The 57671-nt window shown below is 43.8% G+C and carries 50 protein-coding genes (1 of these 50 running past the window's edge); 12 read left to right on the top strand and 38 right to left on the bottom strand.

Annotated elements, in window-relative coordinates; all coding sequences use genetic code 11:
* The 4 genes from ACQ76V_RS14220 to ACQ76V_RS14235 all read right to left on the bottom strand — a co-directional run.
* The coding region (locus tag ACQ76V_RS14220; protein WP_441001175.1) for an efflux RND transporter periplasmic adaptor subunit at window positions 1–1116 on the bottom strand (1116 nt) is incomplete at its 3' end.
* Window positions 1117–1164: 48 nt separating this feature from the next.
* Window positions 1165–2550 (bottom strand): TolC family protein, encoded by a 1386-nt coding sequence (locus ACQ76V_RS14225; RefSeq protein WP_441001176.1) that lies wholly within the window; start codon window positions 2548–2550, stop codon window positions 1165–1167.
* Between the two features lie 24 nt (window positions 2551–2574).
* Window positions 2575–6348, bottom strand: coding sequence for an efflux RND transporter permease subunit (locus ACQ76V_RS14230; protein WP_441001177.1), 3774 nt, complete (start codon window positions 6346–6348; stop codon window positions 2575–2577).
* Window positions 6349–6477: 129 nt separating this feature from the next.
* Entirely contained in the window at window positions 6478–6888 is a 411-nt protein-coding gene (locus tag ACQ76V_RS14235) for a hypothetical protein (protein WP_441001178.1), read from the bottom strand.
* A 175-nt stretch (window positions 6889–7063) separates the two neighbouring features.
* Between ACQ76V_RS14235 and ACQ76V_RS14240 the strand changes: the two genes are divergently transcribed.
* Complete coding sequence (locus tag ACQ76V_RS14240; protein WP_441001179.1) at window positions 7064–8008, top strand: cobalamin-binding protein; 945 nt, start codon at window positions 7064–7066, stop codon at window positions 8006–8008.
* Window positions 8005–8730, top strand: coding sequence for an SDR family NAD(P)-dependent oxidoreductase (locus tag ACQ76V_RS14245; RefSeq protein WP_441001180.1), 726 nt, complete (start codon window positions 8005–8007; stop codon window positions 8728–8730). Before ACQ76V_RS14240 ends, ACQ76V_RS14245 begins: the two co-directional genes overlap by 4 nt.
* Before the next feature lie 48 nt (window positions 8731–8778).
* Here the strand turns inward: ACQ76V_RS14245 and ACQ76V_RS14250 are convergent, their stop codons facing one another.
* Together ACQ76V_RS14250 and ACQ76V_RS14255 are read right to left on the bottom strand one after the other, a co-directional pair.
* On the bottom strand, window positions 8779–9564 hold the full coding sequence (locus ACQ76V_RS14250) for a hypothetical protein (protein WP_441001181.1): 786 nt from the start codon (window positions 9562–9564) through the stop codon (window positions 8779–8781).
* Entirely contained in the window at window positions 9548–10189 is a 642-nt protein-coding gene (locus ACQ76V_RS14255; RefSeq protein ID WP_441001182.1) for a hypothetical protein, read from the bottom strand. The genes ACQ76V_RS14250 and ACQ76V_RS14255 overlap by 17 nt, the downstream gene beginning before the upstream one ends.
* Window positions 10190–10258: 69 nt before the next feature.
* On the opposite strand from ACQ76V_RS14255, the gene ACQ76V_RS14260 reads away from it, so the two are divergent.
* Window positions 10259–10726, top strand: coding sequence for an NUDIX domain-containing protein (locus ACQ76V_RS14260; RefSeq protein WP_441001183.1), 468 nt, complete (start codon window positions 10259–10261; stop codon window positions 10724–10726).
* On the opposite strand, the gene ACQ76V_RS14265 is transcribed toward ACQ76V_RS14260, so the two are convergent.
* Window positions 10720–12591: a serine hydrolase domain-containing protein gene (locus ACQ76V_RS14265; RefSeq protein ID WP_441001184.1), complete on the bottom strand. Its 1872-nt coding sequence runs from the start codon at window positions 12589–12591 to the stop codon at window positions 10720–10722. The genes ACQ76V_RS14260 and ACQ76V_RS14265 overlap by 7 nt on opposite strands.
* Window positions 12592–12781: 190 nt before the next feature.
* Between ACQ76V_RS14265 and ACQ76V_RS14270 the strand changes: the two genes are divergently transcribed.
* Entirely contained in the window at window positions 12782–13381 is a 600-nt protein-coding gene (locus tag ACQ76V_RS14270; RefSeq protein WP_441001185.1) for a DJ-1/PfpI family protein, read from the top strand.
* Window positions 13382–13485: 104 nt separating this feature from the next.
* Here ACQ76V_RS14270 and ACQ76V_RS14275 read toward each other — a convergent pair whose 3' ends face one another.
* Together ACQ76V_RS14275 and ACQ76V_RS14280 are read right to left on the bottom strand one after the other, a co-directional pair.
* Complete coding sequence (locus tag ACQ76V_RS14275) at window positions 13486–14007, bottom strand: fasciclin domain-containing protein (RefSeq protein ID WP_441001186.1); 522 nt, start codon at window positions 14005–14007, stop codon at window positions 13486–13488.
* Window positions 14008–14199: 192 nt separating this feature from the next.
* Entirely contained in the window at window positions 14200–14754 is a 555-nt protein-coding gene (locus ACQ76V_RS14280; protein WP_441001187.1) for a fasciclin domain-containing protein, read from the bottom strand.
* 614 nt (window positions 14755–15368) lie between these two features.
* On the opposite strand from ACQ76V_RS14280, the gene ACQ76V_RS14285 reads away from it, so the two are divergent.
* The 4 genes from ACQ76V_RS14285 to ACQ76V_RS14300 all read left to right on the top strand — a co-directional run bounded on the left by ACQ76V_RS14285 (window position 15369) and on the right by ACQ76V_RS14300 (window position 18940).
* The gene (locus tag ACQ76V_RS14285; protein ID WP_441001188.1) at window positions 15369–15803 is read left to right on the top strand and encodes a DoxX family protein; all 435 of its coding nucleotides are present in this window, start codon (window positions 15369–15371) and stop codon (window positions 15801–15803) included.
* A gap of 25 nt (window positions 15804–15828) precedes the next feature.
* Window positions 15829–16827 (top strand): YncE family protein, encoded by a 999-nt coding sequence (locus ACQ76V_RS14290; protein WP_441001189.1) that lies wholly within the window; start codon window positions 15829–15831, stop codon window positions 16825–16827.
* Window positions 16828–16836: 9 nt separating this feature from the next.
* Complete coding sequence (locus tag ACQ76V_RS14295) at window positions 16837–17829, top strand: zinc-dependent alcohol dehydrogenase family protein (protein ID WP_441001190.1); 993 nt, start codon at window positions 16837–16839, stop codon at window positions 17827–17829.
* 106 nt (window positions 17830–17935) lie between these two features.
* A complete protein-coding gene (locus tag ACQ76V_RS14300) occupies window positions 17936–18940 on the top strand; it encodes an isocitrate/isopropylmalate dehydrogenase family protein (protein ID WP_441001191.1) in 1005 nt (334 codons plus the stop codon).
* A gap of 69 nt (window positions 18941–19009) precedes the next feature.
* On the opposite strand, the gene ACQ76V_RS14305 is transcribed toward ACQ76V_RS14300, so the two are convergent.
* A complete protein-coding gene (locus ACQ76V_RS14305; protein ID WP_441001192.1) occupies window positions 19010–19498 on the bottom strand; it encodes a metallophosphoesterase in 489 nt (162 codons plus the stop codon).
* Window positions 19499–19632: 134 nt separating this feature from the next.
* Here ACQ76V_RS14305 and ACQ76V_RS14310 point away from each other — a divergent pair, with 134 nt between their 5' ends.
* Window positions 19633–20301: a DUF4412 domain-containing protein gene (locus ACQ76V_RS14310; protein WP_441001193.1), complete on the top strand. Its 669-nt coding sequence runs from the start codon at window positions 19633–19635 to the stop codon at window positions 20299–20301.
* 62 nt (window positions 20302–20363) lie between these two features.
* Here the strand turns inward: ACQ76V_RS14310 and ACQ76V_RS14315 are convergent, their stop codons facing one another.
* From ACQ76V_RS14315 to ACQ76V_RS14385, 15 genes are all read right to left on the bottom strand, one after another.
* Window positions 20364–21233 carry a cyanophycinase gene (locus ACQ76V_RS14315; protein WP_441001194.1) on the bottom strand — a complete coding sequence of 290 codons (870 nt, stop codon included), beginning with the start codon at window positions 21231–21233 and terminating at the stop codon, window positions 20364–20366.
* Window positions 21234–21321: 88 nt separating this feature from the next.
* A complete protein-coding gene (locus ACQ76V_RS14320; protein WP_441001195.1) occupies window positions 21322–22710 on the bottom strand; it encodes a RagB/SusD family nutrient uptake outer membrane protein in 1389 nt (462 codons plus the stop codon).
* A 23-nt stretch (window positions 22711–22733) separates the two neighbouring features.
* Entirely contained in the window at window positions 22734–25844 is a 3111-nt protein-coding gene (locus ACQ76V_RS14325) for a SusC/RagA family TonB-linked outer membrane protein (RefSeq protein WP_441001196.1), read from the bottom strand.
* A gap of 196 nt (window positions 25845–26040) precedes the next feature.
* Window positions 26041–27210 (bottom strand): tetratricopeptide repeat protein, encoded by a 1170-nt coding sequence (locus ACQ76V_RS14330; RefSeq protein WP_441001197.1) that lies wholly within the window; start codon window positions 27208–27210, stop codon window positions 26041–26043.
* A 33-nt stretch (window positions 27211–27243) separates the two neighbouring features.
* On the bottom strand, window positions 27244–28119 hold the full coding sequence (locus tag ACQ76V_RS14335) for an alpha/beta hydrolase family protein (protein WP_441001198.1): 876 nt from the start codon (window positions 28117–28119) through the stop codon (window positions 27244–27246).
* 139 nt (window positions 28120–28258) lie between these two features.
* Window positions 28259–29065, bottom strand: a complete 807-nt coding sequence (locus tag ACQ76V_RS14340; protein ID WP_441001199.1) for a pseudouridine synthase — start codon at window positions 29063–29065, stop codon at window positions 28259–28261.
* Entirely contained in the window at window positions 29037–29894 is an 858-nt protein-coding gene (gene scpB, locus ACQ76V_RS14345) for an SMC-Scp complex subunit ScpB (protein ID WP_441001200.1), read from the bottom strand. The genes ACQ76V_RS14340 and scpB overlap by 29 nt, the downstream gene beginning before the upstream one ends.
* 75 nt (window positions 29895–29969) lie before the next feature.
* On the bottom strand, window positions 29970–30923 hold the full coding sequence (locus tag ACQ76V_RS14350; protein WP_441001201.1) for a hypothetical protein: 954 nt from the start codon (window positions 30921–30923) through the stop codon (window positions 29970–29972).
* Window positions 30901–32844 carry a glutamate-cysteine ligase family protein gene (locus ACQ76V_RS14355; protein WP_441001202.1) on the bottom strand — a complete coding sequence of 648 codons (1944 nt, stop codon included), beginning with the start codon at window positions 32842–32844 and terminating at the stop codon, window positions 30901–30903. The genes ACQ76V_RS14350 and ACQ76V_RS14355 overlap by 23 nt, the downstream gene beginning before the upstream one ends.
* 288 nt (window positions 32845–33132) lie before the next feature.
* Window positions 33133–34905 (bottom strand): InlB B-repeat-containing protein, encoded by a 1773-nt coding sequence (locus ACQ76V_RS14360; RefSeq protein WP_441001203.1) that lies wholly within the window; start codon window positions 34903–34905, stop codon window positions 33133–33135.
* Between the two features lie 180 nt (window positions 34906–35085).
* Window positions 35086–37521 carry a replication restart helicase PriA gene (gene priA / locus ACQ76V_RS14365; protein ID WP_441001204.1) on the bottom strand — a complete coding sequence of 812 codons (2436 nt, stop codon included), beginning with the start codon at window positions 37519–37521 and terminating at the stop codon, window positions 35086–35088.
* A 316-nt stretch (window positions 37522–37837) separates the two neighbouring features.
* Window positions 37838–39388 (bottom strand): SusD/RagB family nutrient-binding outer membrane lipoprotein, encoded by a 1551-nt coding sequence (locus tag ACQ76V_RS14370; protein WP_441001205.1) that lies wholly within the window; start codon window positions 39386–39388, stop codon window positions 37838–37840.
* Between the two features lie 11 nt (window positions 39389–39399).
* Window positions 39400–42663: a SusC/RagA family TonB-linked outer membrane protein gene (locus tag ACQ76V_RS14375; RefSeq protein WP_441001206.1), complete on the bottom strand. Its 3264-nt coding sequence runs from the start codon at window positions 42661–42663 to the stop codon at window positions 39400–39402.
* A gap of 515 nt (window positions 42664–43178) precedes the next feature.
* Window positions 43179–43646: a TonB-dependent receptor gene (locus ACQ76V_RS14380; RefSeq protein WP_441001207.1), complete on the bottom strand. Its 468-nt coding sequence runs from the start codon at window positions 43644–43646 to the stop codon at window positions 43179–43181.
* Window positions 43647–43792: 146 nt separating this feature from the next.
* The gene (locus ACQ76V_RS14385; protein WP_441001208.1) at window positions 43793–45334 is read right to left on the bottom strand and encodes a YifB family Mg chelatase-like AAA ATPase; all 1542 of its coding nucleotides are present in this window, start codon (window positions 45332–45334) and stop codon (window positions 43793–43795) included.
* Between the two features lie 110 nt (window positions 45335–45444).
* Here ACQ76V_RS14385 and ACQ76V_RS14390 point away from each other — a divergent pair, with 110 nt between their 5' ends.
* Entirely contained in the window at window positions 45445–45888 is a 444-nt protein-coding gene (locus tag ACQ76V_RS14390) for a DUF4342 domain-containing protein (protein WP_441001209.1), read from the top strand.
* 42 nt (window positions 45889–45930) lie between these two features.
* On the opposite strand, the gene trxB is transcribed toward ACQ76V_RS14390, so the two are convergent.
* On the bottom strand, window positions 45931–46911 hold the full coding sequence (gene trxB / locus ACQ76V_RS14395) for a thioredoxin-disulfide reductase (RefSeq protein ID WP_441001210.1): 981 nt from the start codon (window positions 46909–46911) through the stop codon (window positions 45931–45933).
* A 293-nt stretch (window positions 46912–47204) separates the two neighbouring features.
* Between trxB and ACQ76V_RS14400 the strand changes: the two genes are divergently transcribed.
* On the top strand, window positions 47205–48329 hold the full coding sequence (locus ACQ76V_RS14400) for a Re/Si-specific NAD(P)(+) transhydrogenase subunit alpha (RefSeq protein WP_441001211.1): 1125 nt from the start codon (window positions 47205–47207) through the stop codon (window positions 48327–48329).
* 274 nt (window positions 48330–48603) lie between these two features.
* Complete coding sequence (locus tag ACQ76V_RS14405) at window positions 48604–49755, top strand: tyrosine-type recombinase/integrase (protein ID WP_441001212.1); 1152 nt, start codon at window positions 48604–48606, stop codon at window positions 49753–49755.
* Between the two features lie 280 nt (window positions 49756–50035).
* Here ACQ76V_RS14405 and ACQ76V_RS14410 read toward each other — a convergent pair whose 3' ends face one another.
* From ACQ76V_RS14410 to ACQ76V_RS14465, 12 genes are all read right to left on the bottom strand, one after another.
* On the bottom strand, window positions 50036–51784 hold the full coding sequence (locus tag ACQ76V_RS14410) for a histidine kinase dimerization/phosphoacceptor domain -containing protein (protein ID WP_441001213.1): 1749 nt from the start codon (window positions 51782–51784) through the stop codon (window positions 50036–50038).
* Between the two features lie 355 nt (window positions 51785–52139).
* On the bottom strand, window positions 52140–52502 hold the full coding sequence (locus ACQ76V_RS14415) for a hypothetical protein (protein WP_441001214.1): 363 nt from the start codon (window positions 52500–52502) through the stop codon (window positions 52140–52142).
* A 9-nt stretch (window positions 52503–52511) separates the two neighbouring features.
* On the bottom strand, window positions 52512–52967 hold the full coding sequence (locus ACQ76V_RS14420) for a hypothetical protein (RefSeq protein ID WP_441001215.1): 456 nt from the start codon (window positions 52965–52967) through the stop codon (window positions 52512–52514).
* Window positions 52939–53298, bottom strand: coding sequence for a hypothetical protein (locus ACQ76V_RS14425; RefSeq protein ID WP_441001216.1), 360 nt, complete (start codon window positions 53296–53298; stop codon window positions 52939–52941). Before ACQ76V_RS14425 ends, ACQ76V_RS14420 begins: the two co-directional genes overlap by 29 nt.
* On the bottom strand, window positions 53295–53828 hold the full coding sequence (locus ACQ76V_RS14430) for a hypothetical protein (RefSeq protein ID WP_441001217.1): 534 nt from the start codon (window positions 53826–53828) through the stop codon (window positions 53295–53297). Before ACQ76V_RS14430 ends, ACQ76V_RS14425 begins: the two co-directional genes overlap by 4 nt.
* Complete coding sequence (locus ACQ76V_RS14435; RefSeq protein ID WP_441001218.1) at window positions 53828–54100, bottom strand: hypothetical protein; 273 nt, start codon at window positions 54098–54100, stop codon at window positions 53828–53830. Before ACQ76V_RS14435 ends, ACQ76V_RS14430 begins: the two co-directional genes overlap by 1 nt.
* A 37-nt stretch (window positions 54101–54137) precedes the next feature.
* A complete protein-coding gene (locus ACQ76V_RS14440) occupies window positions 54138–54635 on the bottom strand; it encodes a hypothetical protein (RefSeq protein ID WP_441001219.1) in 498 nt (165 codons plus the stop codon).
* On the bottom strand, window positions 54632–55192 hold the full coding sequence (locus tag ACQ76V_RS14445; protein ID WP_441001220.1) for a transglycosylase SLT domain-containing protein: 561 nt from the start codon (window positions 55190–55192) through the stop codon (window positions 54632–54634). The genes ACQ76V_RS14440 and ACQ76V_RS14445 overlap by 4 nt, the downstream gene beginning before the upstream one ends.
* On the bottom strand, window positions 55192–56646 hold the full coding sequence (locus ACQ76V_RS14450) for a hypothetical protein (protein WP_441001221.1): 1455 nt from the start codon (window positions 56644–56646) through the stop codon (window positions 55192–55194). Before ACQ76V_RS14450 ends, ACQ76V_RS14445 begins: the two co-directional genes overlap by 1 nt.
* Before the next feature lie 4 nt (window positions 56647–56650).
* Window positions 56651–57202 (bottom strand): hypothetical protein, encoded by a 552-nt coding sequence (locus ACQ76V_RS14455; RefSeq protein ID WP_441001222.1) that lies wholly within the window; start codon window positions 57200–57202, stop codon window positions 56651–56653.
* A 1-nt stretch (window position 57203) separates the two neighbouring features.
* Complete coding sequence (locus ACQ76V_RS14460) at window positions 57204–57623, bottom strand: hypothetical protein (RefSeq protein ID WP_441001223.1); 420 nt, start codon at window positions 57621–57623, stop codon at window positions 57204–57206.
* A 3-nt stretch (window positions 57624–57626) separates the two neighbouring features.
* Window positions 57627–57671 carry part of the coding region annotated (locus ACQ76V_RS14465; protein ID WP_441001224.1) for a hypothetical protein on the bottom strand (this coding region is incomplete at its 5' end). Its footprint extends 138 nt past the window's final position, so 45 of the 183 annotated nt are shown.

Genomic DNA, 57671 nt, shown 5'->3' on the forward strand with positions numbered 1-57671 from the left:
AACCGGCTGACCATTCACTGTCCTTTGTACATATACCACCGACCGTTCCCCAGTCCACAGCACTGCTGATTTTGGGATGAGCGTTTGCTCTTTTCCATCAGCTATTTCTGATGAAATAATACCTTCTGCAAGCATCTGCGGCTTCAGGTGTCGATCAGGATTGGGAACCTCTGCCCGGACGGTGGCTGTTCGCGACTGCGGATCCAAGGTGGGATCGATATATGTAACTTCACCTTCAAATGTTTCCCCGGGATAGGCTTCAACCGTAAATGACACTTCATTGCCTTCCGACAATCCGGCCAGATCACGCTCATAAACTTCGAAGGTTACCCAAACCTTTGAAAGATTCGCAATTTCATACATCACGGTTCCCTCCATCACATGATCCTGCTCCGAGATATTTCGTTTTAGCACATATCCCTCGGCGGGCGATACTATATCGAGCTCATTAATAACTTCACCACTATTCTCAATTTTTTGAATTTCTTCTTCGGGCAGCTCCCACAGCTCCAGCTTTCGTCGAGTCGATTGATAAAGAGCGGGATTGCTTGCCTTATGCTTTTGCGTTTCAAGAAGTTCGCGCTGAGCCGACAATAGCTGCGGAGAATAAATCGATGCCAGCCGTTCTCCCTGTTGAATTCGAGCTCCGGTATAATCAACATAAAGCTGGGTAATACGACCGGGAAAATGGGCTGTCACATTTGATACGCGCCGCTCATCCACTGCAATTTTGCCCGGCATTCGTACTTTCTTAACCGCAGTTCCTTTAACAACTTCTGTGGTCTGAATATCGGCCAGTCGGGCAGCGGCTTTAGTCATTTTTAGTTCGTAATCACTTTCTCCGGAGCTACTCTCAGTATCGGACCTATCTGCCGGAATAAGTTCCATCCCGCAAATCGGGCAATTACCCGGTTCTGATTGTCGCACGCTGGGATGCATGCTGCAAGTGTATACGACTTCGCCCTGTTCGTTGGTGTGCGATTCTTCAATATGCTCATCCATGCCTTGCGACTGATTAGCTGATGACCCTCCAAAAATAAGCCATCCTAATAGGAGTCCCGTCAGCAACAATCCAATGATTCGTGCTATTTGCTTTAATTTTTTTGATGTTTTCATAGTTTTATTTTTTGCTGGGGCGTATTGCCATACACCCTTACATTTCAGTTAATTTGTTATTTGAACTTCTTCGGGATCCGTATTGTGCTTGCCGTACAAATATTCAATGCGTGACACTGCTGTGTTTAGGTCGACCAAGGCCTGTTGACGGGCAAGCTCATAATCCAATAATTTGCGCTGCAATCGCAACAGTTCCTCAAAATCTGTTGCCGATGTTGAATACTGTTCGGTCAAAATATCAAGGGTCTGCTGAGTACGCTGAATCTGAATATCCTTGTAAAGATTCAGTCGTCGCTGACCATCATGATAATCTCTTAATGCCTGACTGAGCTGTGTTAATATCCGATTTTCTACACTCTGCTGTCGGTCTTGTACCGATCGCAGTTGAATCTGAGCCTGCTTTTCTTTCGCTCGATACTTCTTCCGATACAATGGAACCTGAACCCCCACGCGAGCAAGAATCGCATCCTGGCCGTTATCTGCGAGCGCCATATCGCGTTCACCGGTGATCAGATAATCGACGCCAATCCCAAACTTTGGCATCCCTTCTTTTTGTGCGGCTTTAATGGAACTCTGCGCCGACGACGCTTCAAAATCAATTTTTGACAATTTCGGATTCTGAAGCAGCACCGCCTGCTCTAATTCACTCTTTGACATCTGCAACAGTTTGCCCTGCAAACTGTCCGCAATTACTACACGGGCGTCGGGCGGACGATTAAGCCGTTCATTAAACTCCTGTAATGCCACCTGGCGATTGTCTTTTTGCAGCTCCAGTCTTGATTTTAAATCCTCTTTCTCTATCTGGACACGCAGGACATCCGCCTGTCCAACCTGGTTGGTCTCATATTTCTGCGTAGCCAGCGACTCAAAAATATCCAGAAGCGCTATGTTTTCCTTCAGAATCTGGATAGCCTCCTCAACCCGATAAAGCTCAAACCAGCTTTTTTGAACCTCATAAAACAAGGTATTCCGTGCATCCTGAAAAGCCTCAAACCGGGCTTTTGCCTTCTGTGTAGCTGCTTCACCACGGGCTCCAAGCGTACCAAACCAGGGAAACATCTGCGTAACGCCAAAACGGGCCTGTTGCGGACCTACGCGCGTTTCAATCGGATTGATGAAATACCCAAAAGATAATTCCGGATCAGGTAGCGCACTTACTTGTGGCGATTGTTGTAGAGCCGACAAATATTGCCGGTATTGAGCTCTAAGATCAGGATTATTTTGGGCGGCCTGTCGCAGGTACTGCTCGATCTGAACGTTGCTCGTATCTGCCTGTTGACCCATTACAAATAATGGAATAATCATAATTGTCAATAATATGATCATCCCCTTTAACCCTCCTTCAAAGGGGGACTTGATAGTAGCTATATCTCGTTCCGATAACCCACTTTGGAATAAGATGGATACTGTTAGAATCTCAATAAACTTCATCATTTTGAATCTCTTAGGAATTATCATTTAAACCTCACTTGTTTCTGCCTGCTGTTTCAGCTTCCACTCTTGCCACATGGCATAAAGCACCGGTACTACAAACAGTGTGATGATCTGCAAGAACATCCCACCCACGCTGGGGATCGCCATCGGCACCATAATATCCGCGCCGCGTCCCGTAGAGGTGAGCACGGGAATCAGGGCCAGTATGGTTGTAGCTGTGGTCATCATAGTGGGGCGAATACGCCGGCCGGCCGCCTCTTCTACAGCCAATTTTATCTCCTGCAGTGTCCCGGGCTTGTCGCGGTCAAACACCTGATCCAGATAGGTAGCCATCACTACTCCCCCCTCGGCAGCAATACCAAAGAGCGCAATAAAGCCAACCCATACGGCGATACTTAAGTTCACGGTTCCCATCTGGAACAGCTCACGCATATTGGTTCCAAACATGCTGAAATCCATAAACCAGCCCTGCCCATACAACCAAACGAGAATAAATCCACCGGCCCAGGCCACAAAAATACTACTGAAGATCATCATGGAGGTCGGCACTGATTTAAACTGGAAATAGATGATCAGAAATATCAGCAGCAGGGCAATAGGCAGAATAATAGCCAGTCGCTTGGAAGCTCGCACCTGATTTTCATAATTACCGGCAAACTCGTAGCTAATTCCCGGCGGTACTGTTAGATTTCCGGTGCTGATCTGCTCATTCAGATAATTTTGCGCATTTTCAACGGCATCAACCTCAGCGATGGAATCCTCACTGTCAAAAATCACATAGCCCACTAAAAAAGTGTCCTCGCTTTTGATCGCCTGCGGTCCCTGACGGTAACGGATCTCTGCCAGCTGTCCCAACGGCACTTGTGATCCCATAGCTGTAGGCACCAGCATTCGTTTAATCTTCTCCGGGTCGTCGCGCTGCTCACGGGCATAGCGCACCCGTACCGGATACCGTTCTCGTCCTTCCACGGTATTGGTTAACTGAATGCCGCCCAGAGCTACCTCCAGGTAATGCTGAACAGCTTGCATCGACAACCCATAACGAGCTATCTTTTGTCTATTGACATCTATTTCCAGGTACGGTTTACCAACGATGCGATCCGCAAAAACCGAGGAGGGCTTGATGCCGGGAACCTGCTGGAGTTCTTCCTCAAGACGAAGCCCAAAATCTTCAATGGTCTGCAGATTCGGTCCCTTCACCTTGATGCCCATCGGTGCCCGCATCCCCGACTGCAACATAATCTGCCGCGTTTGAATAGGCTGCAGCTTGGGCGCGGAGGTCGTACCCGGAATATTGGCTGCTTCTACGATTTCATCCCAAATATCATCGGGCGACTGTATATGATCGCGCCACTGCCGGTAATACTGTCCATCAGCATCGGGAATAAGATCACCATTATCACTGCGGACAAAATTCCCATCAGAGTCCGTACGAAATCGAATGCGATGCCCGTCTTCATTGGTTTTATACTCTGTTTTATAGGTGATGATATTCTCAAACATGGAGATGGGAGCCGGATCCAACGCTGATTCGGTGCGCCCCATTTTTCCCACAACCGTTTCCACCTCGGGAATGGAGGCAACGCGCATATCCAACTTCTGCATCACATCTTTGGCTTCTTCCATGCCGGCATGGGGCATTGTTGTCGGCATCAACAAATAAGAACCTTCGTCCAATGGCGGCATAAACTCTTCGCCCAGACCCGGGAAGGTGGACTCGGCTGCCCGCCATGCAGAAGTGTTTTCAATATTGAGACCAACGGAGTTGAATCCACTGGCTACAAAGCCAAACACTCCAGAAAATCCAAGCCAGATAACCATGGCCAATACGATCAGTGATGTGGGGATCGACAAAAACAGTTTTTTGTTCGTCAGACACCAATCCAAAATAGGACGGTAAAAATAAATGACCAGCCAGAAACTACCCATAACAACCGTGAGTAACAGTGCTACCGTGATAAAGTTGCCGGCAAAAGAAACACCCGGTCCCAACGGCAGCCATTCTCCGGTGAGTAACCATGCAACCCCTACTACAATCAAACTCATATTCAAAGTTGGCAACCACTGTTGATATCGATCATCACGAACAAACAGAGCCGCGCCGTTTATCAATCCAAAACCAATAAGAACAACCCCGGCCCAAGTCATCACATTTATAGCAACAAACAACCCGCCGAGAATTAACAAGGCGTTCCAGGCTATTTTAAGCGGGCGTTTTTTAATTTTGATAGAGAAAAACCAGTGAGCAAACGGAGGGATAAGCGTAATCACAATAATAATTGCTGCCACAAGCGCAAAGGTTTTGGTGAATGCCAGCGGACGGAACAGCTTTCCCTCGGCGGCAATCATTGTAAAGACGGGGAGAAAACTAACGATCGTCATGGTGATTGCCGTAATGATGGCGTGTGCCACCTCGCTGGAGGCCCGATAAATGACCTCGAGCAGCGACTCATCGGGATCGGCCCGATCCATATGCTGCAACATATTCTCTGAGAGTACGATCCCCATATCCACAATAGTACCGATGGCAATGGCGATCCCCGACAGAGATACAATATTGGCATCCACTCCGGCCAGTTTCATGGCAATAAATGTCATCAATACCGCAACGGGAAGCATCCCGGAAATCAGAATAGACGTCCGCAGATTGAGAACCATCACCACAATTACAATAATGGTAATAAGCACCTCCAGCGTAAGCGCCTCTTCGAGCGTGCCAAGGGTTTCCTGAATCAGCGTGCTTCGATCGTAAAAAGGAACAATAGAAACTTTTGATTCCGTACCGTCATCCAATGTTTTGGAGGGCAGCCCCGGCCCAATTTCTTTGATCTTGGCTTTTACATTTTCAATGACCTGCATGGGATTGGCACCCTCACGGGCCGTAACAACGGCTCCCACCACTTCGGCTCCGCCCTTGTCAAGAGCCCCGCGCCGCAGTGAAGGGCCGCGGCTGACATTCGCAATTTCGCTGATGCGCACGGGCGTATTTTCGACCACTTTCACCACGGCCTGCTCGAGGTCTTCCATATTTTCGATGTACCCGAGCCCACGGACCAAGTACTCCACATTATTCATCTCAATAGTTCGTGCACCGACCTCAGCGTTACTTTCTTTTACTGCCTTGAACACCTCCGTCATGGAAATGCCGTATTCCTGCATCTTCTCGGGATCTACGTCAACCTGATATTCGCTGACATAACCGCCGATGGGTGCCACTTCTGCCACGCCTTCAACAGCTGACAAACCGTATCCCACATAGAAATCCTGGATACTTCTTAACTCCTGCAGGTCCCATCCACCGGTGGCATTACCCTCACTGTCTCGTCCTTCGAGCGTATACCAGAAAATCTGTCCCAACCCGGTCGCATCCGGACCCAGCGATGGCTGCACGCCCTGCGGTAGCGTTCCCGAGGGTAATGAATTGAGCTTTTCAAGGATACGCGATCGACTCCAGTAGAAATCGACATCCTCCTCAAAAATCACATAGATACTTGAAGTGCCCATCATGGAGCTGCTTCGCACCGTTTTGACCCCCGGCACGGTTAACAGTTGCGTGGTAAGCGGATAGGTTATTTGGTCTTCCACATCCTGCGGCGAACGGCCGGGCCAGGAGGTATAAACAATCTGCTGATTTTGTCCCAGATTGGGAATAGCATCTACTGCTACGGGATCCTGAGGCAGTATATCGATATCCCAGGAAAAAGGAGCTACGGCAATACCCCAAACGACCACCCCCAATAGAAGCAGAACAGCGATTAATTTATTTTCAAGAAAGAAACGTATGGTTTTGTCGAGCATTGAATTAGCGATAAATTATTTGACCAATGAAAATGAACACGCAATACGTGGCAATACAGATATAACCATATTTCGTAATGCGTAGGTTTGCCTGAAAAATAATTCAGGCTAAGAAAGGGTGGCCAATCGCTAATTCAGAAAAGCGCTGTTCATCAAAAAGAGAGGGGGCGCATTATAGTCAGTTACGGATTTATCCCTATGTGGGACGGGATAATCGGTTTCCAGTGGTTGGGTTTCGATTTCATCAGTCAGTTCTGCAACAACAAGACTTTTGATATGTTGCATGACGGCCGGCGTATCAGACTGTGGACTGTCAACAACCTGCTCGCAGAATGATAGCATCACACAATCAGCAGCACCCGCCTGTTCATGATGATCCATCTCGGAGCCATCACAACATCCGTGCACGCCCTGTCCTACCATGCCCATATCGCAATACAAATTAACGGCCGATGCAGCCGCAGGCAGCAATATATTGCTTGCAAGCAAAAAGAGTGTAAACACTGCTGCAAGCCGGTATGTCTTCTTTAGAGTAGGCAAATTGTTATCTTATGACTTTCAAAAATCGAAATTTAATATAGGTAATTTATTTGCTATAGTTCAATTTACAAATCATTGATACGACAAACTTTTAAGGAAGACAGTGTTTGGAATAACCAAAATTCCCTATTTTATTTTGCGATCCCAACTGTAACCACATTTAAAGACATCAACTATGCGAATTATTTCCCTTTTACCAAGCACCACAGAAATTGTAGCAGCGCTTGGCAAAAAGGATGAGCTTGTCGGCCGATCCCATGAATGTAATTATCCTGATGGGATTGATCATCTCCCCTCCTGTACCGAACCGAAATTCAATCCCGATGGAAGTAGTTATGAAATTGACCAACGGGTGAAAGCACTTTTGCAGGAAGGGTTGTCGGTCTATCGCTTGGACGAAGAACAGCTGAAAGCCTTACAGCCGGATGTCATTCTAACCCAAGATCACTGCGAAGTGTGTGCGGCTTCCTTTAATGAGGTGAAAAAAGCAGTGCAATCCACCCTGGGTGCTAATGTTGAAGTAGTTTCGGTATCTCCCACCGATTTATCGAGCTGGGTACAGTCGATCCGAACGATCGCTCAAGCTATTGATGCTGAAGGAGCTGCCAACGAACTTACCGGCCGCATGAAATCAGAAATGCAGGAGATCCAGCAAAGAACCATTGAGCTTACTCCACCCAAAGTGCTTTCTATCGAGTGGATGGAGCCGCTTATGACGGCCGGCAACTGGATTCCCGAGCTGGTACAAGTTGCTGGCGGTATTCCCGTGGGCGCTGAGACAGGGAACCATTCACCTGAGATATCATGGAATACCGTTCAGCAACTCAATCCTGATATCATCACAATCATCCCCTGCGGATATTCTATCGATGAAACGCTTTCAGAAATTTCGGCACTTACTTCTCGTAATGGATGGGGTCAACTCCGCGCCGTCAAAAACAAACAGGTTTTTATCGCTGACGGCGATCACTATTTCAACCGACCGGGACCTCGCCTCGTAGATTCCGCTCGCATACTGGCCCAAATCATCCATCCGTCGTTATTCCGAGAAGAAGAACATCCCGAATGGATTAACCTTGCCAAGCATCAATTTCGACAAACCATTAGCTCATTAGGATGACAAAAAAAGTAGCCATCATTGGAGCCACGTCCGGTATCGGTCGAGCACTGGCTGTGGAAATGCACAACCGTGGATATACCATTGGAGCTACGGGCCGTCGGCTCGAGCGGCTCCAAGACCTCAAACAGCAACTCAATACCCGGATCTATACGCAGTTTATGGATGTGACGGAGCTTGATGATGCGGTCCATAAGCTCGATCAGCTAAAAAAAGATATGGGCGGACTCGATATCATCGTGCTCAATGCTGGCGTTTCAAACTATCAAAAAGACTCGGTGGGACGACAAGCTGACCTGCACGTGATTGATGTCAACGTTCGCGGTTTTGCGAACCTGGCCAGCTATAGCTTTAATCTATTTGAAGAACAGGGACATGGTCACATTGTGGGCATCTCATCGGTAGCCGGGCTTTTCGGATGGGGATTAAACATTCCCTATAACGCTTCCAAGTCGTTCGTTAACACTTACCTGCAGGGATATCGCCAAAAGGCTAATCATTCGGATGCAGATATTTATGTATCCACGATCATGCCCGGCTTTGTAGAGTCGGAAATGACAGAGGGTAAAAAAGATCTTTTCTGGGTACAGCCAACAGAAAAAGCGGCAACTCAGATTGGCGATGCCATTGAACGCAAAAAGAATGAAGTCTATATCACCAAGCGGTGGCGACTGGTGGGATGGTTTGTAAAACTGGTACCCAACTGGGTTTGGAATCGGATGTGACCTACAGCCTATCAAATGTATTAAATTTTACTGCGCTTAATCTATCCATTAAAGTACTGCAAACTCAAATTTGCTTGGTGGTATCACCACAAGATCTATCTGTACAGCCGCATCGGGAACTGCAACATCTATATCGGTTTTTAAATAATCACTTGTTCCGCGTATTCTAATGACGCTATCCGACTTTGTGGGTACTATGGCATAAGCATTTCTTTCTATCTGTGAATAACTCTCGAGGTCGGATAACTGCAAAGAACTTGCCTCACCGTTTGCCTGCGCTACCTCAAAACTACCGGCTCCGCCTCCATATCTGTGTGGCAAATGGTATCGTTCAAGCGCGTCATAACCCAACCTCAGTAGATCACTTCGAAGCACATCTTTTGCTTTATTTTCTGCAGTACTTTTCCACGTATTTTGGAAAACAACGCCTTTGATCACTGTTGTAGACACAACCTGCAGGCTGGCAACCACAAGCATTACCCCAACATACCATGCAACACTTTTCTTCAAAACGTCCTCCGATTCTCGGTCCTGATTTTTGATCTCTGCATACACCCAAAGCGAAGGTCCTACAACAAACGTCAACAGTATAGCCGCAAAAGCAGAGAGCCTTAAATTCCAGTAAGGAGCAGTAGCATCCTGAACAAACGTACTGTAGTCGACACCAGCGCTAAAAGCATCTATCGATAACAGAGTAACCACTGTTTTAGCCGAATTCCAAGGTTCCAAAATATACCAGTTGGCATAATTTGAACCCAGTACTCCTATCCCCAAGACCATTGCAGCCACAATAGCCCAGGGCAACCATCTGTATTTTTTAGTTTTGCCGCTCATAATCGATCCCCCTTGAGGTTAAAATTCCCTGCACCTGATATCGTCCTTTACGGCCCGAATAATTCGAAAAATCATCATTTTGACCTTTCAGATATGTTGATTCCCCAATCAACAAAACACTGTCTGCATTACTCTCTGCTATATACAGATAACGTGTTTGATCTTCATCTCTGCTTCCGAACTCAAACACTCCGTCATCTGTGATCAGCGAATCATAACATGAAGTAAAAAGGTCTCCAATTTTAGACTCCCTGTTCTCCTCTGCATGAAAATCACTCAATGTCTTGACCAAAGGTTCATGCATGTAATTATAAAGAATGTCCGCCTCGAGCCGACCGCGAATATTTTCAAGGCTTTCTTTTTGCCGCACGCTTCCTTCATAGCTAATTACTGCAGAGGAAATAGAAAACACAAACAGCACTATAAAAGTAACAGCTATGGCTTTTTTCTTCGTTGGTGATTGTATCTCTTTTAACCAGACCCCTAAGAACACCCCCAAATACAAAAAAGCTACGGTAGCACCGGCAATCACTGACGGCCACATACTGCCCGATTGCTCCAGTATAAAAAAAGCAACGGTCGTAAGAATAGCGCCCCCACTAATCCAAAAAAATATTTTTTTCATCCCACTTCCCCGATTTATTATTATTCTCTCAATCTTTAATTGTTGCTAACCAACTAATAATTATAAGTTTTGTCAAACATTAGCGCCGGCATACTGCTCTTTAACCGTAAACCAAGCTTAGAAGTACTGTTATCCCACCCGGGCGGCCCCTACTGGTGGGATAAAGACGAAGGGGCATGGTCAATCCCGAAGGGCGAAGTTGAAGGTGATGAAGATCTGCTGGATGCTGCCAAACGGGAATTCCAGGAAGAACTCGGTTTTATACCGGAAGGAAATTTTATTGAACTGGGATCTATAAAGCAGAAAGGGGGTAAAACCGTTTATTGCTGGGCAGTAGAATATCAGATTCCTGATGATTTTATTTTTGCCCCCAACAAATTCGAGATCGAATGGCCTCCGAATTCGGGAAAAACAGAAGCCTTTCCCGAAATCGACCGCATCGAATATTTTGGACCGTTTGAGGCACGCAAGAAGATCAATCCCGGCCAGCGCGAATTTATTAACCGCTTAATTGATTACTGCAGCCGAAATCAGTAAACCCATAAGCGCAGCCCCATCCAATCCCAGTAGATAAAAAATAGCGTAAAACCTATTAAAGTGACTGAAACAATTGAGAAGTAAATTTTCAGAGCCGGATGAATCTCTTTCTGCCAGCTACGCCAGCTCGTCCACAATGACCCCAAGGAGGTGATCCCAAAAAGATAAGTGGCTGTGGTAACCGTCATCGCTGCCAAAGTACGTTCACCAATAGTTAATAGCTCAATCTGTGAACCCCCTATTACTAAAAGACCGATACTGCATAATGCCGCAAACGGCCACCAGAAAAACCACTGATACGAAAACGGGGAATGCTTTGAACTGAATTTGCGATAACCTTCAAATGGGATCCAGAATACGTTGAACAACAATAAGGTCACCAATATCCCTAAACCACCGAAAAATACTCCGCGGTAGACATATTTTTTCCAACTCCCGTTTTTCACATAGAAATTACCGTTATGCTGCATTACTTTTCCATACTCTTCCGTATTCATAAAAAAGGTAGAGGCCATCGTTTTGTCCTTGCTGCGGAATTTATTATCCGAAACAGCTAAAAGCGGCTTGGGGGATTCCATAAATCCCTTAGTCCGCAGCGTATCCTCAGAAACTTGTACCGTCAAGCCATCTAACAACACGTGCAACGGCATAAATAGCTGATTGCGCGGACTGCGATGGGTATAATAACCTTCAAGTTCGTTAAGTTTTTCCACAAAAACATCTGCAGTAGGTTCAGGGTCTGGCTTGGGAATATTCTGCAGCAGAAACTTCGTTATTTCTCCTCGGATATCTCCGAATCCATTTGAACTATTCAGTAGTAATACATATCCCAAGTCATATTCGGGGAAATACATGTATTGAGAAATAAAACCATCAATGCCACCCGCATGATTTAGGTTCGGATATCCAACCATCTCAGAATTTGTAATTCCCATCCCATACCCCTTTGTAAACCCATGTTTAGCAGCGAGCGTTGTCTTTGTGGTCTCCATTCTCTTGAGCAAGCTGTCTGCAATAATTTTTTGCCCATCAAGTGAACCGTCATTTAGCAACAGTTGTACAAACTTTGCCATATCAGCTGGTGAGGAATGAAGCATGCCCGCCGGACGAAGGTAAATATGCTGATATTCAACCGGTTCATACTCCCCTTTATAACCTGTTGACAGTGCTTTTTTTACAGAATCGCTGTACGCGAATGAAGATTGCATCATACCCAGTGGTTTTAAAATGTTATCTCGCAGATAATCTTCATACGACTGACCGGTTACTTTTTCAATGATATAACCCGCCACCGCATAACCGGGATTCGAATAGGAGTACCGTGTTCCCGGTCGCCAGCGTACCTCTCGTGATTTGGGATTAATACTCAAAGCTTTTTTGAGCGAAACATTGGGACTATCCTGTGTATTATAAAACTCACTAAAGTGCATATCATCAAACCCTGCGGTATGCTCTAACAGATGTTTAACGCGTACGGGGTCCGTTTGCTGCCACGGATTTTTAATCTCCACCTCTGGAACCAGCTCCTGCACTTTGTCATTCAGATTCAGCGTACCTTCTTCCACAAGCTGCATGATCCCCATGGCCACAAATGTTTTCGATATAGATCCGACACGAAACAGATGATCAGCAGTGAGCGGTTTTTTATCCTCATATTCCGCATAGCCTATTCCGCCGGACCATATAACAGAGTCTTTATGCACCAAGGCAATACCTGCTCCCGGTATATTGTTCTCTCTCAATAATGAATCCACTGTCACCTTCAGGGAATCAATATCTTTACCTATTGATTCTTCCTGTGTTTGTTTTGCAAAAATATCACCAGTAGAAAAGCCAAAAATTATCAACGAAAATGCAACCAACATCTTTTACTCATATCGTATACTATTTTATCTCCATCTAAATTCTTAGTCAGCTATAAGTACGTCTATCAAATTTCATTGTTACATTCAGATTAATGAATCAGAACGCTGATTATCTATCTGAAGTTATTACATTAGATAAGGTACAAAAACGACGATAACACTATTAATCTTAACAAATCAGAGATTTATTATGGCTGGAAAAAAATTATTGATGCTCGTAGGCGATTTTGGTGAAGATTATGAAATCATGGTGCCTTTTCAGGCACTGCAGGCTGTTGGGCATACGGTACATGCCGTTTGCCCAAACAAAAAGAAAGGAGACACGGTAAAAACGGCCATCCACGATTTTGAAGGTGACCAAACTTACTCCGAAAAACCGGGACACAACTTTGCCCTCAATGCTACTTTTGATAATGTAGACCCCGCCGACTATGATGGGTTGGTTGTTGCCGGTGGACGTGCTCCGGAATACCTCCGCCGAGAAGACGGCGTATTGAATATGGTTCGTCACTTTTTTGAGGAAGATAAGCCGGTAGCAGCTATCTGTCACGGACTCCAAATTTTATCCGCGGCTGATGTCATCAACGGTAAAACCTTAACCGCTTACCCGGCCTGCGGACCCGAAATGGAAGCCGCCGGAGCCAACTATAAAGATGTTGAACCAACAGAAGTTGTTGTTGATGGCAAGCTCGTTACCTCTCCTGCCTGGCCGGGACATCCCAAGTGGATAAGTGCATTCCTCGATGTACTGGGTACTAAAATTACGCACAGAGAAAAGGCAACGGCCTAATCGAACGACCATCCAATTAATTCAAACAAAAAAAGCGAGGAGTAACAAAACTCCTCGCTTTTTTTAAATGACTTTGCAAAAACCACGGTAATGATTCAGTTCAATTAATTTTCTGACTTCTTATTATCCGATGGCATCAGCACGGCATCAACGATATGCACCACACCATTAGCAGCTTCAACATCTGCCTTTGCTACTTTGGCGCCGTTTATCATTGCTCCGTCAGATAACGAAACCTTGAGTTTATTACCTTGAACGGTTTCTACCATTTGACCATCCTTCAGATCGGAAGACATAATTTTACCGGAAACCACATGGTAAGTTAAAATACTCTGCAGCTGCCCTTTGTTTTCTTCTTTCAGCAACATATCCAGCGTACCATCCGGCAAATTACTGAATGCTTGATTAGTAGGTGCAAAGACTGTGAATGGGCCTTCCCCATTCAGGGTTTCAACCAAATCAGCGGCCTTAACAGCCGTTACTAACGTTGAAAGCTGATCGGTATCCTGCGCAATGGATACAATTTTATTATGGTGATCCCCATGATTATTTATCTCAGGATGCTCTGTAAATGCCAGCAACACAACGGAAACCAGCACAAATGCAATAATTCTTGAAAGCTTCATAATTAGATTCTATTTTAGTTATGGATTGTGAGTTGCAAAACATTCTAATTCAATGTTTTGCATTGTGATCAACTAACGCTATAACATTGATCACCATTCATATTGGCCGGAGATATTTTTCTCCGGCCTTTTTTATTTATGAACGAATGGAAAGATCCTTAACCGCAAGATTCCCCTCCTTAGATTAATGGGTTAATTCTTAATTCCCATTACTTCCATATCTGCAGGAGTAACGATTCTATCTATAATATGAATCACTCCATTTGATGCTGTAATATCTGCTTCAGAGACAACAGCATTATTAACCATAACTTTATTCATTGCTTCGGCCTCATCACCCATGTATTCATCCGCAGTACTCTGCTGAGACGTAATTTTTAACTGGGTCCCTTCTAAGGTCTCAATCATGGTCTCCGATCCAATATCACTTGCATAGATTTCTCCGGCCACGACATGATATTTGAGAATTTTACTGAGCTCTTCTTTATTCTCGGCTTTCAGCAAATCTTCGAGCTTGCCTTCGGGTAAATTATCAAAGGCTTTGTTCGTAGGAGCAAATACCGTATAAGGCCCATCCCCTTTAAAGACATCAACCAAATCAGCCGCTTTCAAAGCCGTTAATAACGTTGATAGATCCTTGTTTTCGGCTACATTGTCCGCTATTGTTTTATCGGGATTTAACATTGAGGTAAATGCTAACATCGTTAGCGATACTACCAGTAACAATATAATTTTCAAAGTTTTCATAATGTTTAACCATAAGTTAATTGTTCGTTATAATACCATTGTATGTTGATTGAACTATCCAACATTCAATGATTATTTTATGGTTTAACTACCTGTAAAACATACAGTTCCCACGGTACATTAAAGACTGTGTTTTACCCCTCAACCTCTGAGGAGATTACATTACAAAGTTCTCCACTTATACCTTATGTCAATATTTTAAACAGATTAGTTTCTGTTAAAACAGACCGTTAATTCTCTCTGTATTTCTCACATTTTTTCACAATGTAACAACGGTTTTATTCAAAAATCGTGTTCGCTAATACCGGTTGGGAACAAATGAGGAACTACCAAACCATATAGTCTGTCGACATAAACACGACTTGTATTAATATTTATAATTATTAAATAACAAAGGGTGGAACGGTTCGATATTATTAGAAAAGATTGTATAATATTTATGATTCTGACATATAATAGTAGCTACCAATGAGACGGTTTTTTCTAACCTTGTTCCAAAATCATCATAAAGCCGGAACTTAAATCAACGATATCAGGTATTCCTTCAACTATATCTTACGGTCTAAACCTATTTTCACAGACACGTCTAACCTGCTATAAATGGATATTTACTGATGACCCCAAACTATAAAAAAGGCAACTACCGCAATATCGGACTATTAATTATTCGTATCGGCCTTGGTATTATGTTTATCCTGCATGGTTACCCCAAAATGTTTGGCGGGCCGGATACTTGGGTTGAGGTTGGTTCGGCCATGCAGTATTTGGGGATTGATTTTGCACCCATGTTCTTTGGATTTATGGCCGGAGTCACTGAGTTTTTTGGAGGCATATTTTTAATCGGCGGCCTGTTTTTTACACCTAGTGTAATCTTCCTTTTTATTGTGATGCTGGTAGCGACCATACAACATGTTGGCGCCGGTGATGACTTTGTGAGCTATTCTCACAGCATCGAGATTGCCATCGTTATGGCCGGATTGCTTTTCATAGGTCCCGGCAGATACAGTCTCGATCGAAAGCTGCAAAAAAGGAACAGACGTCTTTATTAAATGAAATAAATATTTCCATCATGTCATGACACGATATACCATCATATTATTTTCCCTGCTCATTAGCTTTTTTCCTTATCAACCTGAACAAAAAACCGAAGGCTCCCTGCTTGTTCTCAACAAAGCAGCACATTCTGCCTGGCAACTTGATGCCTCCAGCGGTGACAAAATAGCTGAATATCCCACTGGAGTAGCTCCGCATGAAGTCGCCGTATCCCCAAATAAAAAGCGAGCGCTGATCACTAACTACGGGGATCAGCATCCCGGCAATTCCCTAACGGTGATCAATCTTAAAAACAGGAAGGTAAGCAAGACAATTTCACTCGGTACCTTTACAAGACCGCATGGCGTTGAATGGTTTTCGGATAACAAACGAGCAATTGTTACGGTTGAAAATCAACAATCTGTAATTATTGTAGATATTGATAACGGTGAAATACTCCAGTCTGTAAAAACCAATCAGAAAGTATCTCACATGGTATCGCTTGGACCAAACGAAGCAATTGCCTATGTCACGAATCTTGGCTCGGGATCCGTAAGTATCTTAGATCTAAAACAAGAAAAAAATATTAAAACGCTGGACACCAGCGACGGCACCGAGGGGGTCGTTGTTGTACCCAGCAGTAACGAAGTTTGGATCACCAACAGAAGTGCTAACACCATTTCTGTGCTCGATATTGAAACTGCTGCTCTTACCCACAGTTTTACCAGTACCGCCTTTCCCATCCGTGCTGAGCTTTCAAATAATGAGCAATGGGTAGCTGTTTCGAACGCAAAGTCCAGCCAAATCTCCATTTTTGATGTGGAGTCAAAAATACAGATCCGGAAAATATCTACGCTCAAAGATCAAAAAATGGGTATGCCTATTGGGCTCACCTTTTCGGATGATGATCGCCAACTGTATGTCTCAAACAGTGAGCAAAATAATGTTTCTGTGATCAATACCGAGAGTTGGACCCTTACCAATACTTTCCCCACAGATGATACCCCAGATGGCATTGCATACATATCAGCAAAAAAATAGCCCGTAGTTATGAAAGCAATGGTTTTACATACCATCGGTGATCCATTAGAGCTTGAGGACCTTCCCGTGCCCCAGCCATCAGAAAATGAGCTTTTGATAAAAGTAAAAACGTGTGGCGTTTGTCGCACCGATCTGCATATTATTGACGGAGACCTTGAGCATCCCTCCCTGCCGCTTGTTCTGGGTCATCAAATTGTTGGCTCGGTTGAAGGTATAGGTACTAACGTATCAGGATTTTCAAAGGGAGATAAAGTGGGCGTCCCCTGGCTGGGGTACACCTGCGGAAAGTGTGAATTTTGTAATAATGGACAGGAGAATCTTTGTGATAATGCTCAGTTTACCGGTTATGATATCAACGGTGGCTTCGCCGAATATACCGCAGCCGATGCTCGTTTCTGTTTCCCCATCCCCAAAGAATATCCGGCCACTCAAGCCGCGCCCTTACTTTGTGCCGGACTAATCGGCTATCGTTCATTACGCAAGACAGACAACGCCAAGCGCCTGGGATTTTATGGGTTTGGTTCAGCAGCACATATTCTTAGCCAGGTAGCACATTATCAGGATAAAAAGGTATATTCATTTACCCGTCTCGGCGATACCAAAAGCCAACAGTTTGCTAAAAAATTGGGAGCGGTTTGGGCAGGAGATTCTGAAACACGGCCACCCGAGAAGTTAGATGCTGCCATCATTTTTGCTCCCGTAGGTCCGCTCGTTCCGCAAGCCTTGAAAGCCGTAAAAAAAGGAGGAAAGGTCGTCTGTGCGGGCATTCACATGAGTGATATCCCAAGCTTTCCATACAGCGATCTTTGGGAAGAACGATCCATTGAGTCGGTCGCCAACCTAACTCGTCGCGATGGCTCCGACTTTATGCAGCTGGCTCCTGAAGTTCCCGTCAAAACTCAAGTAACCACCTATCCCCTGACTGAAGCCAACAAAGCCCTCAAAGATTTACGAGCCGGTAACTTTGACGGGTCTGCGGTATTAACTATCGGTAAGGAGTAACTTTTGCTGGCAGATAAGTTATGGTATAAAGTGCTATTATTTGTATCTTTGCGGGCTATATTAGCAGATAAAATTTAATCCGAGTTCTTCTAAACACTTATTACCCATGCACGATATTGTTTTAATCCCAGGCGATGGTATTGGCCCCGAAATCACAAAATCTGTAACCACTATTTTAGACGAAGCCGGTGCAGACATTAATTGGATAGAGTGCACTGCCGGTCTTGCCGCACAAGAAGAACTCGGAGATCCTCTGCCTGATGAAACCCTTGATGCTATTGATAAATACCGTCTGGCCTTAAAAGGACCTTTAACCACTCCCGTGGGAGCCGGATTCCGCTCGGTCAATGTTGCCATGCGCAAAAAGTTTGAATTGTACAGCAACATTCGTCCGGCAAAAACCCTTCCCCACATCAAAAGCCGTTTTGACAATGTAGACTTGGTGATGTTTCGCGAAAATACCGAAGGGCTTTACATTGGCAAAGAACAGTGGGTCAAAGAAAACAGCCATGCCGAAAGCATTGCTGTTGTTACCCGTGATGCCAGTAAAAAAGTAATTCGTTCTGCTTTTGAGTACGCCAAAAAGAAGGGACGCAAAAAGGTGACGCTTGTCCACAAAGCAAATATCCTCAAGTTTACCTGTGGATTGTTTATGGAAGTGGGTGAAGAAATTGCCAAGGATTATCCGGAAATTGAATACGAGGATTTAATCGTTGATAATATGGCCATGCAGATGGTTATGCGCCCCGAACAATTTGACGTAATTGTAACAACGAACCTTTTTGGGGATATCCTTTCTGATCTTGCTTCCGGATTGGTTGGCGGACTCGGACTTACCGGAGCAGCTAATATCGGCGATGATGCCGCCATGTTTGAAGCAGTACACGGTTCAGCGCCTGATATTGCCGGACAAAACAAAGCGAATCCTATCGCATTTCTGCTTTCGTCACTGATGATGCTTGAGCATATTGGCGAAGATGATCTTGCTGACAGAATTCGTCAAGCGGTATATCTTACCCTTGAAGACAAATCTGTTTGCACACCCGATATAGGTGGAAGTGGTTCAACAACATCCTTCACGGAGGCTGTAGTTAAGAATCTTCAAAAATAAATACGTATAAATTATCTTTTACGCATTATGTATTTCAGAGTACAAAAAATGGAATACGTAATGCGTTTTTTAATTCAACGTAAGAAACGAAACATCCATCGTCTGGGTATCCAACAGCGCAATGGTTGCCTCATCTTCAAATCCATGTGCAGTACCGGGATTTATGGCCAAGGTGTTTCCGATAAATTCGACCTTCTTTTCGTGGGTGTGCCCTGATATCACCACATCATAGTTGCCACACTGTTCTAACGCTTCTGTGACAGGTACGTCCGTTCCGTGATACAGGCCTATGGTTTTGTTACCAACCTCCACTTTTCCGAAACTGCCTAAATGCGTGGCTCCGATCTCACTAAACTTTTGTAGGATTAAATAATGGTCTCCATCATTATTGCCGAAAACGCCTTTTAGATTAAGTCCTTCAAATGGTGGGATGGTAAAGGGACTGCAGAAATCACCCGCATGCAATACCATATCCACGTTTTTTTCTTTAAATATGTTAGCTGCTTTTTCAATATGCGGCACATGATCATGGGTGTCAGAAATAAGTCCGAGAACCATAATTATTGATATCCTTGATTAGCTATACTGATTATTAAGCAAAACCATCAGCATAAATTTATTAGATTTAACACGAACTAATGTCTATAATAGATGATATAAATTAATTTTCACTTAAAGGGGACGCAAGTATCATGAAAAAGTTATTATTAACATTACTGGCCGGTTTCTTTGTGGCCGTAAGTTTTTCAACACCAATACAAGCACAGAATTTTGAGGGCGTTATTTATTTTGAGATGGCAGATTTAGCCAAGCAGGGCATGGGTGAAATACCTTATATGGTCAAGGGCAATAAAGGGCGAATGGAAATAAACCACATGGGCCAAAAAAATGCGATGCTCATGCTTCCGGATGAGTCTAAAATGGTGATGATCATTGAGCAGATGAAAGGATATATGGAAATGGATCTCAATGATACATCCAACAAAAACGCAGAAATGGATAAAACTTCTGAGATAGATATGACTAATACCGGTGAAACGAAAACCATTGCCGGCAAAACCTGTGCTGTTTGGCGGATGGAATCAGAAGACGGGACTTTTGAAACCTGCATGGCCAAAGGGTTGGGTACTTTTATGATGCCTCAAAACCAAATGCAAAAACAACAAGCCCCTGCCTGGGCTCAAAAATTTGCAGAAGAAGGATCTATGCCCCTTGAAATTATTGAAATCAAAAACGGCAAACGGACCACTCAGATGAAGGCTACAAAGATTGAAGAAAAATCCCTTTCTGACGATCTGTTTAAGGTTCCCGAAGGGTATCGTGATATGAGCGGCATGATGAAAGGAATGCAAAATAGATAGAAGGTAAAATCTAAAACCTTTTAAAAGAGCCTGCAAAGCATCATGGTTTGCAGGCTCTTGCTTTATTGGCCATTTATATAAAATTGGTCGCCCGGCAAATAAATATCCAATCGAATATTTAAGCTGCCCAATTTGCCATCCTCAATAACTACTGATTCATCTACATTTCGATATACCAATACTTGGGATTCGCCAACCACTCGGGCCTCATTTCCTTCAACAATAATAGCCGTTGATTCATCAATCCCAATACCGACTCGCTCGGGGAATTCCATGACCGCAGTTAACAAGCGATTATTACGGGCCCGTTTAATAAAGTGTTGATCAATGATAGCATCTTTTATCAACCCCATTCCACGCGAGGTGTCAATATTATTGTGCTCCAAATGATAAAACGTCGGGGTATATTCGGGATATTTTATTTGATCACCGGTGATCATAATCTCACTCATAACGGCTGCACCCGCGCTCGTACCGGCAATTACCGCCCCATTTTCGTAAGCTTCTTCGAGAGCCTCCTCCATTCCTTCTATGCCATCGACGGCTTCCATAAACCTGCTTTGTACACCGCCGGGGATATATAGCAACGAAGCTTTTTTCAAAGAATCTAATTTCGCTTCAATAGTTGTTATCGTACTATCACCAAAGTTAAAAGTATGCAGGTTTTTACCCCCAACCTCTTTAAACTGACGTATTGCATAATATGCACTGGTATCAGGGACGGAGCTGGCCATCGGCAGCACAACACCAAAATTTTTGGCATCATCCAGATTAGCAACTGCTATTATCTCCCGAACCATTGATATGGGCCGTTGACCTCCACCAATGATAAAAAGTTTCCCTTTTTCAGGCTGGCCGGATGATTGAAAATGGCATGCTTCCAATCCTGTAAAACCCAAAAGTAATATTGCGATCCATTTTAAAACTTTCATAAATATAACTTGTTTAAAAAAAAGGCACCCCCATTGTAGAAGGTGCCTTTGTATATTTAGTATAAAAATATAAACGGGCCTATGTTAATTATGAACCGTACCCGTCATTTTGCTCGAGTTCACCACCACTTGCATCAATTTCACGCTGTGGTATTGGGAAAATTAATTCCGGGGCATTCCAAGCAAAGCCGCTGGCTGATCTCTCAAAACGCTTAGTATCGTGTAAAACATGTCCCTCAAATGCCAACTCGATATAACGCTCATTAAAGACATAGTCCAGATCAATATCAGCAGCATCAATATCTTCTTGTCCTGCTCGGTTTCTAACCATATTAAAGTCATCTTCAGCCGGAACTCCATTGATATCCGTACCAGTGCGGAAGCTGGCTTCCCCACGGGTTAAATACATTTCAGCCAAGCGAACAATATTAATATTTCCATTGCGGAAATTTATCCATTTGCTTGTTAATGGCCCGCCAAATGAAGCCCCAAAATGGATAAAGTCATCCCTGGTGTCATCGTCGGCATTAAATAAACCAGTGAACAGGCTAAAATAACCTGTTAACTCAATATCCTCTCGACCCGAATATTGCGACCCGGCATAAAATGTGTTCATATCATTCGATCCATCCTGATCAGAGACTTGTACCGCAAAGACATCTTCAGTTGAGTTCGTCGGGTTATTAAATGCTCCAGAGACCAACGGCGTTAATGAGTAGTTTCCACTATTGATAACGCGCCCAGCCTCTAAACCGGCATCTTCATATTCGCGCTGTTGTAAATAAACGCGCGATAAATAGGCCGATGCTACATAAGTGTTACCCAGAACAGTATTATCAACTTCAATACTTGGGGGCAACAAATTCTTAGCGTCCGTCAAGTCATTAATTACCTGAGTATAAACTGCTTCAACACTATTTCTGGTCGTAGGCGGATTGTCAAAATTACGGGTAGGCTCCAACACGATAGGAACACCAAGGTTTTGAGACGGATCACCGTCTCCCCAATCGCGACCAAAAAAGCGTACTAACTCGAAATAGACAATACCTCGAATTAATTTAGCTTGGCCTTCAACTCGATCACGCATATCCGGATCGTCGATAACATCCAGTGCTGAAAGAGCATTATTCGTTGCATCAATCGTTTCATAGCCTTGTAGCCAAACATCTCTTACAAAACTGTTGTCTGTAAGAATATTTTTTGACCAAAGCTCATCTGGTTGAGAAAAAGTCCCAAACCAAGTAACACTTCCATCATCACCGAGCAGATCAGAACCATAAATAACGGTACCACCTAAAAGATCAACACTACTCAAATCATCGTAAGCACCAATAACGGCGGCTTCAATTTTCTGAGGAGTATCTAAGGCCTGGCCTGCATCAATAGACTGCTTCGGTTCTACATCAAGCAAATCACTGCATGATGTAACAACCAACATACTTATCACAACAATGCTAAGTAATAGTTTATTTTTCATAATTGAGTAATCCATAGTTTGTTTTAAAATCCAATATTCAAGCCAAGTGTAATCGTCCGAGCCTGAGGAGCCGAATAGAAATCGTTTCCTAAACTCAAGTTACCACCCGACAGATAATCTGTATTTACTTCGGGATCCCATCCGTCATAATTTGTAAACGTCAATAAATTCACACCGGACACATACACTCTTGCCTTGCTTAAACCAATTGTTTCAAGCGTATTTGCTGGTAAGTTATATCCAAATGTTACTTTTTTGAGCCTCAGATATGAACCATCCGAAAGATATCGGGAGGAATCACCAGTCCCATTGGCTCCAAAGAGTCGTGCTTGAGGGACATCAGTAATATCTCCAGGCTCTTGCCACCGATCGTTATATTGATCTTTGGTTTGGTTATCAAAGTAATCTGCACTGGCTGACTGGAAACGACCGCCGCCATTGTAGATATCGTTGCCATAAACAAACTGTAACAATACGTTCAGGTCAAACCCTTTGTATTGGAAGCGATTACTCAATCCACCCGTAAAATCGGGATTGGGATTACCAATAACGACACGTTCGGCCGAGTTAAAACTGTTCGTTACATAACGGTCGCCATGCATCTGGTTCACTTGAAATGCCGTGCCATTATTGAGCTCTGCTTGCGTTGGCTCACGGTTTAAGAAATAAATAGCATCACCATTTTCAGGGTTGGCTCCTGCAAATTCACGGGCAAAGAAAACACCAATCGCTTCTCCTTCTACAGCACGGTTAATATAGCCTCCCTCAATAACCTGACCATCAATATCAGTAACTTTGTTCCGGTTAATTGAGAAGTTAAAGCTGGTATTCCATGCAAAATCACCCACTGAATTTACGCTATTTAAAACAAGTTCGAACCCTTTGTTTTCTAACTTTCCAAGGTTTCTTGTTTGCACTGCATAACCAGTTGCACCCGGGACATTTACGTTAAGGAGTAAATCCTCTGTATTTTTGATATAGTAATCAATTTCACCAGTGATTCGATCTTCAAACAAACCGAAGTCCACTCCAAAATCCATCTGAGCAGTTTGTTCCCATTTCAGATCTTGGTTTTCAATTTGGATTGGTTGGATACCAGAAATTCGAGAATAAGTACTGGACCCGAACAATCCTTGTGAAGGGAAGTTTCCGATTTCAGCATTCCCGGTAATTCCATAACTGGCTCTAAGCTTTAAGAAACTGATTGTTTCAACATCGGCTAAAAAATCTTCGTCCGAAAGCACCCATCCTGCAGAAGCAGCGGGAAAGAACCCATAACGATTATCATCTGAAAACCGTGATGAACCATCAACTCGTGCACTTAAGGTTAAGAGGTATTTCCCGTTGTAGTCATAATTTACTCGAGAAAAATATGACAAAAAGGAATAGGCCGTTTCATTTGCGGTACCTCCAGTTAGTAGAGCGGCATCCGATACCTGTTGGAAATCATCATTGGGAAAGTTTTCACCCTGTACCCAAGTTTCATCCCGTTGGGTATATTGATATTCAAAACCTCCAATAGCTTCTAAGTTATGGTTTTCTGCCAGGGAAGCATTAAATGTCAAGTAATGATTGGTATTGTAATTTCCGCGTCTAACGAAACGGTTGTAACCTAATCCAAGTGGAGCACCTGTATTACGCGATACCTTGCTATTATAGTACTCCTCTCCATTTAATTCCAAAAGATCAATTCCAAATTCAGATCGCCAGACTAAATTATCAGATAGGTCATATTCTGCATAAGCATTACCTACATTGCGATAATTGGTCACCTGATACTTTGCATTATCCTTATAGAGCAAATTATTGAAGTACAGAGTATTCGTGTTCAACTGATCTGTAGGCTGATAGTTTGGTAATGCATCGGGATCCGGCTCATAAATTGGCGTTATTGGGGGTAGTGCAACCAACTGTATAGGCGTAGCAAAACCATTGTCATTGGAAACTCGATTATTTACTGATCGTGTCAATGATAAATTGGTTCCCAATCTTAAATTGTCATTCACATTATGATCTAAGTTTAATCGACCACTAATGCGCTCAAAGCTATTTCGAATTAAAATCCCTTCTTCGTCACTATAAGATCCAGACACATAAAATGTTGTCTGCTCATTACCACCAGAAGCACTTAAATCAAATTTATTTATTGAAGCGTCTTGAAAAGCTTCATCTTGCCAATCCGAATTAACCTCCCCATTTCTCCAATCTGTGCCCGAAGAAAATGAATCAAATTGACCCTCAATATAGGCTCCTGACAGGTCACCACCCGGGTAATTTGCCGCGGCTTCTGTAAAAAGCTCAACATATTCTTCGGCATTTAACCAGTCTCGGGTTCGGGTTGGATTACTAAAACCTGTTTGATAGTTAAGAGTAAACTCCGTTTGGCCGGATTTCCCTCCTTTAGTGGTTATAATCACGACTCCATTAGAAGCTCGCGATCCATAAATGGCCGCAGCAGAAGCATCTTTTAGGATATCAATTGATTCTATATCGTTAAAATTCAAATCAGCTAATGGATTAGTAGGGGCACCGTTAAAAGATTCATTTGAACTTACCATTGGCACCCCATCAATGACATATAAAGGCTCACTACTTGCAGATATTGAAGAAGAACCACGAATCCGCATTTGTATCCCTTGCCCAAGTTTACCATTGCTTGAGTTTACAAATACTCCGGCTGATTGTCCCTGAATTGCAGACTCAACACTATTTACCGGCATCTGTGAAATTTCATCCCCAGAAACTGATGATATGTTTCCAGTCACTTCCTCTTTAATTCGTGAACCGTACCCAACTACTACCACATCCTCAAGCTGCTGAACATCTTCCTGAAGCTGTACATTGATTTCGTTTTGATTTCCAATGGTAACTTCCTGGCTTACGAAACCCACATAGGAAAATACTAACACATCGTACTGCTCCGGAACATTGAGAGAATAATTTCCCTGTCCGTCGGTTGCCGTTCCAATTCCCTGTGACCCTTGTACCAGAACTGTTACGCCCGGTAGGGGTTCGCCGCTGCTTGCTGCTGTTACTGTCCCTGATATCTCACGCTCTTGCGCCTGTGCTTCAGACGTCAGACCGTAAATCAGAAAGGCAGACAGCATAAGCATTACTGTAGCTTTGATCTTCATAGTAATCTCATATTTGGTTTGATTTTGAAGGAAAAAGGTAAGAGATGCTTTAGCCAACACTTGAGTGATTAACTCATCTAAACAATACCATGCCCTTATTATTATCTGCTATAATTCAAAAACTAACGCACATAATCAATAGGGTATTACAATATTTTTAAATTCAAGTCGCTAAGTTAAATTTTTTAAAAAAACATCAGAAGTTGATCTCCTGCAAAAGTTTATCAGCTTGAGTGCGATAATCTTTTTCCACTTCTGCGCGAATGACTTTTTCGAGATAGGATTTTGCCTGTTCAATTTGCCCCTCCTCCTTCAATATTTTTCCGGCCAAATAACCTGAGACAACATAAAAGGGACGATTCTCAGTATCCGGCAACTCTTCTCCCAATGAAAATGCTTTGCTAAAACTTGTTATCGCTTCTTTTGTTTGGCCTCTTTTCTCTAAAATTCGTCCCTTCCACGTTAACAACTCTTCCTGAACCACTTTTATATCCGGAAGACCTTTTTCTTTCCATCGTTGGAGATTTTCATTGATCACTCTCAATGCGTCATCATAACGGGATTGCCTGTAATAGCTTTTTACTAAAATCCGAACATAATAACTGTTATTGGGATATTGACGATGAAGCTCTTCGAAGCTGCGTACGGCTACGCTAAAGTTTTTTTCATAGTTATAATGAATATTTCCCAGAAAATAGGTGGCTTCGGCGCGTGCAAAAACGGCGTTCTCTGATGCTTCTTCTATTGCTTTTAGCCCTTCTTTCTTGTCCCCATCGGGCAAGGCCCAGCTCACTGTTTTTACGACGGGGTATTCATCAGGAATATAATCCAGATAATAGAGTTTAAGCCCCTCGGCAAGTTTCAGATCGTTAAGGTCCGGCTGGATATCAAGGAGATAATTATATGCCTGTATGGCCTTGCGACCATAATTTATGCTGGTAATCCACTCTTCGCGATTCGCGTATTGGCGTGCCATATAACCGTTACTTATTGCTCGTATCAACAGCCCGTCTACATGTTTGGGCTGGCGGTGCAGCAACCGGCCGGCTTGATAATCAGTGCGTTTCATCATCTCAAAGAATTCTTGATCATGAGATCGATCGGGGAGATCGGTCAATACCGTCCACCATAATTGCATGCCCTCAAAAAGCGTCCAGAGCGGATGTTTGGGATATTTGTTTTTCCACTCTTTGAGTTGAATCTGGGCGCCCTCGAAATTCAAGTTATATACCGAATCTACGGCCGCTTTGGCATCTGTTCTAAAATCCGGATTATTAATTAACTCCGGAACTTGGGCTTTGATTGGCCGGGCGACAATAAATATAAAGAAAAAGAATAAGAGAGATATGTAGCGGATAATCTTCACCTTTTTTATTGTAATAACTGATTACGTCTAAACTTATTTTAGATGTGATTGAAACCAGTCTCTGGTGAGGTTTACAACTTTTGCAAATGGATCAGGCAATTGATCGTTTTCAAATGGATGGGCGGTATCAAAGGTGTGACCCGAGTCTGGTATCAACTCTAATTTCTTTTTCTCAGCATCACAATGCTCATACAATTTTTGAGCCTCACTGTAGGGCACCGCTTCATCACCCTTTGAATGAACGAACAGTGCAGGGATTTCCAATTCCTGCACGCGCTTTACAGCCATCAGGCGATCAGCATTTTCAATAGCATCTTTATAAACTATCTCTTTCACCGGCATAATTTGACCGGTACGTCCATTCTTGATTTCCGTGACGCCCTTTTCTTCCCAGTCGCTGATCATTTCATCGCTCCAGCGGGCATTGTAATCAGCCACTGCCGACCAAGTAGCCAAACACTTTATTTGAGGATATTCAGCTGCAGCTGCTACGGCGGTATGACCACCACGAGAGTGTCCCAAAACACCGATTGTGTCTGTAGCTAATGACACATCTTTTACCGTAATCATTTTCTCCTGTAATCCCTTGATCACTGTACCAATATCGTCCAAATCCTGACTCAATGTTTCGCGGGCAAACAGATCAAGCTGATCAAATTCGGTCATACTTTCACCCACCCCGTTCAGCGAAAAGTTCATTGCCAATACAGCAAATCCACCTTTACTAAGCTCTCGGCAACCTTCCGGGAATGCCCCCCAATCTTTAAAGCCCTTGAAGCCATGCAAAAATAGTATGACCGGCAAATGCTCCTGTTTGCTATCCTTCGGAAGGTACAAATCATAATAAATCGGCAGATTCTCAATAGATAATAGTGAACCTGAAATCTTGGAAATTTTAATATCCTTCATGAATATAACTACACTTATGCAATTTTCATGCTTGTTTACAATTTAATGTGATTTTGATTCACAGCATAGCAACGGACCAAAATTATGCTTGCTTCTCATGTCATCCTGAAATGAATTCAGTATGAGACACTTATTTTACTTAATCAAAATCGAGGGGATCGAGCTTAACCAATTTGCGCAGCCCATTAATTTCACTTTTCCGTAGATATCGCCAACGGCCCATTTTTACATTTTTAAGAGTAAGACCGGCGTATTCGATTCGCTTTAACTTGCTCACTTGTGTGCCAAAATATTCAACCATGCGACGAACAAGTCGGTTTCGACCTTCAAAGATCGAGAGTACAAAACCATCCGGTGTTCGGGCAATATTGTAGGCTTGGGCCATGCCGTCTTCAAGCTTAATACCCTGGGATAATTCTTGAAGCTCATCCCCCCTCAGATCTCGCTCAGTTTCCACTTCGTATGTTTTTCGCACCTCATAACTGGGATGCATTAATCGATTGGCCAAGTCCCCGTCATTGGTTAAGAGCAACAGTCCCATAGTATGACGATCGAGTCGCCCCACGGGATATACTCGCTTACCCGTAGCGTTTTTAATCTTGTCCATCACCGTGTCACGGTTTCGGGGATCATCAGTGGTGGTGATGGTATCTTTCGGCTTATTAAGCAGGATATAGGCAAATTTCTCGAGGCTCAAAACCTGTCCCTCGACCTCTACCTTATCGGTGCGCTGTACTTTCACGCCCATCTGTGTAACCACCTCATCATTTACCTTTACCTTGCCGGCAGCAATATAATCATCCGCTTTACGCCGAGAGGTAAATCCACAGTGCGCAATATATTTATTCAGACGAATATCCTCGTCTTCACTATAATTCTGGTCAACCTGGTGATCAGGCTCTTCTATTTTTCCTCGATTATTCCTCTTCTTTCTTCGTCGACTCATCCTCTAAATTTTCCCGGATATTATCCGATTCATTTTCTAATTCGTCACTGGTCTCATCGTCTTTTTCTTCCTCATCATCAAGCTGCAACACATCTGCTGTATACTCATCCAGGTCGGGCACTTCATCCTCATCAATTTTTTCAACGGCTTCAATCAAAGACATCGCCGTTTCTGTAGCTTCCTCATCTTCCGCTGTTTCCTGCAGTTCTTTAAGTTCCAACTGACGATCAAACAAAAACTGGCGATGCTCGGCCATATCATCATCTTTGAGAATCTCATTAATCTCGCGGGGTTTGGGCAGCTCATCAATCGAGTTGATACCAAAGTGCTTCAAAAAGTGTTTGGTCGTGCGATACAAGAGCGGTTTCCCGGGCGCATCGAGCCGACCCGAAACTTCGATAAGCACCTTCTCCAACAACTGACGCAGCATATATCCTGAATCCACGCCGCGGATATCATCCACTTCGGGCTTGGTAATGGGTTGTTTATAAGCCACAATCGCAAGCGTTTCAATGGCCGATTGCGATAACTTGCGATAGGCACTTTCGTGCTGAAAAATACTGAGCCAGGGCTCAAAGCGCTTCTTGGTTGAAAACGTATACCCTCCGGCCACATGCTGGATATTAAAAGCAAGTCCGTTTTCTTCATAACGCTGATTCAGCTTATCCACAAATGGTTCTATGGCATCCACTTCCAGCCCCAAATTCTCTTCTCCTTTTGCAATGATCTCACAAATTTTTTCTTCTGATATAGGTTCCGGGCTGGCAAAAATCAACGCTTCTATGACCGAAGAAAGACGCGTACCGTCAACAAATTGATAGTCTTGCATAACTGTTCCCGTTGTAGGGATAATTCTTCTTTAGATTGCGGCTGAATTATCAAGTGGCATAAAATAACAAATTTTTTACCCTTCATTCTCTTTAATGATAAAAAAGCCGTCATTTCCCTGCTTCTGATATAGGGGCATCAAAATATAACCATCGGTCTGTGCGATTATTTTTCCATCATTGTCATTGGCAAGCCACTCCCCTTTTTTGATAGGCTGAAAGTTTGAGTAGCCCGGCCGCATGGCAAACCCATCACCGGGCTGAATGATATGCTGGTATACCAACTCCGTTTCCACCGGCAAGTTTTGTGTATGGGCCTTAAGGTGTTGTTCAAACTCGGCAATTTTTTCCACATACTGCTTTTCGATAGATCCCACAGCGTGCAGCAAAAGTAGCAGCGAAGCTGTTATATTATATTCGGTTAACTCATTGGTATGCTGGCCGCCCTCCAATCCAAATGAGATAAAGCCCTGCTTCTGATAATATCCCAGCACCGTGCCTTGCAACGATTTTTCAATCCCAAAAACCATGGGCACATACAAGTTCGATAACAAATTACGTTGCCGGGGATCAGAATTTGTGATACTAAACATATTTCCAGATGCAGAAAATGTATGAACATCGGCCAACACAACAGGCCCCTCACTTCGTTCTTGTATCTCATCAAGAATTGGAAGCAGCCGCTTCATCTCCCTGCGTTCATTTGAATCAATATGCGCTTCAGGAGTATGACGAACCTGATCAATTATAGCAGGAACCCACAAGCGGTTCATATCCTCATCGACATAGCGGACATTATGCTTAAGTGCCGGCAAATTTGCCCTGAGAATAATCAATTGCCCACGAATGCGCGGACGAATACCGACGAGCATATCAAATATATTTTGAGCTGCTTCTACCCCGGCCGACTCATTTCCATGCAGCCCTGTTAGCAGCACAACCGTAGGTCCACCGGGATCACCTTCAATATTCCCTAAAATCCGATCTTCCTCTGTTTTTGTTTCGATGTTACTTATCGTCGGATTCTTCATTCGATTCGTTATTCAGATCTAAAACTTTTAAAAGTCGTCGTGTTATTTTCATATAATTTTGTTCGGTAATGATGCCTACAAGCCTGTTATTTTTTACAACAGGAAGACAACCGATCTGTTGGCTATCCATGATCTCCATCGCTTCCATGATCGAAGCCTCCGGATGAATAGTTATCGGATTCTCAATCATGATGTCTTCGACCGTCTCTATAACCTCTTCATCATGATTGACTGACTTGGAATAGGCATTAAAAACCATCCGCATGGTCACCAAGCCAATAAGGTGTTTTTTGTCGTCCTCTACCGGAACATACCGGATACGGCGCCAATCAATCAAGTTCGCCGTAAACTCCAGCAAGTCATCTTTTTGTACCGTAAAAAGGTCGGTCGTCATGAATTCTTCAACAATCAAACTCGATGGTTTCCAGTGCCCCAAATCCTCCATGCGGGCTCGTCCCCATTTATGTACCGGTTCACCCTTTTTCTGATTTTTGATCATCGCCGTTGTTATGGCCGCCAGCGTCTGCTCCTTGGATCCATGCTCCTTCATCAGCGAAGCATAATTGTTAAGTATCCAGTGCGATGGGGTTTGCCCTATTGTAACACGCTGTTCAATAATATCCAGATAGTCCGTAATATCACTGTCATCAATATTTGCTTCCTGTAGCCCCTCTCTGGCAATGGGCAGCAGTTCTTCGGTAATTAAATCCACTGCATTAATACGCTTATCATTAAACCATCGAAACTTTGTATCGAGTCCCATTTTAGAGGCCGCCACAAAATTCATTCGGGCATCATCAAAATCCATCTCCTCGGCCACATTGGGATGATAATCTCCCATCTTATTCATCAATCCCAGCCAAAAAGCAGAATTGGCAACCTCATCAGTAACCGTTGGTCCTGAAGGACAAACCCTGTTTTCGATACGCAGATGCGCCTTACCGTCGGTAACCCCGTAACAGGGGCGATTCCAGCGATATACCGTCCCATTATGAACCTGTAAGGCTCGCAACGCAGGTGGTGTTCCTTCATCTAATAGTTTCTCCACATCTTCGGTTACTTCCGAGCTCAACATCACGCGATACCGAGCGGTATCTTCCTGGAAAATTTCGAGGATACTCTTATCCACCCATTCATTACCAAATGTTACCCGCGGACTACTTTCCCTCAGGTGATCGCCTACTGTTCGCGTATCTACCGACTGTTGAAAAAGAGCGATTCGAGTCTCATCCCACAGTCGCTTGCCAAAAAGTATAGGTGAACCTACCGTTGAAGCCAATACCGGCGCCGTAACCAACTGTGCTATATTATACTTGGGAACAAACTCTTCGGGGCCTACCTGGAGGTGCACCTGAAACCCCGTATTGCACGCTTCCAACAACGGGGAATCAAACTTCATTAATAGCTCATCCATGCCCTGAATACGGAGATCATAATCCCCGCCCCGCAATTTATTAATGGCTTGGGTTAAAGCCCTGTAGCGCTGCAGCGGCGTCTGGTTTTTCAGATCGATATCCACCTTGCGAATCGTAGGCAAGATCCCTGTCAATAAGATCTCCCCACCAAGTTCATTCGCCGCAGTACGAACCTTATCAACCTGCTGTTGCAGATTCCTTTCCATTTTGGAAAGGCAATTCCCCTTGAACTCAAGGGGCTCCATATTTATTTCAAGGTTGTATTTGGCATACTCGGTTGTAAAATCGCCGTTCTCATCCCCCTGCAACTTTTCGAGGACCTCCATATTGTGAGGCCATGCTTTTGCCTGTTGATCAACCAGACAAAGCTCCTGCTCGGCCCCAATCCGAATAGGATCGGTTTCGAACCAGTCTTCCTCATTGAGCATACGATCCAGCGCTCGTAGATCTTTTAGCACATACTTCATGAAGCGCTGTACCTCTTCCTGGCTGTCAGCTAATTTCACCCTGGATTCCCCCATAGGCACCTCTACATTAATTAATTGGTTTTTATCGTTTTAAATAATCGAATTAATTAAACCGAATGCAAGCGTTCTTTAACTATAATCGCCTAACACATTATAGCTTGAGATCATTTATAATTTCAGCTTATATCCGGTTGCAATTTACTGGATAAAGCCCCTCTTTTTTTCTGAAATAACTTGGCAAACCTTATATGTTGAATCCAATAAAAAAGGATGACTGAACTCAATCAGCCATCCTGTTAACAGTATTAGAAATATAATACACTTCAATCATTCCCAAAAAAGGGCTGGATACTCTGCATCAATGGTTTGCCAAATGTTAACAAAATCAAAGTCGGGCATATTGGTTACAGCATTCGACCCCGTCATTTGTGCAGTAGTGAGACCTGTCACATTACTATCTCCGCCATAAACGGCTTCGGTTTGACCGGAGTTTTCTTTATCCCAATAGCAATACTCAACAAAAGTGCCGCCACTATAATTATACCGTCCGACCAAACCACCAATAAAGGTATTACTACCAGAAGTAAATGTTACCTTGCCGGTAGCATACGCAGATGAGATATAACTCCCGTCAAATTGTATTCCAATAAGTCCCCCTACGTAATCTTCTCCTGCAACAGAACCTTGGGCATAAGATCTGAATATTCTGTAGGAATATCCCGATTCTCCGTTAGCATCAGTACTACCTGCTAAGCCACCTACCTGAGTAGTACCTGAGACATCACCAAGTGCAAACGAAGTAATAATCTCATTTCTATTTATTCCTACCAATCCTCCTACTAATCCAGAGTTAGAGCTAACATTTACATCTGCAAAAGAATTTTCAACACTTCCCCTGTTTGTAGCTACCAATCCACCACACCTTTCATCAAGGCAATGAACCGTTCCTGTTGCAGATGAATTATTAATCTCTCCAAGATTATGGCCAATCAAACTACCAGTACTACTTCCACCAGTAATATCTACATCCACAAGCCGAATATTACTTATTTGGGCTCCTTTATTGAGCCATCCAAATAACCCTATATAATCTGAGGTGCTATTTATTGTAAAATTTGAAATTGTATACTCCTGACCATCATAAGAGCCTTCAAAATTCATTATAGGCGTAAATTCAATACCCCCACTACCACCGGCCGTTGCACTGGCATCAATATCATTAATTTGTATAAAGTAATCCGAACTATATTCAACGTTATTTATTGCCTGCAACTGCTTAATAGTTGAAATCTGAAAAGGATCCGCTTCTGTCCCTGTCCCCCCAGCAAATGGACTATCAAAAACCGCGGTAATTGTTTTTGCCGTATCCACGGTAACGGTGACAAGGGTATCCGTGCCGCTAACATCGCCCTGCCACTCTACAAATGACCATCCATGGTCAGGGTTAGCTTCTAATTCAACAGTCGAATTATATAAAAACTCTTGCTGGTCGGGATTCAGTGCTACAGAACCTGAGCCGCTTGTAGTAACATTTACACCAAACGATTTTTTCTCAAAAACAGCCGTCACTTCACGGGGATTTTCTACCATAATTTGGACGGGGTTATCTGTGCCCGTCACATCACCGGTCCACTCTACAAACTGGTATCCCTTGTCCGCCACAGCCTTCAATTCAACCAGGGTACCGTGTTCATATTCTTTTGACTGTTGCTCTACTATTTTTTCATCAACCGATCCGTTTCCTTCCGTGTTAATCGTCAATTCATAACTTTTCACTTCAAAGTTTGCGGTAATCGAATAGTCTTGGTCAACAGTAAGAGAATGAGGATTATCGGAACTCGTTATATCTCCCGTCCATCCTGAAAACACATAGCCCTCACTTGCTTGGGCCTGTAGTTCTATTTGCTCTCCTTCTTCATAGGTATTTTGTCCCGACGGGGAAATGGTACCTCCTTCTGACGGGTTACCGGTTAAATCAACGTCATACATTGTCGTATCTGTACCACTATCGCCATCTGAATCAGGACCGGTACTGTTGCCCCCGCAAGACATAAACACAAATGACAGTAACAAGATGAATATTAGTAAAAATCTATTCATAACAAGAAATGGGTTTATATTAGGTTTTTATGGCATATTTTCTCGAGGGACTTTTTACTAAATAAATCCCGATCCCTCATTATCTAATACGTAAAACCAACCTAAAGATGGATCATTTTTACCAACTTCAGCCCTTAGGTCCTAATATGGCGCACCCGATACGCTCTCGAGCCATAAAAACTACTCCAATGCATCCACATTCACATTGATACGAACGGAGCTCGCCCCTTTGGGTTTTCGATCATCAAATCGATCAAAGGTTCTGTCGAGCATTTGCTCAATGGCCGAAGCCCCGTTTGAAGGATCAATTTTGATAAAGCTCTCCCACCGATAAAAATTCTGCATTTTGGCAATAGCGGCCGGTGATGGACCCAATACCGAATCAAAACTACCTAACACTTCTGTCAAGCATTCGGTATAGGTTTCCGCCACTCTTCGAACGCGTCCCTCTTGTTTTCCTTTAAACACAAACCTGATAATCCGTGAATACGGGGGATACTGCAATGTTTTACGATAAGCAAGCTCCTGCCGGGCAAATGACTTGTAATCGTGATTTTTTGCTTGCTGTATTGCGGGATGATCCGGCTGCCAGGTCTGAAAAAAGACCCTCCCCTCCTTGTCAGCTCTGCCCGAACGCCCGGCCACCTGACTTAATAATTGGTACATACGTTCTCCCGAACGAAAAGAAGGAAAGGCAAGTTCGGTATCAGCATCAATCACCCCCACCACTGTTACATCCGGAAAGTCCAGTCCCTTGCCCACAATTTGCGTTCCCACTAATATGTCTGCCTCTTTTCTTCCAAAGGCTTTTAGTATTTTCGAGTGTGCATTCTTGCCCGAAGTTGTGTCATAGTCCATGCGTAGGGTTTCTGCCTCCGAATACAGTTCAGCAATTTGTTTCTCCAACTGTTGGGTACCACTCCCACGGGCTTCCACTGAGTCATTGCCGCACTCCCTGCAACGCCGGGGTTCCCGTTCGGAATAACCGCAGTAGTGACATCTTAACTGTTTTTTTGATTTATGGAAGGTCAAACTCACCGAACAATTGGGACACTCCGGAATTTCTCCACAGTTTGCACATTGCAGGTATGACGCAAAACCCCTTCTGTTATATAATAAAATGACTTGTTCATTCTTTTCTATTGCTTCTTTAATCGCTTCATAAAGAGGAATGGCAATCGGTCCTTTCATAGCGGACCGATATTGTTTGAGATCAAGCAGTTTTACCTCGGGCAGTTTTGCCTCAAAGGGGCGCTTAATCAATTCTAAATATTGGCTTTTTCCTTTTTGGGTACCATAAAGAGAACCCATACTGGGCGTCGCCGACCCCAAAACCACCGGAATATCATTGATATGAGCTCGCATAATAGCAACATCTCGACCATTATAACGCGGGGCCGGGTCTTCCTGTTTGTACGACATGTCGTGCTCCTCATCTACAACAATCAGACCCAAATTCTGAACCGGCGCAAAAACGGCCGAGCGTGCCCCAATAGCTATTCTTTTCTCTCCCTTTTGCAGGGCCCGCCAGGCATCATACCGTTCCCGATCGGTAAGCCTGCTGTGTAACACCGCAATATCATCCCCAAATATTAGATGAAAACGTTTCACGATCTGTGGGGTCAGGCCAATCTCTGGCACCAGTACCAATCCTCCTTTTCCCTGCTCCAATACGTTCTTTAAAGCATGAATATAAACTTCGGTTTTCCCACTGCCGGTTATACCGTACAATAAATAACTGCCAAACGTTTCCTTTCGAATCGATTTATTAATTTCATCAAAAGCCGCTTGTTGATCATCATTTAATGTATTGAGCTTTTCCGGATCATATTCCAGCTTCATACTCAGATTGGTAGTCTCGACCTCATCATACCTTATCAACCCTTCTTCGGCAATACGATTGAGCGTATAATATTCCAACAACTCAAAATCGGTTAATTCTTTTTGAAATTCAGGAAGATCTAAATCAACTAAAACGCTTAAGGCCTGTATCCATTTATATTGTTTCCCCGCCTCTTGATGTTCTTCAATAATATCTGCAGCCACCTCTTTGCTTTTTTCTTCCTTCCATTGCCACAACTTATCCGTACTTGGATCCATCTTCATTTCTGGCTGTTCCCAAACCTCCAGCAGTTTCTGTCCTACGAGTTTATCAATGATTTTATCGCCCCATCTCTTTTGAGCTTCTACCAACAAATAAGAACCGGCCTCAATTATTTCGTTAACAATCTCCTTTTTATCCTGATCCAGATAATCTGGCAGATTACTATCCGTAGCTTTTAAATATTTTTGGGCATAAAAATTTAACCCTACCGGCAAGGCGGCCTGTATAACCTGCCCCCACCCACAGTAATAAAAACGGTGAATCCATTCGGTTAGCTTTAATAATTCGTTAGAAATAATGGGCTTGTCATCGAGGACCTGCTGTACCGGACGGGTATTAAAATCGGGTTCATGATCATGGATATTAACAACGATCCCGATTTTTTTATGCTTTTGAAAAGGCACCCAAACCCGTTTACCAATCTGTGCATCTACCTGATATTCCTCAGGCAAGCTGTATGTAAACTGCCGCCGTACCGCGGTTGGGAAAACGATATCTGCGTATAAAGACAAAACGAGTGACCGTTATTAATTTTTAAAAGACCTTTATATAACTAGCCATGTGATAATGAAGTTGGCATGTAACGTCATTTTAGGTTTCAGCATCTGAAAGCAATCATTATTCATAAGCGTTAAACATTTTTGCTCCAGATCCTGAAATAAATTCAGGATGACACGGTGATTTTACCAAATCTAATTTGGGCTGAAACTGCTGGAAAGCATATTCATTATAGAACTGTGAATCAATAATAATCCCAATAAAAAAGGGCTCCGAGTAATCGGAGCCCTTTAATTCGATACTTACCGTAAAACGATAAGCTTAAGTTACTTATCTGCTACTTGCTTCTTGAATATCCCAGAACAAGTTTGTGGTTTTTAGATCACCGCCAATAGCAGAAGCTGCTTCATCATAATTAGACTGGTTCAGGTTCTGCTCATCAACGGGATAAGTGAAACGACTTGGAATATCATCTTCAGTATCAGCGCCAGGGTTATTGGCAAAGTACCAAGTTGGATGATCCAATCGTCGCCAATCAGTCCATGCTTGCAAGTTATCATTCATGTACTGTCCTAACCACTTCTGTTGAGCAATAGCTTCAATCTGACCTCTTTGGGTTCCAGCCACAGGATATGGGGCATCGTTTGCCAAGTAATCATTAATTTCCTGCGAAGAGATGTTCTCTTCAGAAGAAGCATTACTCCAATACTCCATATCAGCAGTAACAGCATTATTATAATGCTGGGCTGCTTGTACTGCAGTACCGGTTAACCAACCCCGAGCGTTTGCTTCAGCTCGGATGAATTCAACCTCAGCATACTCTAAGAGCATACCTTCAAAATCAGGCTCAATTAATGGACCCTTTACGTGAGAATTTCCGATATAGTCATTAGAATCACCATATAATCCTCCCACATAGGCCATCTCAGCAGGATCCCCTTCTACTGTATTCGTATCAACCTGCGTAAATTGGACTCTACGACGTGGATCGTTCAGATTATTCATCATATCAATCAACGTATTGGCTGCTACAAAGTCGTTACGACCTGTATTAATCACATCTTCCCACACCGGATTTCTGTTAGGTGGTGTGTTCGTGAATTTCAACGCAAGGTTGTCAGCGTTAGACTCAAATGCCCCGGGAGAAGCATCTTCTATAGCAGTTTGTGGGTCAAAATTAACAGCACTCCCTGCTTCTGCAACCTGAATTGCCATACGCATTTTAAGCGACTTAGCAAATTTAAGCCAAGCTTCCACATTACCGCTGTAAAAGAGATCTTCAGAGGCATTAAATCCGGAAGCATTTGGATCAATATTACTAATAGCCGTATTAAGACGACTCATTAGATCGGAATAAATTGCAGCCTGACTATCGTATGCCGGCGATACATTATCTGAATCCAAGGCTTCAGAGTAGGGAATATCACCAAAGGTAGTTACCAATTGATGATAAGCCATCACATTGACAATCTCAATTTGCGCCTGCATGTTTTGCTTTACAGCATCAGGAATAGTCTGAGGCGGCTCAACTTTATTTGATATATCGTCCGCTACCAAATCAGAAGACCTCTTAAGATCGTTTAGAATATTGCGATAAATCTCGCTCCAGTAACTGGAGGGGATCGCTCGACCCGTCAAATTGTACTGGGATTCATCAGCATAAGTAGTTGCTGCCCAATACTGAGACATGAACATAAACATGTTAATGTTATAGTTAACGCTTGTATTCAACGTTCCCAAACTAACGAGAGCGTTGGAAAACAAGGGTTCAGCTGTTACCTCAGACGCGGCTTTAGGATCATCATTCAAGCTGGTTAAATCATCCTCGCACGAACTGAGTACCAGTGCAAATACTAATAAAGGTAATAATAGTTTTCTCATGGTATTCAATCCTAAAATTCAAGTTTCAAGTTAAACGTGAAGTTGCGTGTGGATGGATAAGCACCACCTTGATAACCCTGTACATTACCTGCGACAATTCCCTGCTCAGGATCGGCGTGCGGTAGATTTTTGTGGATAATCCACAAGTTGCGACCAATAGCCGACAAAGAAGCTCCCTGAATGGGACCGATCTTATCGATAAGGTTCTGAGGCAAGTTGTATGTTAAGCCAACTTCACGCAGCTTCACGTAACTTCCATCATAGATAAACTGTGCAGCGGGATTTGTAACCCAACCGTAAGCTCCATAATAGACATTGGCGCGTGTACGGATATCGTTTGGGCTTCCATCTGCAAGATAGCCGTCGAGAATAACTCCACCGCTGTCATCTCCGCTTGTTACAGGATCACGCTTGGGGTTACCCAAATCGTTCAAACCGGCTGTTTTCGGATATAAACCAGTACCCTGTCCATAATATTGGTCAAGGGAGAAAATATCTCCACCCCATCGAACATCTACCAAGAAGTTCAACGACCAATTTTTATAATTCATACGGTTCGAAATACCACCAGTCCAATCGGGATTCATGTTCCCGATAATATTATTGGAGGAAGAAGTAACCGCGTACGTACCTGCATAAAAACCTGAACCGTTAATTAGCTTTTGACCCCCATTTTCACTCCAGGATTCTCCGTCAAGGTTCACGAAGTCAGTGCCACGGATTGCTCCATAAGGTTCACCTTTAGCGGCACTAATAGTAACAGAACCCTGTGGCGAAGCCAGCTGATAATTATCTACGCCTGGTGCAAGAGCTTTTACTTTGTTGAAGTTTTTGCTCCAGTTTACATTCATGGTCCATGTAAAATCACGGCTTGTGATCGGACGTACTGTTGCAGAAACCTCCCAACCACGGTTTTCTACATTACCGGCATTTACAAACTTAGTTGCATAACCGGATGCACGAGAAACCTCCGTAGCAAGAATCTGGTCAACAGTATTCTGGTCATAGTAGTTGATATCAAGCGTAGCGCGATCATTAAATACGCCTAACTGCATTCCAACCTCCCAACTCTTTGTACGTTCGGGCTTCAGATCAGGATTATTCTTTGTCGAGGGTAATGTATAAAGCCCTGTAGGCCCAAAGTTATTAGGACGATTATAGGTATCATTCAAACTATGGGGTGGTGCAGTATTACCAACTTCGGCCCAACTACCGCGAATCTTACCAAACGACAACCAGTCAGCGTCAATAAACTCACTGAAGGTAAATCCAGCAGAGACCGATGGATAGTAATATACATTTTCACCATCTGGCAAGCTGGACGACTTATCGCGACGGCCTGTAGCCTCCAAGTTAAAGAAACCACCATAGTTAACGTTTAAACTTGCAAAATAACCATTTACAGCCAATTGCTCATCAGTTTCATTTGGAAACTGAATTGGGCTTGCGGAATTATTTAGTGAATACACACCTGGAATAAGCAAGCCGCCATTTGTTTCAGCAACAGTGCTTTGCATATGATTACGACGCAAGTTCATACCAACAACACCACTGATACGAACATCTTCGTTCAGTTGTTTTTTATAATTTGCAAGAAGGTCATAATTAAACTCCGTAAAGTCTTGCACCCTCTTGTGATAGCCTGTCCAGTCAGAACCATGACCGATACTACCTACATTATTACGTTCTTCGATAAGTTGACTGTAACTATCGATACTTACTCTACCTGTTACATTCAACCAATCCGTAAATTCATAATTGGCTTCCACATTACCGAAGTAACGATCACGCTCATCAGTTTGGAAATTCTCATAACGAGTCCAATATGGATTATCCCAATATATAGGACTACCACCAAGATCACCTTGTGACCAGTTCCAAGTTTCGTTTGTACGATTGCGGAAATAAGCACTCTTTTGTGCTTCCATATCTACAGATGTATTCCACCATTGTCGAAATAGACTCATCATCGTACTATATCCGCGACCTGGCCGTGCACGACCTTCAGTCTGAGTATATTGAATTTTACCAGAAACAGAGAACTTATCGCTCACATCATACCCAGCGGCAAAGTTCAATTTATTCTTATCAAGCTTTGCATTCGGTAGAATACCTGTAGTATTGGTTTGGTTATATCCCATATTATAGTATCCACCGTCAAAACCACCATCAATCTGGATACTATTGGTAAAGTCTGTTCCTGTTTCAAAGAAATCCACTGGTGTATTTTCAGGTGCTACCCAAGGAGTAGGTGTCATAAAGTTAGGTCCACCTTCCACAAAGGCATCCCATTGATACACTTCCTGACCTTCGAACTTAGGACCATAAGATCCGTCATCCCAAGGATTACCAATAGTCTCTTCAGTACCATCACCATCAATGTCTATCGATCCAAAAGAAGGGACATATCCACCACCGTATTCCATCTGGTGATCAATAAATGTACTCTTATTAATCTTTTGGATAGTAGCACTGGAATTAAATGTTACTTGAACAGGTCGATTTCCTGACTGTCCACCTTTGGTTTGAATGACAATCGCACCGTTCGACGCACGAGAACCATAAAGCGCTGCGGCTGCAGGTCCCTTCAATACGTTTACAGATGCAATGTTATCCGGATTGATATCGACACCGGTATTACCGTAGTCATAACCGGCAAAACCAGCTTCCGTACTTGCATCATTGAATTCCTGGTTTGCATACGGCACACCGTCAACGACGAATAGTACCTGGTTATCTCCGGAAATAGACTTGTATCCACGCATTACGATATTGGTGGAGCCGCCCATTCCGCTTGTCTGACTAACTTTAAGACCGGCCACTCGACCGCTCAAAGAGGCAGCAAAATTATCACTTCGATTTTCTGCGACAATCTCACCGTCTACCTGTTGTGCAGAATAGGGAAGATCGTTCAAACTTTGCTCCACCCCATAAGCTGTAACAACAACATCGTCGAGTTGTTGGGTAGATGAAGCGAGTGGAATATCAAGAGTAACCGTTGATTGATCAACTGTAACCTCTTGTTCAAATGTTTGATACCCAACGAAGCTGGCACGTACAGTATAAGTACCGTACTCAACCCCTTGTATTGTAAACTCACCTTGTGCGTTGGTAGCAGCACCGCGCTGCAACTCAACCACATAGACGTTTACACTGGGCAGTGTTTCACCTGAACTTTGGTCGGTTACCGTACCTGTTATTGTCCCGGACTGCGCAAAAGCAGTAGCGGAAAATATCAGGCATAACGTAAATAGAGATAGTAGTTTTTTTACCATAGCCCTGATTTGTTTTAATTATGATTATAATAAATCTAAAAAAGTGCGAAGAAAATAGCCTTAACACTTTCAAAATGGCTTTTTTAGCCACTCCATTATATATATAAAAATGCAGAAAGAATAAAATATCCGCTAATTGTTTATCGTTGTTTTATGTTCAAATATTATTATACCTGTACAAATGGCTATATTACGCTGCATATCAACAAATTAAAGCGGTTACGTAACTATCTTTTTATTTTGAACTCTCTCTTTCATAATTGGAATGTGGTTTATGATATAAATGAGTTAGATCATGAAATACAACCAAAGAGATGCTAATATAGAGTCTGAAGCCTATAATAACCCCTTTTTACTATACGAGTATTGTTTTCAAGTTAACCCAAAATAATATTACTTATATAATCCCTTTTATAAATGTGGCTAATATCCCTACATTTTTTTAAGGAAAAATATTAAGCAAAAAAGCACCGAATCTATTACAACCCGGTGCTTATAAACAATTTGCCTATCTCTTACTTATCATTACTTGCAGACTTAGTAACAATTTCAATGACGCCCTGCCCTCCTTCACTTCCATACTGAGAAGCTTCAGATTCGGGTACTAATCGTACAGATTTTATTTCTCCCGGAGAAAACATATCAGCTACATTAGGAAAATTCCGCCCTACCTTTTGACCATCAACGACAAATAAAGGTTGACGTTGATCACTATCCCCAAATGCATATTCGCCTTTTCGATCACTTGTTTTACCGCGACTAACTCCGGAAAATCCTCTGGGGCGCAATACAACCTTTGCATAATCACCGCTGCCATTTATTTGAACACCATTAATACGACGAAGATGATCTTCTAATGTCATATTTTCGGTTCCATCGGTACCAGCTGTACTTCTTTGGCTCGTACTACTTGTTGCACATCCAACCATCAATAACAGTGATGCCACTAAAAGTAGTTTTATCCCTTTGGCTAACAATTTCATAATAATATTCTTTACGTTTTAGATTTGTTTATTCAAAATGGTACAAACTTATTATCAACAAGTAAAGACGGCTTATTACATTTATTATCACTCACCGTAAGCGAGCTTTGACAACTTAAAGCTGGAGGTTTTTGGGCTTTATTTGTTTATCCCAGCCACCCTTCTCTGTCCAAACTGCGATATTGAATGGCCTCAGCAATATGATTGGATCGTATATTTTCTGATCGTTCAAGATCGGCAATGGTTCGGGATACTTTTAGAATACGATCATACGCTCGGGCCGATAATCCCAATGAGGTAATAGCTTTTTTAAGCATCTGTTTGCCCGCATCATCAAGCATGCAAATCTTTCGTGACATCTTAGTATTCATCTGCGCATTGCAATATACATCTTCAACCCCCATAAAGCGTTGTGTTTGTACTTCTCGCGCCTGTATTATCCTTTTTCTGATTTCGCACGATGGCTCTCCCTTTGATTTACTGGAAAGTTCATCATAGCTTACTTTCTGCACTTCAATATGGAGATCAATCCGATCAAGCATAGGTCCGCTTATTTTACTTAGATATCGCTGCATTTGTGCCGGAGAAGCCCCGCCGGGATCCGTAGGATCATACCAATCACCGGTAGGTGAGGGATTCATGGAGGCCACCAGCATTATTCTACTGGGATAGCTTACACTCATGCGCGCACGCGATATACTAACAGAACCATCTTCAAGCGGCTGCCGCATTACTTCAAGGGCACTGCGTTTGAATTCGGGCAATTCATCCAAAAACAAGACTCCATTATGGGCCATTGAAATCTCACCCGGCATGGGAATACTTCCCCCTCCAACTAAAGCCACATCCGAAACCGTATGATGCGGAGAACGAAAAGGGCGCTGCGTCACCAAGGCTTCACCGGTTGGTAACAATCCGGCCACAGAATGTATTTTTGTAGTTTCCAAGGCTTCGTCAAGGGTTAATGGCGGTAAGATCGTAGGCAACCGTCGTGCCATCATTGTTTTACCTGATCCAGGAGGCCCCACCATAATAACATTATGTCCGCCGGCAGCTGCCACTTCAAGGGCACGCTTTACGTTCTCCTGGCCGCGCACATCGCTAAAATCCAGGATTTCCCCTTCCCCATTTTGCCTGAACATTTTTTTGATATCAACATTTAACGGCTTGTACGAATCCATGTCACGCAACCAACCCATCACCTCTGTCAGATGTTCAAACGCATATACGTTAATCCCTTCGACCACAGCCGCTTCCGGACCATTTTCTGCAGGCACCACCATATTTGTTAATCCTTTTTCGCGGGCCTGAACAGCCATCGGCAATACGCCCTTTACGGGACGCAATTTGCCATCCAGCCCCAATTCACCTAATATCAGCGTTCCTTCAAGTTTATCCGTTTTTATTTGTCCCGATACATTCAATAGTGTTACTGCGATAGGCAAATCAAACGCACTACCCTCTTTGGGTAAATCAGCGGGAGCCAAATTAACGGTAATACGTCCTTTCGGAAATTCAGCATTCGAATTTTTCAGCGCCGCTTCAATACGGTCACTTGATTCGCTTACCGCACGATCCGGTAATCCCACTAAAAAATATTTGGGTACCCCGGTTGACATATTTGTTTCAACTTCAATAAGGCGGGCATCTACTCCTATAGTAGAAGCACAGTAAACACGTGATAACATAACATCTCCTGATGAATCATTTGCAGTTATTTAACGTAGTAAGACCTTGAAGCAAATGATTCCTTACAAAAAGGAATTTATTTTCCACATAATCAGCAGCAAACACTAACATGAAAACTCACATTATGAATACCTCAAACTCTCGAAAGACATTCAAAGAAGAAATAACAGGTACCGTCAATGAAATTATCAGTCAGGTAAAAAAGCTGATCCGTGAAGGTAATGCACGAAGGGTCATGATAAAGGACCAAGACGGAAAAGTGCTGTTTCAGTCCCAACTAACGGTAAGTGTGGGCGGAGCAGCTTTGCTAACGACTATTGCCCCCATCGTTTCTGCTATTGGGATGTTTGCTCTATTTATGAATGATGTGAAAATTATTGTCGAGCGCTATCCTGAAGAGGAAACAGATCAAAATAGAGACGAATACGAAGTAGAGGCTGAATTCATTGAAATTCGGGATGAGGAAGAAGCTGATACATCCGGTGAAGATGATGGATCCAAATCAGAAGAAAAGACAGATAAAACGGTAGGGAAAGATAACAGTGACCAGTAAACAATGTTTTATGCTGTTAACTGATCACTGCGTGTTGAGAAATTATTTCCAGTGCTCTTCGGCAACGGCTTCTTTACTCACTTTCGCTTCAGCCAAAAAGCGTTCGGCATCAAGGGCTGCTTTGCATCCGGTGCCGGCTGCCGTAACGGCCTGACGATATACCGCATCCATGGCGTCACCACAAGCGAAAATACCGGGCATATCTGTTTTAGTTGACTGCCCCTTGGTTTGGATATATCCGACCTCATCCATTGCTAACACCCCTTTAAACAGATCGGTATTGGGCTTGTGTCCAATAGCAATAAATACTCCTGTCACATCATCAAGGGTGGTAATTTCTTGGGTTTCATTGTTAATTACCTTAACCCCTTCAACAGCATCTTCGCCCAAGACTTCTTCGAGTTCAGTATCCCACATAAACTCGATCTTTTCATCATTAAATGCCCTCTGCTGCATGGTTTTTGAAGCGCGAAGCTCTTGACGCCGATGTAATACCGTTACTTTACTGGCGAATTTAGTCAAAAATGTTGCCTCTTCCATGGCTGTATCACCGCCGCCTACTACAATTACGTGCTGATCGCGGAAAAAGGCGCCATCACAAGTTGCACAGGCAGAAACTCCTTTTCCACGCAACTCTTGCTCACTATCAAGTCCCAACCATTTGGCCGAAGCTCCCGTTGATACAATAATGGCCTTGGCTTTAATTTCTACTTCTTCATCAATGGTCATTTTATAGGGACGCTCATCAAACTCAATATTTGTCACCATACCATAGCGCGTATCGGCCCCAAAACGCTGAGCTTGTTCACGAAAATCCTGCATCATCTTGGGTCCCATCACGCCCTCGGGGTATCCGGGATAATTTTCGACATCGGTCGTCTGCATTAACTGCCCGCCGGGTTCTGGTCCCTCAAAAACAATGGGATTCAAATCAGCACGCGCCGCATAAAGCGCAGCGGTTAATCCCGCGGGACCACTTCCTACGATTACAGCATCGAACGTTTTTCCTACAATATCTTCCATGAGTTACTCTACGTATTTTCTCTTTAATAATTTCATATAAAGGTACAAAAATAAGAGGTAATGATTGAGTCGATATTTCTTATCTCCTTCATAGAATTCATCAATTATGATACGATGCCTCACTTCCTTAAATAATGCAATGAAGCTAAATTTTACATCAGCAGTTTGCAAATATATTGGTACCTCTTTCCAATAGGATCCCTTCCTCGTATCTTCGTAGCAAAAATAACGTTTGCAATACTGTGACTTTTCAATAAGTTATGACTTAACCATAAACTTTTCGGGTGTTAATTGTGATTATAGCTATTCCAAAAGAAACGGCCGAACGAGAGAAACGTGTGGCTCTTATCCCAGATACGGTTTCCAAACTTGTTGATAACGGTCACGACGTTTGGGTTGAAACGAATGCCGGCAAATCCTCCAGCTATTTGGATGGGGCCTATGAAACTGCGGGTGCTAAAGTTATTAACGATCGCGCCGCCCTTTTTTCGGATGCGGATATCCTGATCAGCATTCAACCCCCTGCCCAGGAAGACCTCGGTAAGATGAAAGCAGAAAGCATTTTAATCTGCCTGCTGTGGGCGCTACAAAACGAAGACACTGTTGATTTCTTAAAAGAAAAGAATATCACTGCCCTGGGAATGGATGCCATTCCGCGTATATCCCGGGCGCAAAGCATGGATGCCCTCTCGTCGATGAGTTCTATTGCGGGATATAAATCGGCCCTGATTGCAGCCAATGAACTGGATCGCTATATGCCGATGATGATGACGGCAGCAGGGACGGTAGCACCGGCCAAAGTTTTGGTGCTCGGTGCGGGGGTAGCGGGGCTCCAAGCTATTGCTACAGCCAAACGGTTGGGCGCCAAAGTTGAGGCTTTTGATATTCGTCCTGCTGTTAAAGAACAAGTTGAAAGTTTGGGTGCTTCTTTTGTGGAAATTCCCGATCTGAATGAAGAATCAGAAACGGAAGGCGGCTATGCCAAGGAGTTGGCCGAAGATGAGCAAGAACGCCAGCGACAGGTCATTCACGAGCACGCAAAAAAATCTGATATTATCATCACTACGGCACTTATTCCAGGCAAGCCTGCTCCCCTGTTGGTTACCAAAGAGATGGTAGAAGATATGCACGCCGGAGCGGTTGTTGTTGATATAGCAGCCGAACAGGGTGGCAATTGTGCACTCACCGAAGCCGGGGAAACGACTGTTAAAAATGAAGTGAAAATTATTGGTCCGTTGAATATTCCCAGCATGCTGGCTTATCACGCTAGTCAACTATATTCTAAAAACATGCTGGAGCTCCTGAACCATTTAATCAAAGACGGTAAACCGGAATTCGATTTTGAAGATGAAATTACCCTAAATACAACCATAACGCACCAAGGCGAAATTATTAGCCCAATGCTGAAAAAAGAATAGAAAACATGTCATCCTGAATTCATTTCTACATCTATAATCAAAAAGAATAGTACGGATCCTGAAACAAGTTCAGGATGATGGGGGTTCGTATATTTTTATTCAATCATTAAAAACAAGCTTAAATACCCCTTAAACCCGCCTATAAGGCGATATTTGCCTTTTTATTACTGCCTAAAAAATGAATTCTTTTCACAGAAGTAACATTTATCCTTTGCCGGTAGTACAAATAGTAGTACATTGGGATTGACTTCTAACCAATCCTAATCTACGAAATATGGCCAGCTTAAAAAAACGAGGGGGAAACTATTCCCTAGTCTTCAAGACACACCTAGACGGAAAACCCATTACCAAAACCTATGCCTTGGGCACCCGTTACAAAAAGGTCGCCGAACAAAAGAAAATAGAATACGAACGGCTCTATGAGTCCGGTCAAATTAATCCTTTTGCTGACGACTGGAATCTAAAGGAATTTGAGAAAAATCAGAAACTCAATGGTACCGCGTTTACCAGTCCATTTCTTAAGAGCCTGCGCGAGCAGTTTTTAGCTCAAAAAACAAATGTCACAGCGAAAACTAGACAGACCTATCGTTACATTCTCCAGGAGTTTGGCGATCTAGTAGGCGAAACCATGCCTATTAGTCGTGTTAACACAGGCGATATACGAGAGTTTTGCCTTCGGGAGGATTTGGCGTCGGCATCACAGAAAAATTATCTAGGCCATCTTCGGGCTTTTTTCAACTGGGTGGTAGAACAAGACATTATTGAAGCCAATCCATGCGATGATATTCGGTTGCCCAAAGTGCGAGATAATTTGGTAGAAAAGATTATTGATCAGCAGCAGCTCGACGAACTATTTCAAGCCTTCCGAAAACATCAGCATGCCCAGCGTAAAGCTGGAACCATTAAGCATCCAGGCCAAATGCAATTTTGGTTTAAACCACTGATTACCCTAACCTTTTATACGGGTTTACGTCTGAAGGAAGTTACCCAACTTCAGTGGTCGCATGTGAATCTGGAAGAACGGTTTTTGCGCGTTACCGATACCAAGAATGGTCTCGAACGGACGGTTCCTATCTTTGATCCAGTCTACTGGCGTCTTCGTGCCTGGCGGAAGTTTATGGGAAATCCTCAAACCGGCTACGTATTTCCCAGTCCAAAATCAACGGACAAGAATCACATTCAACTGTCAGGCCGAACGGTCTCGACACAATTCAAATCGTATTGCAAGAAAGCCGGATTTAAGGACTCTATTCATTTTCACGGGCTCCGTCATTCGTGTGCAACCTTTCTTCTTCGTAGTGGCTTCAATGTAATTGAGGTCAAAAACATGTTGGGCCACAAACGCATTGAAGTAACTAATAGGTATGTACATCTGGTCGCCAATGATTTGCTGGCTACAGCAAATCGAAATGGACTGATTACCTAAAGAACACCGAAGAGCCAAGATAAATTGCTGTTTCAACAAATAGCTTTATACTATCAGTTATTCTAGAAGAGGTGCTTTATTTATAGTTATTGGTGCTTTGCTGGTGTTGTCTCTTCTCTCTTGATTTTAAGGGTAAATGTTAATGAGTTGCAACCACTTATAGTAATGTACACTGCTAAAAAGCATAGATAAAATAATATTAGATCAAATTCTTGGCCTCTTATTTCATCTAATATAATTCAGAAGTCATTTATGAAAGACGCAATTGTAATAGTAGCACTTACTGTGGAAATGGTGCTGTTACAATAAATTCGCATCCATTTTCTGTGTTTTGGTATTCGAGTTGTCCCTCTAACTGATGAGTAAGGGTTTGAATGAGATTCATGCCTAATGAGCTACTTTGCTGCAAGGTAAAATCTTCTGGCAGTCCCTTCCCATTATCGGTAATTTGCAGACGTATCATGTCGTTTTTACTCTCCAAGCGGATGGATATATGACCTTGCTCTTGCTCCTCAAAGGCATGTTTGTAAGTATTGCTTACCAATTCATTGACAATAAGTCCGAGGGGAATGGCCCGGTCCATATCCAAGTCTATATCTTCGATATCCGTTTCGTATGTAATATCTCGTTGGTTCCCGGGATTATGGGCATCGTGGATGGATCTAATTAGATCTTGGATAAACTGCTCAGTGCCCACCTCCGCAAGCGTGCTGCTTTGGTAGAGTTTTTCATGGATGGTGGCAATTGTTTGTATTCGCTGTTGACTATCCTGAAGTGTGAACCGAACGTGTTCATCTTCTGTCTCTATGGCTTGCACTTCTAGCAATCCCGATATCACAGCCAAATTATTCTTAATCCGGTGGTGGATTTCAGCCAGCAGCGTTTTCTTTTCGTCAAGGGACTGCTGGAGCTGTTGTTCGGCTTGCTTGCGAGCCGTTGTAATGCTAATGATGTGGGCTACGGCTTTGAGGAATAACTCGTCATTGGTATTTAGCTCATAATCATCTGCATACTGAACAGCCACAAATCCCAGCGGCCCGGAATCCCCTGGAATAATGACGCCGTAGCTAACCGAGGCATCAGGTAATTGTTGAGTAAGAGGGCGTAGCTGGTCGGGTTGTATAATTTGTGGCGTATTGAGGGTTTGTAGGTCCGCAAAGCCATGGCCATCGACCAGGGATGCCTCCAGTGGGGGACTACTGGCCAGCTGCTGCACTACGGAGTCTTCCGTAAAGCGGAACAGGTGGGTCCTCTGGGCATCGAGCAGAGATGTCATTTCTTTAGTGAGCATCTCATAAAATGATGTCAGCTCGTCGGCCTCAAGAGCTTTGGCCCCGACCTCCATAATAGTGGCACGCATCCGGATCTGATCCTGGAGGAGCCGCTCATGTTTCTTTCGGTCAGTAATATCTCGAAAAATAATACTTGTTTGAAGCCCCTCATCCTCCGAATGGAATACCGAAGAAGTCAGTTCAACAGGAATATGTTTGTCCGATTTATGAATGAACGTCAGTTCACCAGAGAAATGGCCGGTTTCCTCCCGCCTTTTAAGGGCTTCCTGCATTTTCTCATCATTCTTGGTTATTCCCTCTCGCCCCAACTCCTTAATTTCTTCTTCTTTTCGACCTAAAATGCGACAACCAGCGGGATTTACCTTTAGAATAGATCCATCAGGATTGGTGAGCATAATACCATCCGAGCTGTGTTGAAACAGTTTCTGATATTTCCGTTCGGTGCTGGCCAAATCTTTTTGCGCCTCCCGCTTGCGACTAGCAAAGTAGACCAGCACCAATCCACTGACGACAATAAAAATCCAATCCTTCAACGAAATCAACAGATAGGCAGTGTCCGACTCATCGGCCATCGGTTGGAGGAGCTGATCTGTGGTAAAGACCCACGAGGTTGCAATAATGATATATACCAGCAGTAGTAGAACCGATTGTTTGGACAGTAGTAATGTTATCCTCTCTATGTAATCTCCCATGCCCTGTACTTTCCCAAAGGTGTTGCTTTTTATAAAGCCCAACATGCCAACTTGATATTATTGGGCTAATAGCGGTATTACGTTGATGTTGTATTGAAACCTAAAGCTTTCTGGAATTTTATAATATTAATATCAAATTCAAAAGATAAGTTGCCGAAAGCAAAAATAGACTCAATTATCTACAACATGTAATGCATTATTTTTGAGACAAATACACTTTTAGAAATCATAACTTATGATCAAATGTGTTATTGATAGGTTTTGGCCATTCATAGTTTAATCAGTAAACATTAAGGAAATGTTTGGCTGTATAAACGGGAATGATTTAAAATTAACTTAGATTCCTAAGAATAGTTGGAAATAAGATTAGGGCTCTGAATTTAAGAGCCCTAATGAGTACCTAAAAGATTTTATTGATGATTCTTTTAGTGAATCCTCCCGCGCGTATTAAAATCTTCCCACCAAACTGATCAATTACAATCCGCAGCTCATGTAGAAAAAGATCTAGCAGTCGCTCCTTTTCTTGTGGAGAGAGTGTTCTTCCCTCTTCGCTGTTGGGATTGGTGTACTGTGCGTATAAGCGAAGTATATTTTGGGCTTTTTCAAACAGGATTCGGATTTGAACCGAGGCCGACAAGGCAACCATTCCGAGTATAATCACGCCTATCTCGGCCAAGTGATTCGGAGTTAGCAGGTTAGTCATCCATTCGTTTGTAGTGAATAAAAGGATGGCTGTAAATAAAAATGTTAAGAAGATAGTCATAGGTTGTTATTATTTAGGTTTATGGGTTTTGTATTTGGAAATATCCATGGCTTTGACTCGGAGGTCGGAACGGTCGTCATCAAATAAAGAGTTGCCTGGTAGCTTTTGATGTTGGTTCTTCTGGATCTGTTTGAGCCAATGGCGTCCCAGGTTTTTTGCCTGTTGCTTTTGTAGGCCTTCTCCGTTGCCTTGGAGTAGCTGGTCCATGCCGTTGGTTTGGGCCGCACCTGAAGAAATGGCAATCATACCATAGAGATATCCTATGATCTCTAGGATGGAGAGGATGAGCAAAAGGGTACTGTCAATTCCAGATGCAGATAACCTGCCGGTTGACAGGAGTCCGGAAATCGTGAGGCTGGCTATGCCACTTTTTACGATTCCTTTTCCCTTTTCAGGGGTTTTGCTTTTGAAAAGACTGATTAAGGTGGGAACAGCCTTAATAATTGGTTTTAGTATCTTCAGCATTGGAGGTGTCCTCCTTAATTAGAGATTTATACCGGTGGAGTTGGCTGGGAATGGTTTTGAATTCAATAGAGCGAATTCGCCCGTTTTGATCTTTGAAACGTTCATCCGCATGCTGGACATGCGTTTCTAAGCTTTTTTCCAATCTGTGGAGATTGTCAGCCTGCACTTTCACTTTCTCATTGATACCAATCATCAGCTGGTACCACTTTTTGATTTCAGCGGTCTGATTATTGATCGAATCGTAGATGCCGGTCAGAAACAGGCAGATTATCGTAGTGACGATCAGCTCCTTATACTTTTGAAAAAAGCCATTGGTTTGTGGATTATTCATGGCCCGTACCTCCTTATCGCCTCGTCCAGCGTTATGGATTGGTTGTTTGTTTTACAATAAAAGTGTCCACTGGCAAGTGATTGATAATAGTACTGACCGTCAATTCGCAGCCAACGTAGCGGACGCTGGGAATGGCCGTTCCCTGCCCATCCGTCCATGTGCAAACCGATAGCCGGTACTTTGTTACCTTCTTTGTTGGTGTAGCTCCAATCAAAGTACAAGCCTACGCCTTGGAATCCCCAGGTAGTCGCAAGCAGCCAGTATTGGAGAGCGGAAGGTTGACTTTCAAGCCATTGGTCAAAAAGTAGTACATCAAATGCCATTCCGTGGCCGTGGGATTTTTGGTCTCCTTTTCGCCAGGCGGAGCTGATCAGGGTTGACAGCCCGTGCCACTGGCGCCAGGCTAAAAACGAACGCAGAAATCCGATGTCCATGCGCTTGACGGTTCCGGGCCCTTGGATTTCGAGTTCCTCGATAGAGAAGTGGTTTCCGTAGCTGTCCAGCAGTGCGTTATAATCTTGGATATTCATTACTTTTTACCTCTTGTGGCTACAAGTAACAGGCCAACGACTGCTAAGCCGGCAACAACTTTTACTGGCGTTGGTATTTCACTGTTAATGTACTTTTTAGCTTCCTTAATGAGATCTTCCTGGGTCTCACTGTTGGTTTTATCTTGGCTTGATTCACCCAAGCCTGCTTGGCATCCGCAATCGCTTTGCAGGTACCCAGAACCGTTTCCTAATGAGTGATCCTTACAGCCACAATTGCAAGATGGGTCGGAGGAGTGTAATGTATGTTCCATGATGGGGTTGTAATGAGTTGGTTATCGTTAAATTGAGTTAAAAGAGAAGTTTCCAGAGCAACAGGCCGGATACAGTGGCCCCACCAGCTGCGGCGTGTGTTTTCTTAATCTGCATGCCACCGATTGTTATTGACCCGTCCAGAAAACCGCTGGTGGGACTTGGTGAGCTGCTTTTCGCCGGTGATGTAGGTTTCGTTGCCCTTTTCTTCTTTTGAGAAGATGTTTTTGCGGTTGATTTCTGTTTGGATTGGGTCTTCACGTTAGTAGTGACAGATGGTTTTTTCTTCGGCTTTACCGTGATACGCCGAGGTGCTGGAATGGGACTACGGTGTTCAATGACCGGATCCAGAACCGACCTCTTCCTAATGGGGGTTACTCTAGGGTTCGGAGAGGGTCTTCGAGAACCAGAAACGGTTCTGACGGGTGTCCTGATTTCAATAGCGGGACGTAGTTGGTGATTTCGGATAGCGGGCAGGCGTCCCAAACCCTCTGGATAGGTCTCGTCGGCATCGATAAAATGGGAATCAGTGGTCATAATTTCTGTGGGTTGATATAGTTATAGGTAAGAAAGGCCATTGCACCTAATGGCAGCAGGTACGCCGACAGACCAACGGCTTTGGAGAGGCCTAGCACCTGGCTGATAAGCTGTTTCCGTTGCAGGACATCGCGGCTGTAGTCTCGGCCGGTGGTTACCGAGTCCGGAGGTAGCCCCGCGTAGGTGGCGGTCCGTACTTTGTTTGGACCAGCGTTATAGGCCGCCACGGCCCGGGCGGTATTTCCGTTAAACTGCTGAAGAAGTTTTGCCAAGTACTGGGCTCCATAATCAATATTGGCTTGGTGGTCAAAGGGGCTATGGCGGTCGGTAAAGCTGGGATGATATCGCCGGTCGATCTGCATAATGCCGATGCCGTTTCCATGATCTCCGGTGCCATCAGCAGATAAGGCCAGACCCATTCGGCTTTCTCGGGAAGCGATAGCGAGTAACAAGATGAGAGGGATCCCATATCGCTTCGATGCTTCGGTAAAGAAAGGCATTAGCCCACGCAAGCGCACGTAGGTAAGTTCGGTGGACAAGGATAGGGAGCTTACCATCAGGCTACCATTTTAATTTTATAGTTGACCTTCCGCATCTGTCCGGCCATGATGGTAAATTGATCGGCTGGGGCAAGCGCCTTGCGAGCAATGAGTTTGGGTAGGAACCGATTGGTGCTGTCGTCATTTTTCGCGTACAGACCAATTTCTTTAACGGTAATATCAGTGGCACCGCGATTTTCAAATACTCTACTGAGGTTGAAGTATGCTTCGTTGTTAACTTCATCGATGGTCACGTGATCATCGATCATCATACCGTGATGGAGTAGTTGTCCATCAGCGGCTCCATGGATAATGCCGCCCAGGTTATACGGGGTGTCGGGGTTGGCATCGGGGGAAAGATCGGTGTCGGTCATCGAGACGAATTTGTTGCTTTGGCCAACCCGCAGCCCAAGTTGCCATCCTTTGTCACCTGTCGAAGCATTTGTTTGGAGCGAGCACATCGAAGTACCGCCACCACCGATACACATCAGCATGCGCGCCCAACCCGAATGGGTGGTTTCAACAGCTTGTCGCCGTAGAGCCTTGGCGAATTCGGCCAGGAATCCGCCATTGGTTCCATTCAGGTCGGTATCCTGATTAAAGTTTTCCAGCTCGAACCGGCATTCGTAATCGAGGGTAAGCGTCTTGCTATCCGGCAGGTTAATAGCAGATTGGAGAATATCCCGGGCATGCAGGTTCGCAATCGTCTTGAGGGCATAACGGGAGACATCGATGTAGGTAACCAGCCCCATCTCACGAATGGTAATATCCCCGCCGGTAGCGTTGGTAAAAGGAGCAGAGATCGTAAAGATTGATTTCTCCTGATCGGTAACGACGCCGGAAACAGATACGGCTCCTCGGCCGAGCAGGGCATCAATGGGATTATGCAGTCCTACGTCAGAAATACTTATCGGTCGGGTCCCTGCACCTACCGTAGGATATACCTTCCGGAAGGGCATACAATAGCGTTGGGTTGTGGCAATATTCTTGTAGGCTTTGGAGATACAGGTGGCATCATCGGGAACGTAGGCCGAAGGGTCAATAGTCGTAGGTGCCCCGATAAGTCGCACGTAATCATTGTTGGTATGGGCGCTTTCGACTTCCCACGTGCCGTTAAGTTCTGGTACCGACTGGCATCCCCAAATATGAACCCATACAGGCTCTTCCCCATTGGGATTCCCAGAGTGGGAACCGCTGAATACGTTTCGCAGATAACTGCGATATATTTCCACAGCGCCATCCACAATGTTAATACTGGTGATCGTATAATCAGGCACATACTGTTCCAGCGGGGATATGAGTCGCTCAGTTCGACCGCCGTGCATCATGCCGTGTATATCCCTGAGGAATCCACCGACAAACGACTCGCTGTGTAGCCGAAGCAGGTGTTTGCCGTCCATGCGAATGTTGCAGAACAGGTCCATACCGGACTTTGGCGTGCCAATTGATAACGTGTGATTAATGGTATCCATATGGTTAAGAGATTGTGGTAATAATATTGGTGTGGGCGTTTCCGGTTTCCGGTCGCTGCTCCTCGGAAATCGCCGGATCTGTTTGCAGGGTAGCTGTTATCGGACCGCTGTGGGAGGCGGGCTCGTGTTTTGCCGCTGGAGTCGTGAGGGCAGACGGCCGGAACTCGAATTCGGTAGCGTCGATAGGAGTAATATCAAGCTCGGCGATCCCGAATGGCGTTTCATTGACTTTCTGTACGTCATCAGGAGTGATGACTGAATAAATGGGGGATTGCCCGATTAGACCATTGATGGTTTTTGAACGTACGCGAAAATAGTGACGGGCATCCAGGTAAGTGATTGGAAAATAGAGCGTATGGTAACGAACCATCTCCGCCGGCTCTCGGTGATATTCTGGGGTTGTTGAAAGGTTGTCGGGATCCAGGCCCCAGTCCATCTGGGAGGAGGCCTTTTTACCCGTAGCCCATGAGACCTGGATGGAACCGTCAACCAGCATGCCGCTGACGACCCGCATTTTAAATCCTTCGCTAAACTCTTTACCGGTAATTTCGCTCATGTCAGGCGCTCCAGAAGATTTCGGTTACGAGGGCTTTCGAGGTTTCCAGGGCACCGGAGGCCTCATCCCATAGCCCCATCATGCCGCCTTTGTAGAGTTCCTTGAACTGGCGCTCGTCCATGTGGAGCGTTTCGCCGGGTTTTAGCTTGAAAGTATAGTAGCGCACGTCAATACGGTACTCATCCAGGGCAATCATAAATTCTCCATCGCTGCTATTATGGATGATGACGCCCAGACGCATCGGGTTTGGGTTTACCAACTTTACGGGATTGGTGGATTGTTTTAATACCGGCGAAATAGAGGTGCCAATTCGCTTGCCACCCTGCAGGCCCACAGAGGTACTGTTTCCCCGAAGTTCAAGCAGCAGGGTATCCAGCTTTTGGGTCAGCTCGCAGAGGGATGTGATTAAGGCGTTCCACATAGGTTACACCTCCAGTGGATTTCCATCGGATTTCTGAACCACATAAGC

Source organism: Fodinibius sp. SL11, from assembly GCF_052060035.1.
GTDB lineage: Bacteria > Bacteroidota > Rhodothermia > Balneolales > Balneolaceae > Fodinibius.

Excerpts from the sequence above, each read along its gene's own strand:
- ACQ76V_RS14225 (WP_441001176.1), bottom strand. The coding sequence starts at position 2,550 with ATGATGAAGTTTATTGAGATTCTAACAGTATCCATCTTATTCCAAAGT.
- ACQ76V_RS14230 (WP_441001177.1), bottom strand. The coding sequence starts at position 6,348 with ATGCTCGACAAAACCATACGTTTCTTTCTTGAAAATAAATTAATCGCT.
- ACQ76V_RS14240 (WP_441001179.1), top strand. The coding sequence starts at position 7,064 with ATGCGAATTATTTCCCTTTTACCAAGCACCACAGAAATTGTAGCAGCG.
- ACQ76V_RS14245 (WP_441001180.1), top strand. The coding sequence starts at position 8,005 with ATGACAAAAAAAGTAGCCATCATTGGAGCCACGTCCGGTATCGGTCGA.
- ACQ76V_RS14250 (WP_441001181.1), bottom strand. The coding sequence starts at position 9,564 with ATGAGCGGCAAAACTAAAAAATACAGATGGTTGCCCTGGGCTATTGTG.
- ACQ76V_RS14255 (WP_441001182.1), bottom strand. The coding sequence starts at position 10,189 with ATGAAAAAAATATTTTTTTGGATTAGTGGGGGCGCTATTCTTACGACC.
- ACQ76V_RS14265 (WP_441001184.1), bottom strand. The coding sequence starts at position 12,591 with ATGTTGGTTGCATTTTCGTTGATAATTTTTGGCTTTTCTACTGGTGAT.
- ACQ76V_RS14270 (WP_441001185.1), top strand. The coding sequence starts at position 12,782 with ATGGCTGGAAAAAAATTATTGATGCTCGTAGGCGATTTTGGTGAAGAT.
- ACQ76V_RS14275 (WP_441001186.1), bottom strand. The coding sequence starts at position 14,007 with ATGAAGCTTTCAAGAATTATTGCATTTGTGCTGGTTTCCGTTGTGTTG.
- ACQ76V_RS14280 (WP_441001187.1), bottom strand. The coding sequence starts at position 14,754 with ATGAAAACTTTGAAAATTATATTGTTACTGGTAGTATCGCTAACGATG.
- ACQ76V_RS14285 (WP_441001188.1), top strand. The coding sequence starts at position 15,369 with ATGACCCCAAACTATAAAAAAGGCAACTACCGCAATATCGGACTATTA.
- ACQ76V_RS14290 (WP_441001189.1), top strand. The coding sequence starts at position 15,829 with ATGACACGATATACCATCATATTATTTTCCCTGCTCATTAGCTTTTTT.
- ACQ76V_RS14295 (WP_441001190.1), top strand. The coding sequence starts at position 16,837 with ATGAAAGCAATGGTTTTACATACCATCGGTGATCCATTAGAGCTTGAG.
- ACQ76V_RS14300 (WP_441001191.1), top strand. The coding sequence starts at position 17,936 with ATGCACGATATTGTTTTAATCCCAGGCGATGGTATTGGCCCCGAAATC.
- ACQ76V_RS14305 (WP_441001192.1), bottom strand. The coding sequence starts at position 19,498 with ATGGTTCTCGGACTTATTTCTGACACCCATGATCATGTGCCGCATATT.
- ACQ76V_RS14310 (WP_441001193.1), top strand. The coding sequence starts at position 19,633 with ATGAAAAAGTTATTATTAACATTACTGGCCGGTTTCTTTGTGGCCGTA.
- ACQ76V_RS14315 (WP_441001194.1), bottom strand. The coding sequence starts at position 21,233 with ATGAAAGTTTTAAAATGGATCGCAATATTACTTTTGGGTTTTACAGGA.
- ACQ76V_RS14320 (WP_441001195.1), bottom strand. The coding sequence starts at position 22,710 with ATGAAAAATAAACTATTACTTAGCATTGTTGTGATAAGTATGTTGGTT.
- ACQ76V_RS14325 (WP_441001196.1), bottom strand. The coding sequence starts at position 25,844 with ATGAAGATCAAAGCTACAGTAATGCTTATGCTGTCTGCCTTTCTGATT.
- ACQ76V_RS14335 (WP_441001198.1), bottom strand. The coding sequence starts at position 28,119 with ATGAAGGATATTAAAATTTCCAAGATTTCAGGTTCACTATTATCTATT.
- ACQ76V_RS14340 (WP_441001199.1), bottom strand. The coding sequence starts at position 29,065 with ATGAGTCGACGAAGAAAGAAGAGGAATAATCGAGGAAAAATAGAAGAG.
- scpB (WP_441001200.1), bottom strand. The coding sequence starts at position 29,894 with ATGCAAGACTATCAATTTGTTGACGGTACGCGTCTTTCTTCGGTCATA.
- ACQ76V_RS14350 (WP_441001201.1), bottom strand. The coding sequence starts at position 30,923 with ATGAAGAATCCGACGATAAGTAACATCGAAACAAAAACAGAGGAAGAT.
- ACQ76V_RS14360 (WP_441001203.1), bottom strand. The coding sequence starts at position 34,905 with ATGAATAGATTTTTACTAATATTCATCTTGTTACTGTCATTTGTGTTT.
- ACQ76V_RS14370 (WP_441001205.1), bottom strand. The coding sequence starts at position 39,388 with ATGAGAAAACTATTATTACCTTTATTAGTATTTGCACTGGTACTCAGT.
- ACQ76V_RS14375 (WP_441001206.1), bottom strand. The coding sequence starts at position 42,663 with ATGGTAAAAAAACTACTATCTCTATTTACGTTATGCCTGATATTTTCC.
- ACQ76V_RS14380 (WP_441001207.1), bottom strand. The coding sequence starts at position 43,646 with ATGAAATTGTTAGCCAAAGGGATAAAACTACTTTTAGTGGCATCACTG.
- ACQ76V_RS14385 (WP_441001208.1), bottom strand. The coding sequence starts at position 45,334 with ATGTTATCACGTGTTTACTGTGCTTCTACTATAGGAGTAGATGCCCGC.
- ACQ76V_RS14390 (WP_441001209.1), top strand. The coding sequence starts at position 45,445 with ATGAAAACTCACATTATGAATACCTCAAACTCTCGAAAGACATTCAAA.
- trxB (WP_441001210.1), bottom strand. The coding sequence starts at position 46,911 with ATGGAAGATATTGTAGGAAAAACGTTCGATGCTGTAATCGTAGGAAGT.
- ACQ76V_RS14405 (WP_441001212.1), top strand. The coding sequence starts at position 48,604 with ATGGCCAGCTTAAAAAAACGAGGGGGAAACTATTCCCTAGTCTTCAAG.
- ACQ76V_RS14410 (WP_441001213.1), bottom strand. The coding sequence starts at position 51,784 with ATGTTGGGCTTTATAAAAAGCAACACCTTTGGGAAAGTACAGGGCATG.
- ACQ76V_RS14415 (WP_441001214.1), bottom strand. The coding sequence starts at position 52,502 with ATGACTATCTTCTTAACATTTTTATTTACAGCCATCCTTTTATTCACT.
- ACQ76V_RS14420 (WP_441001215.1), bottom strand. The coding sequence starts at position 52,967 with ATGCTGAAGATACTAAAACCAATTATTAAGGCTGTTCCCACCTTAATC.
- ACQ76V_RS14425 (WP_441001216.1), bottom strand. The coding sequence starts at position 53,298 with ATGAATAATCCACAAACCAATGGCTTTTTTCAAAAGTATAAGGAGCTG.
- ACQ76V_RS14430 (WP_441001217.1), bottom strand. The coding sequence starts at position 53,828 with ATGAATATCCAAGATTATAACGCACTGCTGGACAGCTACGGAAACCAC.
- ACQ76V_RS14435 (WP_441001218.1), bottom strand. The coding sequence starts at position 54,100 with ATGGAACATACATTACACTCCTCCGACCCATCTTGCAATTGTGGCTGT.
- ACQ76V_RS14440 (WP_441001219.1), bottom strand. The coding sequence starts at position 54,635 with ATGACCACTGATTCCCATTTTATCGATGCCGACGAGACCTATCCAGAG.
- ACQ76V_RS14445 (WP_441001220.1), bottom strand. The coding sequence starts at position 55,192 with ATGGTAAGCTCCCTATCCTTGTCCACCGAACTTACCTACGTGCGCTTG.
- ACQ76V_RS14450 (WP_441001221.1), bottom strand. The coding sequence starts at position 56,646 with ATGGATACCATTAATCACACGTTATCAATTGGCACGCCAAAGTCCGGT.
- ACQ76V_RS14455 (WP_441001222.1), bottom strand. The coding sequence starts at position 57,202 with ATGAGCGAAATTACCGGTAAAGAGTTTAGCGAAGGATTTAAAATGCGG.
- ACQ76V_RS14460 (WP_441001223.1), bottom strand. The coding sequence starts at position 57,623 with ATGTGGAACGCCTTAATCACATCCCTCTGCGAGCTGACCCAAAAGCTG.